Source organism: Burkholderia sp. GbtcB21 (assembly GCF_019091065.1).
In the GTDB taxonomy this organism is placed as follows: domain Bacteria; phylum Pseudomonadota; class Gammaproteobacteria; order Burkholderiales; family Burkholderiaceae; genus Burkholderia; species Burkholderia pyrrocinia_C.
Window position 1 is genome coordinate 57,672 of the sequence record NZ_JAGXKA010000010.1, and the last position, 42,466, is coordinate 100,137.

The window sequence follows — 42,466 nt, forward strand, 5'->3', positions numbered from 1 at the left end:
GCCGGCCGCTTGTTCCTCCTCCGTCAGATACGAATCGCGATGATCGGGCTCGCCTTGCAGCACGCGCGTCACGCAGGTCCCGCATACGCCTTGCTCGCACGACGTCAGCACGTCGACGCCGTTGGCCGCCAGCGCCGCGACGACCGTGCATTCGGCCGGCACGTCGATCACCTTGCCGCTGCTCGCGATCCGGACCTGGAACGCGCGATCCGCGCCGGACGTCGCAACCGCGCCGCCGAAGAACTCGTAGTGCAGCCGCTCGTCGGCCCAGTTGCGCTCGCGCGCTGCGTTCAGCACCGCATCCATGAAGCCGCGCGGGCCGCATACGTACAAGTGCGTGCCGTCAGGCGCGGCGGCGAGCACTGAGGCCAGGTCGAAGCGTTGCGCGGGGTCGCCGTCGTCGACATGGAAGCGGGCGCGGTCGTTGAACCCGGCTGCGTTGATCCGCTCGACGAAGGCCATGCGATCGGTCGAACGCGCGCAGTAGTGCATGTCGAATGGCATGCCGGACGAGAACAGCCGTTCCGCCATGCAGAGAATCGGCGTGACGCCGATCCCGCCCGCGAGCAACAGATGGTGCGGTGCGTCGGGGGCGAGCGGGAATTGATTGCGCGGCATGCCGATCCGCACGGTGTCGCCTTGCCGGACTTCGTCGTGAATGGCGCGCGACCCGCCTCGGCCATCGGCATCGCGCAGCACGGCGATCTGATAGCGATCGCCGTGCTCCGGGTGATTGCACAGCGAGTACTGGCGCACGAGCCCGCCCGGCAAATGCACGTCGATATGGGCGCCGGCGTCGAAGCGCGGCAATGGCGAACCGTCATCGCTGACGAATTCGAAGCCGCAGATGTCGCGCGCTTCCTGCCACTTGCGGGCCACCCGGACCGTCAGCGTCGCGGCGCTCATGACGCCTCCTTGATGTGCGCGAGCGGAATCACGGGCCGCTGCGGGTTCGACGCGTTTTCGTCGGCGAGCAGACGTTCGATCACCTTGCGCGACAGCACGCCGCCGGCGTCGATGTTGAGCTTCAGCAGCTTGCGGTCCGGCCACTTCTCGAGATTGAGCTGCTGGCGCTCGAGCATCTCGAGATCCTCGGCGAAGATCTTGCCCTGGCCCTCGCGGATCTCGGCGGTCAGCGCGTGATCGTCGGGCCGGAAGTTGCGCGCCATCCCCCAGAAGTACCAGATCGAGGTGTCCGTCTCGGGCGTGATGAAGTCGACCACGATCGACGACGCCTTCAGGTCGGCCGGCGCGTCGTAACCGCCGTGTCCCGCGTGCGCGACGCCCACTTCGATCATCACGTGGCTCGGCGGCGTGAAGCGGCAGATCTGCCAGCGGTCGACCGGCACGTCGTCGGCGAGGCCGTTGCCGCGCAGTGCCATCCGCCAGAACGGCGGCGGCATCACGTTCTCCATGAAGCGGCTCGTGACGACTTCGTCGCCGTGGCTGATCGTCTTCGGCGGCGCTTCGTCGATTTCCTTCTGGCCGATGCTCGTCGCATGCACGTAGGTCTCGTGCGTGAGGTCCATCAGGTTGTCGATCATCAGCCGGTAGTCGCAACGGATGTGATACAGGCCGCCGCCGTGCGCCCAGGCCGGATCTTCGGCCCACGACAGCGCGGGCAGCTTGCCGGGATCGGCTTCGGACGCATCGCCCGGCCAGACCCAGACGAATCCGTACCGCTCCACTACCGGGAAGCTGCGGATCGACGGGAATCCGCCGACGCGCTGGCCCGGCATGCCGGCCGTCTTGCCGTTGCAGCCCATTTCCAGCCCGTGATAGCCGCACACGAGCACGCCGTCGCGCACGAATCCCAGCGACAGCGGCGCGCCGCGGTGCGGGCAGAAGTCCTCGAGCGCGGCGACCTGACCGTTCGCCGCGCGGTAAAACACCATCGATTCGTTGCAAATCTTGCGGCCCAGCGGCTTGCCGTCGATTTCATCGGGCGTGCACGCCACATACCAAGCGTTCTTGAGAAACACGTTCATCGTCTCCTTCGGGGCGGTGCCGCTGGTACGCGGCAGTTCTTCATTCCGTGTACTGAATGAGATTCAGTGTACTCATTGAGATTGGCCGGGGCAAGGCGAGCGGTATACTGGTTTTCCCGGGAAATGGCGTGAGGCAGCGCCATGCCGTGGGCGCACGCAACAGCGTGCGCCGCCTATGTCATCGACTCATTCATGGAAAAAACGAATCCCGCCGACGCACCGGCTTTCCCGCTCGATCTGTACGACGAACCCGGGCACCTGATCCGGCGCGCCCATCAGATCGCGGTTGCGATGTTCTACGAGAAGCTGGGCCGGGACGTGACGCCGGTGCAGTACGCGGTCCTGCGGATGCTGTACGAGTGTCCGGGGCTCGATCAGGTGACGCTCGCGCAGCGGGTGGCGCTCGACACGTCGACGACCGCGGACCTCGCGGTCCGGCTCGAAGCGAAAGGATTGATCGTTCGCGAAGTGCTGCCGCGACGTCAGCGGCGCTTGCTGCTGACACCGGCGGGCGTCGACCTGCTTACGCACCTGATTCCGTCGGTGCAGGAGCTGCGTGCCGGCCTGTTCGACGGCATGGGCGAGGACGATTCGCAGGAACTGATGCGCCTGTTGCGCAAGTTCGTCCATTTGAACAACGAGCAGAGCCGCGCGCCGCTGCGGGTCGGCGAGGAGTCGTAGCGGCTGATTTCCGCGCGATGGAAGAGGGCATGCGGCAACGCGGCAGGCGCTTTGCGCCGCCTGCCTGCACTATGGGCGTGACGCTTCCCCTTCCAGCCGCCGCACCGCTTCCGCGACCTCGTTCCTGAAGCGCACGAGCGCCGCCTGTTCCGGCGCGGGCGGCTGCACGGCGGCCCACAGCATGTCGATCAGCTGCGTGGCCGTGGTTTCCGTATCGAGCTTGCGGTGCCCGAGGATCGCATCCCACAGCACGTGCTCGATCGGCCCGAACACCATCGAGCGCAGCAGGCTCAGCGGCAGGTCCGCGCGAACCTGCCCGGCCGCCTGGCCGCGCGCGAGCACGTCCATCAGCGGCGCCGTATAGCGGCGCTGCAGCGCGGTGAGTTCGTCGCTCAGCGCATGCTGCTTCGCACGGCCTTCCGACAGCACCAGCGCGCACAGCCCCGTGCCGTTCACGAGCATCAGCCGCAGGTGGGTGCGCACGATGAACGCGAACTGCTGCTGCACCGACGCATCCTGCGGCATCCCGTGCTCGAACGCGGCGATGATTTCGTCGTACCAATCCGCGATGACGCGCGCGCACAGCTCGCGCTTGCCGCGGAAGTAGCTGAACACCGTCGCCTCGGATACCCCCACGCGCTGCGCGATCTCGGCGGCCGTCGCATGCTCGTAGCCTTTTTCGGCAAACACTTCACGACCGGCGCGCAGGATGTCCTGCACGCGCTGCTGGGATTTGCGCCCGGCGGGCGCGCGCGGCGTGTCGGCGCGGTCGGCTTTGACGGTGGCGGTCATGGTGTCGGCGGTAGCGGCTGTCATGTCGGCATGATATCTGAGTGTCACTCAAAAAACTATTGACGACGAACCGGACGAGGCGCGAAACTGTGCAAAATTTCCGCTGTATTGGTCAATGAATCGGCGCATTCATTCGATTTGAGCGAAACTCAGAAATCGGTGCGTGCGACACACTTTCTGGAGACGGAGGAGACATGATCAACCTGCCCGGCGTGCAATTCATGCTCGGTGAAGACATTGAGATGCTGCGCGATGCCGTCGCGACGTTCGCGGCGAAGGAAATCACGCCGCGCGCGGCGGAGGTCGACCGCACCGACCAGTTTCCGATGGATCTGTGGAAGAAGTTCGGCGATCTCGGCGTGCTCGGTATGACGGTTGCCGAGGAATACGGCGGCGCGAACATGGGCTACACCGCGCACATGGTCGCGATGGAAGAGATCTCGCGCGCATCGGCGTCGATCGGCCTGTCGTACGGCGCGCATTCGAACCTGTGCGTGAACCAGATCCACCGCAACGGCACCGAAGCGCAAAAGCAGAAATACCTGCCGAAGCTCGTGTCGGGCGAACACATCGGCGCGCTCGCGATGAGCGAACCGAATGCCGGCTCCGACGTCGTCAGCATGAAACTGCGCGCCGACAAGCGCGGCGACCGCTACGTGCTGAACGGCACGAAGATGTGGATCACCAACGGCCCCGATTGCGACACGCTCGTCGTCTACGCGAAGACGGACGTCGAAGCGAATGCGCGCGGCATCACCGCGTTCATCGTCGAGAAGGGGATGAAGGGCTTCTCGGTTGCGCAGAAGCTCGACAAGCTCGGCATGCGCGGCTCGCACACGGGCGAGCTGGTGTTCCAGGACGTCGAGGTGCCGGAAGAGAACATCCTCGGCCAGCTCAACGGCGGCGTGAAGGTGCTGATGAGCGGCCTCGACTACGAGCGCGCGGTGCTGTCGGGCGGCCCGACAGGCATCATGGCCGCATGCCTCGATGCGGTCGTGCCGTATATCCACGACCGCAAGCAGTTCGGCCAGGCGATCGGCGAATTCCAGCTGATCCAGGGCAAGGTCGCCGACATGTACACCACGTTCCAGGCGTGCCGCGCGTATCTGTACGCGGTCGGCCGCCATCTCGACTCGGCGGGCAGCGACCACATTCGCCAGGTGCGCAAGGACTGCGCGGGCGTGATCCTCTATACGGCCGAGAAGGCGACGTGGATGGCCGGCGAGGCGATCCAGATCCTCGGCGGCAACGGCTACATCAACGAATACCCGGTCGGCCGCCTGTGGCGCGATGCGAAGCTCTATGAAATCGGCGCCGGCACGAGCGAGATCCGCCGGATGCTGATCGGCCGCGAGCTGTTCGCGGAAACGATGTAACGCCCCACGTCACGCGAACGGAGCCCCGTCGATGCCGATCATCGAATCCAGACTGAACCCGCGTTCGGAAGACTTCCGCGCGAACACCGAGGCGCTCGAGGCGGTCGTCGCCGACCTGCGCGCGAAGATCGAACAGCTCGCGCAGGGCGGCGGCCAGGCCGCGCGCGACAAGCACCTGTCGCGCGGCAAGCTGCTGCCGCGCGACCGCATCGCGCAATTGCTCGATCCGGGCGCGCCGTTCCTCGAGCTGTCGCAGCTCGCGGCGAACGGCATGTACAACGACGACGCGCCGGGCGCGGGCGTCATCACCGGGATCGGCCGGATCGCGGGCCGCGAGTGCGTGATCGTGTGCAACGACGCGACGGTCAAGGGCGGCACCTACTACCCGATCACCGTGAAGAAGCACGTGCGCGCGCAGGAAATCGCCGCGGAAAACCGGCTGCCGTGCGTGTACCTCGTCGATTCGGGCGGCGCGAACCTGCCGAACCAGGACGACGTGTTTCCCGATCGCGACCACTTCGGCCGCATCTTCTTCAACCAGGCGACGATGTCGGCGGCCGGGATCGCGCAGATCGCGGTCGTGATGGGCTCGTGCACGGCGGGCGGCGCATACGTGCCCGCGATGAGCGACGAGTCGATCATCGTGAAGGACCAGGGCACGATTTTCCTCGGCGGGCCGCCGCTCGTGAAGGCCGCGACCGGCGAGGAAGTGAGCGCCGAGGATCTCGGCGGCGGCGACGTGCACACGCGCCTGTCGGGCGTGGCCGACCATCTCGCGCAGAACGATGCACATGCGCTGTCGATCGCGCGCAACATCGTCGATCATCTCGCACCGAAGATCGCATCGCCGGTGGCGCTGCGCGAGCCGAAGCCGCCGCGCTACGACGCGAAGAGCCTGTACGGCGTGATTCCCGTCGATACGCGCAAGCCGTTCGACGTGCGCGAGGTGATCGCGCGCATCGTCGACGATTCCGAGTTCGACGAATTCAAGGCGCGCTTCGGCACGACGCTCGTCACGGGCTTCGCGCACATCTGGGGCCATCCGGTCGGGATCGTCGCGAACAACGGCATCCTGTTTTCCGAATCGGCGGTGAAGGGCGCGCATTTCATCGAGCTGTGCTGCCAGCGCAAGATCCCGCTCGTGTTCCTGCAGAACATCACGGGCTTCATGGTCGGTCGCAAGTACGAGAACGAAGGCATCGCGCGGCACGGCGCGAAGATGGTGACGGCCGTGTCGAACGCGAAGGTACCGAAGTTCACCGTGATCATCGGCGGCTCGTTCGGCGCCGGCAACTACGGGATGTGCGGCCGCGCATTCGGGCCGCGCTTCCTGTGGATGTGGCCGAACGCGCGGATCTCGGTGATGGGCGGCGAGCAGGCCGCGTCGGTGCTCGCGACCGTGCGTCGCGACGGTATCGAGGCGAAGGGCGGCGAGTGGTCGACCGACGAAGAGGAAGCGTTCAAGCAGCCGATTCGCGACCAGTACGAGCGCCAGGGCCATCCGTATTACGCGAGCGCGCGGCTGTGGGACGACGGCGTGATCGATCCCGCGCAGACGCGCGACGTGCTCGGTCTCGGCCTTGCCGCATCGATGAACGCGCCGATCGACGATACGCGCTTCGGCGTGTTCCGGATGTAACGAGGAGAGCGGACGATGCGATACGAAACCATCAAGGTCAACGAAGCAAACCGCGTCGCGACCGTCACGCTCGCGCGTCCCGACGTGCGCAACGCGTTCAACGAGACGACGATCGCCGAGCTGACCACCGCGTTCGAATGGCTCGACGCGCACGAAGGCGTGCGCGCGATCGTGCTCGCGGCGGAAGGCACCGCGTTCTGCGCGGGCGCGGACCTGAACTGGATGAAGAAGATGGCCGGTTACTCGGACGACGAGAACCGTGCCGATGCGCGCAAGCTCGCGCGGATGCTCGAGGCGATCCATCGCTGCGGCAAGCCGGTGATCGCGCGCGTGCATGGCGACGCGTATGCGGGCGGCGTGGGCCTCGTCGCGGCGGCCGATATCGCGATCGCCGCCGACGGCGTGAAGTTCTGCCTGTCGGAAGCGCGGCTCGGGCTGATTCCCGCGACGATCGCGCCGTACGTCGTGCGCGCGATGGGCGAGCGCACGGCGCGCCGCTACTTCACGACGGCCGAGGTGTTCGACAGCGCGCGCGCCGCTTCGATCGGTTTCATTCACGACGCGGTGCCGGCCGATGCGCTCGACGAAACGGTCGCGAAGCTGGCCGCGACGCTCGTCGCGAACGGCCCCGACGCGGTGCGTGCGTGCAAGCAACTCGTCGCCGACGTGGCCGGCCGCGCGCTCGACGCGACGCTGATCGAGCAGACCGCCGACTGGATCGCGCGCACCCGCGCAGGCGCGGAAGCGCGCGAAGGGATCGCGGCCTTCCTTGAGAAACGCACGCCGTCGTGGCGTGAATGACGTCGTCGTGACCCACTCTTTCCGGACGAAACCGAAGCCATGTTCGACAAGATTCTGATCGCCAACCGCGGCGAAATCGCGTGCCGCGTCGCCGCGACGTGCAAACGTCTCGGGATCGCGAGCGTCGCCGTCTATTCCGACGCCGATGCGAACGCGAAGCACGTGGCCGCATGCGACGAAGCCGTGCATATCGGCGGCTCGGCGGCCGCGGACAGCTATCTGCGCATCGAGCGCATCATCGAAGCCGCGCGCGCGACCGGCGCGCAGGCGATCCACCCCGGCTACGGCTTCCTGTCGGAGAACGAAGATTTCGCGCATGCGTGCGAAGCGGCCGGCATCGTATTCATCGGGCCTCCGGTCGACGCGATCGCGGCGATGGGCTCGAAGGCTGCCGCGAAGGCGCTGATGCATGCGGCCGCCGTGCCGCTCGTGCCCGGCTATCACGGCGACGACCAGGACACGGGCAACCTGCATCGCGAAGCCGACGAGATCGGCTATCCGGTGCTGCTGAAGGCCAGCGCTGGCGGCGGCGGCAAGGGGATGCGCGTGGTCGAGCGCTCCGACGATTTCCCGGCGGCGCTCGCGTCGTGCCAGCGCGAGGCCGCGAGCAGCTTCGGCAACGACCGCGTGCTGATCGAGAAATACCTGACGCGCCCGCGCCACGTCGAGGTGCAGGTGTTCGGCGACACGCACGGCAATACCGTCTACCTGTTCGACCGCGACTGCTCGGTGCAGCGCCGTCACCAGAAGGTGCTCGAGGAAGCGCCGGCGCCGGGCCTGCACGACGACGTGCGCCGCGCGATGGGCGAGGCGGCCGTCGCGGCCGCGCGCGCGGTCGGGTACGTCGGCGCGGGCACCGTCGAATTCATCATGACGGGCGACGCGTTCTACTTCATGGAAATGAACACGCGCCTGCAGGTCGAGCATCCGGTCACCGAGATGGTCACCGGGCTCGATCTCGTCGAATGGCAACTGCGCGTCGCGTCCGGCGAGCCGCTGCCGTTGCAGCAGGACGAACTGCGCGTGCAGGGTCACGCGCTCGAGGCGCGCCTTTACGCGGAGAACCCCGCGCGCGGCTTCCTGCCGTCCACGGGTACGCTGAAGCACCTGCGGCTGCCGGACGGCGTCGAGTTCGACATCGGCGCAGCGGTGCGTGTCGACAGCGGCGTGCGCGAAGGCGATGCGATCACGCCGTTCTACGATCCGATGATCGCGAAGCTGATCGTCCATGGCGCGGACCGCACGGAAGCGCTGAGCCTGATGCTGCGCGCGCTGCGTGCGTGCGAGGTGGTCGGCCTGCATACGAACGCCGCATTCCTGCAGCGGATCGTCGCGTGCGAGCCGTTCGCGACGGCCGATCTCGATACGGGCCTGATCGAGCGCAACCACGACGCGCTGTTCGCCCCGCAACAGCCGCCGCGCGCGACGCTCGCGCTCGCTTGCGCGGCGCTGCTCGCGCGCGAACGCGGCGCGGCCGCGCAGGGGGCATCGCCATGGGGCGCGCTGCCGGACTGGCGATTGAACGGCGGCTATCGCCGCACGCTCGAATGGCATGCGGTCGATCGCGAAGCGGACGTGACGGTTGCGTATGAAGACGACGGCGCCGTTGCGCGCATCGCGGCCGGCGACGCGGCCGCGCAGCCGTTCGCATGGACGCGCGGCGCAACGCCGCTCGATTTCGACGTGACGCTCGGCGGTGTGCGCAGCAGCGGCCGCGTGTATGCGGACGGCGACACGTTCCATGTGTTCACGCAGGGCGCGGCCGAGACGTTCGAATGGCGCAACCTGCTCGCGCATGCGGGCGACACCGAACAGGGCGGCGGGCGTTTGACCGCGCCGATGCCCGGCAAGGTGATCGCGGTGCTGGTCGAACCGGGCCAGAAGGTCGAAGCCGGCACGCCGCTGATCGTGATGGAAGCGATGAAGATGGAGCACACGATCGGCGCGCCGAGCGCGGGCGTAGTCGCGGAAGTGCTGTACGGCGTCGGCGACCAGGTCGCGGATGGCGCGCAGTTGCTGATGATGGCGGAAGGCTGATCGACGCTTTCGCTGTGCGCGGGTCGGCGGCTGCCGGCCCGTGAAAACCGCTTCGCGAATCGCCGCACGCAGGTGGTTGCGACAGGTGCTGCTTCGATTGCATCGACACGCCGGCGCCGCACGAATCTTTCGATCGAATTACGTTTTGCCGGCGAAATCCATACTTCCATCGAACGCGTGGCCCGTTGCGCCACACCCTCCCGCCGCACGTCCATCTCCACTCGACACCGTCGTGTAACAAGTCGAACATAGCATCTCGCCGTCGATATGACCGACGCGGGTTCGCGTCCGTGTCACTTCATCACGTCCACGGAGATACGTTATGCGTACGTCGGCCCTACGGCCTTTCGCGGTCGCCGGCCTGGTCGCGCTGATAGCACTCCTCAGCGCCTGTGGCGACGACCTGAATGCAGACCCCGCGCCCGTCGCGCAGCAGAAGGCCGCCTGCGGCGGCGCCGCCGTCGCCACCGCGCAGATGCGTTGCCCGCCGGGTTTCACCGCGCCCGCATCTTCGCCCGCTTCCTGATACCGGTCGTTCCAACCAGAAATCCAATCAAGAGCAACCAGCATGGCCACTCATTCACGACGCGATTTTCTGAAGTTCTCCGCCGGCCTCGCCGGTGCGACCGCCGCCACCGCACTGCTTCCCGAATCGATCCGCAAGGCGCTCGCGATCGAGCCGAATACCGTGACGGGCACGATCCAGGATGTCCAGCACATCGTCGTGTTCATGCAGGAAAACCGCTCGTTCGACCACTACCTCGGGCACCTGAGCGGCGTGCGCGGCTACAACGACCGCTTCCCGGTCACGCTGCCGAACGGCAAGCCGGTCTGGTTCCAGCCGCGGCAGGAGGACAAGGCGAGCGTGATCGCGCCGTTCCGCTACGACACGACCGACCCGGGCGTGAACGCGCAGTGCATCGGCGGCCTGCCGCATACGTGGGCGACGACGCACGGCGCGATCGACGGCGGCCGTGCGGATCAATGGGCGATGCAGAAGTCCAACATGACGATGGGCTATCACGTCCGCGACGACATCCCGTTCCACTACGCGCTCGCGGATGCGTTCACCGTGTGCGACAACTACTTCTGCTCGATCCCGGGCAACACGCACCCGAACCGCATGTACCTGATGACGGGCATGGTCGATCCGCTCGGCACGGGCGGCGGCCCGCTGCTCGACAACACCGACTACATCGACAACCAGTTCGACAAGATCAAGTTGCCGCCCTTCAGCTGGACGACCTACCCGGAGCGGCTCGAACAGGCCGGCATCTCGTGGCAGGTCTACCAGCAGGGCACCGGGTTCGACAACTTCACAGGCAACTACGGCACGAACATGCTCGCGTGCTTCAACAACTTCGTGAATGCGCCGGCCGGTTCGTCGCTGCAGACGCGCGGGATGAGCACGCGCCCGATCACGCAACTGAAAGCCGACGTGCAGGCGAACGCGCTGCCGCAGGTATCGTGGCTGCTGCCGCCGGCCGCGTATTCGGAACACCCGAAGTTCACGCCGCTGTACGGCGCCTACTACCTGTCGACGATCCTCGACGCGCTGACGTCCAATCCGGACGTGTGGAGCAAGACCGTCCTGCTCGTCATGTACGACGAGAACGACGGTTTCTTCGACCATGTCGTACCGCCGCAAGCGCCGACGTTGCCGGGCTCCGGCATGAGCACGGTGGACGTGTCGCTCGAGCGGCACAACGTCGTGACCTCGACGCAGACCGGCACGTATACCGCCGACAACCTGCCGTACGGCCTCGGCCCGCGCGTGCCGATGTTCGTCGTGTCGCCGTGGTCGAAGGGCGGCTTCGTCTGCTCGCAGGTCTTCGATCACACGTCGGTGCTGCAATTCATCGAGAAGCGCTTCGGCGTGATGGAAACGAACATCTCGCCGTGGCGCCGCGCGATCTGCGGCGACCTGACGTCGGCGCTCGACTTCTCGAAATCGGATGCGACGTTGCCGACCTTGCCGAGCACGCAGGCGTATGTCGCGCAGGCGGACCTGCAATGCTCGCGTGCGTCGTCGCAGACCGCGCCGACCAGCACCGCGCAGCAGGTCGTGACAGCGCAGGAATCCGGCACGCGGCCGGCGCGCGCGCTGCCGTACGAACTGCACGTCACCGGCCAGCTCGGCGCGCAAGGCTATGCGCTGACGTTCGCGAATACCGGCACGCAAGGTGCGCACTTCTGGGTCTATACGGGCGACGCCACCGCGATGCCGCGCCGCTACACGGTCGAAGCGGGCAAGCAGTTGACCGATACGTGGGCGCTCGACGCGAACGGCAACTACCTGGTGAGCGTCTGGGGGCCGAACGGCTATTTCCGGCGCTTTGCGGGGTCCGCCGCCGCGGACGCCGCCGCGAAGCCTGAAATCACCGCGTGCTATGACGCCGCGAACGGCGACGTCTATGTGACGTTCGCCAATGCGGGCAGCAGCGCGCTGACGATCACGGCGACCGATGTCGCGTACGGCGGGGCGGCGCGCACGCTGACGATTCCGGCAGGGCAGCGCGTCGAAGCGCACTGGGATCTGTCGTGCAGCAGCCACTGGTACGACCTGCAGTTCGCGGTTGCGGGGAATGCGGGCTGGATGCGTCGCATCGCGGGGCACGTCGAAACCGGCAAGGCCAGCATCACCGATCCGGCTGCCGTGGCGCCGACGATTACGGCGATCTGACGGCAAGAGGCGTGCGCTGCCGGCTGGTTGGAGCCGGCCGGCGCACGCGCATGCGATGTCGAGGTTGCGGTAGCGGCGTCAGGGCATCAGCCCGTCGTCGTGCGCCATGATCGGCGCGCAGCATCGCGGGCCACATGCCGTAGTAACGCACGATGTAGCTGTCCGCGCGGCGAAACAGCCAGAGCGTGTCGAAGCTGACGAGATCGACCACGCTTTCGCCGTGCAACTGCCCGTCGCGCTGCATCGCGCGAATGAAATGCAGCTGGTTGCCGTCGCTGGCATGGACGCTCGACCTGTCCTGCAGCGCGGCGATCGTGGCCATCATGACGCGCAGCATCGCGTCGTTGCGTTCGGTGCGCCGGGACGCCGTCACGCCCGAGTTGAATGCGCACTGGCCGATATCTTGCGCGAGCAGCCAGTCGCGCTCTTCGAGCAGCGGCTCCAGCGCGTTCTGCTGGGCCGCGACCAGTACGTCAGCGTCGAGCTACACGACCCATTCGTGGTGCTGCAGGTACGCATGTAGCAGCCAGGGCTTGAACCGGCTGCCGGTCGCGTTCAGTTCGATCTCGGCGGGAATGTCGCGATGCACGTAGAACGCATAGCCGTGCGCGTCGCGGTAGCGCCGGGAGTTCCGTTCGGCGATGCCGATCGCGAACGTCGATTCGCGGTTCCACATGGGATCGAGGTTGGGGCTGGTCGGCATGACCGGATACAGCCCGTCGCTCGGTGTCATGTCGTGATGCGTGTTGGGATCCGCGAACAGCGCGCATTAATTTTCCAATAACTCTATTGCACTAAAAATCATCGCGTGAGTTTCTCTCGGTAGATTTCGATATTGCCTTCATTTCGCGGAAATTATGGAATTTTAACGATTTGAAAACTTAATTTTCACGTCGCTGATTTAATTTGCCATTTTCGTAAATTTCGTATTTGTCTCATGGATTTTGCTAAGAATACTTGCTTAACTCGGGAAAATCTGACGGCATCGTATTCCTGAGGTTTTGGCGAATGGGCGTGCCGATGTATGTAACCCTTCATGCAACGGTGGCCATGCGAACCATTCAGGATGTGCTCAAACACCCGAGCGCGATCGCTACCCAGTCTCTTCATCTCGAGATCGCGACGCTTGCTTCTCCGCTCTCCGTGTTCGAATTCACGCTCACGGAGGCGATGAACACGCCGTTTCTGGCCGACATCACGGTCACGTCTGCAGACAAGCATATCGAGGGAGCGGCCTGCGTCGGGCGGCCGGCGATCTTCATGATCGACGAGCGTGCATCGGTGCCGTCCCTGCCGGGGTTGATCGACCCCGTGCTTCACACCGCGCGCACCGTGCACGGTATCGTCACGCAGTGGACGCGGATCAAGACCACGCGTGACGAGGCGACCTATCAACTGCATCTGAAACCGCGCTTCGCGCTGCTCGAGTCGGTGCATGACTCGGCCGTGTTTCTCGACCGATCCTTGCGCGAGTTGCTCACCGACGCGATCGTCGACCGCAATCTGTTCCAGTCCTTCGATGTCGAGTTCGAGCTGGAAGGGATGGACGGGAAGTTCGAACAAACCGTGATGTACGAAGAGACGGTCGCGAACTTTATCGACCGGCATTGCCGGCGCGCCGGGGTCTATTACTACTTCAAACAGGCGAAGAAAGAAGACGGCCCGCAACGCGACACGTTGGTGTTCGGCAATACAGCACGAGGCTATGTGCGTGCGCTCGAAGTGCCGTTGCTGCCGCACTCTGGTCTGACGAGTTGGCACGAGGCGATTCTGACGTTGGAAGCCACGCGCGAGCTGGTGCCGCAGACGGTGCGCGAATGGGATCACAACTATCGCACCCCCGACGATCCGTTGCATGTCGAATCGATCGTGGCCGACGACGATCGCTCGGTTTATGGGAGCGTGAACCGCAGCATCGAGCACTTCCATTCGGTCGAAGAGGGGCAGGCGCTGGCTGACGCGCGGCGTGACGAACTGCTCACGCGACAGATGCGGCTCGCGGGCACGAGTAACGTGATTGGCATGATGCCCGGCATGGTGGTGCGGATCACCAATGACGTGGTGCCCGAGGCGCCACACGGGATCGTGATCACGAAGCTCGTCACGACCGGCAGTCGCAGCCAGTCGGTGACCAACACGTTCGAAGCGATCCCCGCGCACCAGACCTACCGACCGGAATATGTGCCCGAAAAGCACTGGCGATGGATCACCGGCATGCTGATCGGTGTGGTCGAGTCCGGCGATGACGAACCGTACGCGTGGATGGATGAACACGGCCGCTATCGCGTCAAGTTCCTGTTCACTCGGCACAGCGGCAAGCGCGGCACGAACAGCATGCCGTTGCGCCTGCTGCGGACGTCTGCGTCGTATCAGGGTGGCTTGCACATCCCCTTGCTGCCGCGAACGGAGGTTCGCGTTGTGCCGACGCAAGGCAATTGCGATCGATTACTGATTGCCGGGGCGGTTCATGACTACGCCCGCCGGGATCTGGTGCATGGCAAGGAGGGCTGGTATAGCCGCGCCGTGTTCCGTTCACCGTTGCTTGGCAACAAGCTGCGCTTCGAAGACCTGAAAAATCACGAGGGCATTCGGCTGGCGACGGTGTTTGGGCAGTCATCGCTCAATATGGGTTATCTGGTCGACAGGGAGAAGAACAAGCGCGGCGAGGGCTTCGAACTGACCACGCAGCACTGGGGCACGGTGCGCGCGCCGAAGGGGCTGTTTTTCTCGGCGGACGCAGCCGCCGGATCCGAAACGCAGCACCTCGATATGCCTGTCGCGATCGCACAGCTCAAGGCTGCGTTGCAGCGCGTGACGGACCTTGCGGCAGCGACGACGCAAGCCAAGGCCGACCCTGCCGACCGTGCTGCGCAGGCGGCACTGCTCGATGGCCTGAATCAGCTTCGCGACGCGGGGCTGCTTGCGAGTGCTCCCGGTGGTATGGCATTCGTGACACCGAAATCGACGCAGCACTCCGCGGGCGAGAACGTGATCGTCACCGCGGGCCAGCACATGGACGTGAGCATCGTCAAGCGCCTGCGCATGGTTGCGGGTGATCTGATCTCGCTGTGCGCGCACAAGCTCGGCATCAAGATTTTCTCGAAAGGGAAAATCGAGTTGCAGGCACAAGGCGCCCCCATGGATCTCTTTTCCGACCAGCAATTGCACGTGTCGAGTGCCAACGCGAACGTGCTCGTGAACGCCAAGACAAGGGCGATGGTGGCCAGCGGCGGCGCGTCAATGACCATCGAGAACGGCAGCGTTGTCTTCAACTGTCCGGGTGAATTCCGAATCAAGGCGGCGTCATTCACGTTCGAAGGACCCGGCCATACATCTGTCGACCTGCCACAACTGCCGGTAAGCGACTATCAGCCGAGCACCCGATATAGCCACACGCATTAACGACCATGATCATCAGCCCCCCATTTTTGCCAGACGCAGGTCTCGTAGCCCCGACCGGGACGAACCCCGATCCGATGATGGACGCGGTGGACGAATTCGAATGTGCTCATGGTGTCTACCCGATCGCCTTCGATCGGCGCTGGCATTGTGGTGTGCATCTTCAGCCGAATAGAAAGTGCAAGGTGTACGCGATCGCCGATGGCGAGGTCGTTGCCTACCGGGTGTGTCAGCATGGGGTTGACAGCGGCAAGAGCCATACCGGCTTTGTGTTACTCAAACATACAACCGAGACTGGCGAAGGCCGCACGCTGACGTTCTATTCTCTCTACATGCATCTGTTGCCGTTGGTGGAATATGGGGAGCACGGTGCGGATGCTGAAGAGATGCCCGAGTTCCTGCGCATGCCGACTGGCCCGGTGAGCGAGGGGCAGGTGACGCCGGCGGTCTCGGGGGAGGGCAAGAAGGTCCGGCGCAAGGACGTGCTTGGGTGGCTTGGAAAATATGAAGATATGCCGCATTTGCACTTCGAAATCTTCATGCTGCCGGAGGATTTCGACGCCTATTTTGGGCGCACGCAACTGGGTAACAGCACGCCTACTCCTCCCGCTCCTACTGAAACAGACTGGTGGGGGCATGCGTACTTCGTCATTCCAGCAGGCAGCGCGTTTCGCCGTCTGCCTGAAAAGGCCGATGCCCGCAACAAATTACACGGGATCGCATTCAAGCCAGGTCACGAGGGATCTAACACCCTGCCGTTGCTTGTTGAGACCTACTTCAGCCTCGGTTCGAAATACACCAACGTCTGGAGTATTGCGCAAGACGGCACCCGTACGCTGCTCACGCCGCAGCCTGTCGAGGAGAAGGACTATGAATACGATCTGTATAAGCGTGCCACAGCGCTTTATTCGTCATGTCCGAGCGATGGTTACGAACTGCTGCGTTTTGGCCGCATCCTGTCCACAGACAAAAAATTGGCTGCCGATGCATGCGTGACATGGATGCAGGTCAACTGGGCGGCGGACAGGGTGGGCTACATCGATATCAACGATTCGAATATTCACAAGTTCTCCGACGCGGATTTCCTGTCCTTTATGGGCTGGCAGAAAATTAGTGACGGCAATACGCCGTTCGGCAGCGACGGTCTATGCGATGTAGATGCGTTGAAAAAAATCGTCAAGGTTGCTGCTGCTAGTGAACGGCCCACGGTAGTAGTAGCAACGACCGAAAACCAGAAAGCAGCCGCGCTTTCGAGCTATGTGAAATACAACGATCAGGTACGCCGGCAGTTGTGCGGGTTTGTCTGTAACGCGCCCGGCGAGTGGGACAGTGCAAATAACGAGGAGCGCTATGCGAAGTTGCTTGATGAGGGTGGCTATTACCACGGCAATGACAAGGGCTACAACGATTTCATGAAGTATCTGAAGGAGGTTCAGTTTTGGAAAAAAACAGGACTTCCGGCAGGGCAGAAGCTGTGGTTTTTCCATCCACTTGCGTTTATTCGACACTTTAGGAGGTGTGGATGGATCAGTAAAAATGAGTTTAAAAATATCTATGCGGATAATCGTTATAGTCGGAATCAAAATCCAATTCCGAGTCAATTGCGTGACGTCTACTTAGGCCCACTAAATAGTGCAACACGAAAGTATGGACTAACATCTCTAACGCGGCTGGCTCATTTTCTTGGTCAAGGTGCTGTTGAGAGCAATTGCCTGGCGTCTATGCAGGAAACGAGTATGCTTGGTGAACTCAAGGGCAGTAGCTTCTATGGCAAGGTTATCAATCCGGCATCGAAAGTACTGGAGTCAACATTGGGGCATTGGTATGGCCAGAGTTCCGGTGAGGACGATGCGTGGTACCGGTCGGAGAAATTTAACAGCCACGGTACGCGTATCACAAGCTCGTACGACTGGCGGAACGGCAACTGTGATCGAGATGATTCACAGAAGTTCCGCGGGAGAGGTTTCAAGCAATTGACTGGGCGAAGCAATTACGCAGATTACTGGACATTCAGAGGCTGGATCTCGAGTTCATCGTTTACTGAATCGTGGTGGACTGACCCAGAATTTCGTGCACGCAATCGCAGTGGTATGAAGAAAAATCCAGCGGTGATTGATGATCCTCATAAGGTTGCTCTCCCTGAAAATAGTATGGATAGTGGGGGATTCTATTTGAGATTTGAGCGGCCGGATGTGGCTAAAAATATCGACCGTGATTCCCCTGGTATAGCTATTTCCGAAGCTGGTCGACAGAGAGAGCGGATAATATCACGCGATGTTACATATGCTATTAATGGCGGTCACACCGACTGGGAGCGGCGCCTCGCGTTCACGCGTTTTGCTAAAGATGTAATTTCGTAATGGTGTGAGAATGGGAAAATTTAGACGAGGTTCGTTTGTACTGACGTCAGTTTTTATTGCCGGGAGCGTATATGCGGGTGACGCCTATGAGGTAGTCGGGTCCTCGCTAAAAGTGGGTAGTTCAAAAATTTGCTCACTTGATAGAGAGCCGCGTTACGCGGTCGAAAGCTTCGACAAATCGGCAGTCATGCTCTCCGAGACGAGTTATGTTGATAAGCACCAGCTAGATCATTGTCGAGCTGGGGAAGGAATTCACGTCCTTTCGATTCCATCGGGTGTTGGTGTGCTATCGGATATAAATGTCTCGAAGGGAATTTATGTTGCACTTGATTTTGTTAGCACGCAACCATTTACATATCTAGCTACCGTAGCTCGTGTCGGTACTTCGCGAAACCTTGTGTCTGTGAAAGGTGCATATGTTGTTGGTCGAAAAATCAGTGAGCTGAAGAAAACAGCCTTTGGTAGTAGTGGTGATGCGGGAGCGGCGATCATTTCTCCCGACGGACGCTATGTCGCGCCAACTGGACAAATGGATTGTTCTCGAGAATCCTATCCGGGGGTATGGGATGTCAAAAATAACCGACGCGTCGTAAAAAAGGATGGTACCTGTACGGCACTTTTTAAACAAAAATGAAGCCATTGAAACGACCTGAGCTTAATGATGCGGTTGATGTCGCTGGATAAGTATTAACTAATCCATATCGCCAAAAAAGCGGTTTTGGCAAACATGCTTAGGCCAGAGTGATCTATGAGGGTTATCAGAACTTTGCTGGTTGTGGCGATGATCGCGATATCATTTTTGACGTATGCTGCTGATTTTTAAAAACATTTTACTCCGATCCCGGGAGTCGCGGCTGTGGTGGGGATTAAGGGTTCAAATTTGGTCTGGAGACTATCCGGAAAGAACGGGGCTAAGCATGGGGAGGTAAGTCTCGATACAGAAAACCCCCTGAATATCGAAATCGATAGTTATGATTTTAGTGGGCGGCTTGGTTTTTCGGTGTCGCACATAGACGATGGGATGGGGGCGTATGAGGTCGATAGAGTTTTCACATTTTCTCCATCGTCTAATGGGTTTGTGGAGAGATTCCCGTCATGTGGGGATGAATTTTTTAATCTTAGGGTGGATAAAAAGAGGCGTTACTTGGTTAGTGCTTATTGGGTTCAAGGCGTCCCTAAAAGATGTATCACTAGATTGTCAATTGCGAGGTGATAAGTGGATTAATTTTGGCGGCAACGTGAATGCAAAATCGTCGATTCGCAAAGGCGACAAACTCGAACACGGCGGCGAAATTACCAGTGGCTCGCTCTGGACGACATTCATGGGCAGGCCACTTGCCTGCAAGGGCGACGAGGCGACCTGCGAACTGCACGGCCGGACCGTCATTGACGAACGAGGGCACCGACAAGTTTCCCGATCGCAACCACAAGCTGTTCGCACTGGACGGCCATCGCTGCGTATGTGGTTGTCGGCTGATCTCGTCGTTGCCGAACGTCCACTTCGCGTAATGCCCGTCGACCTTTCTCGGGCAGGGCTCCCGAGCGCCTATCCGCGCCGCTCACGTTTCTGGCCGTGGTGGTTCTGCATCTTGCTGGCCTGCGTGGTGTTCGGGGCGGCCATTGTCCTGCCGATTGGGCTGGAGGGTTGTATTAACCACACTCAACGAATTTAAAAAATACTAACGGATTCAACATGAAAAATATAACCACCATCACGCTTTTAATTTTGACTGGGTTGAGTTGGCTCGCATCGCCTTTATATGCGAAAAGTCTTACATTTAACAATGGGACAAAGATTCATCTGCCAACTTACGAAAACAAACGCACCAACCCAGATGGTTCCGGTTCCGTGTGCGTAGATGTGAATCAACTGGAAACGATGGTCACCATATGTCTATACAAGAAAACTTCTGACAAAGTTGCTCAAGATAATGGGTTCATTAAATATGGAGAACTTTCTTCGGAAGGTAGAGGTCGAATTTCTCTATTGCCTGATGATGCCCTTGTGTACGTAGAAGGGAGCTATAACGCGATCTATGAAACAAGGAAGAAAAAAATTGGCGATTTTATCGTATATGAGGCTGACAACACGCTATGTGGCGTTTCTGAAACTACAGAAAAACGTCCCGCAGTCTGTTACGTGGCAGCATTAATTCCTTCAAAAAAATCCAATGTGCATCCGGCAATTTTCGTCTCCGCCGTCATTGAACAGCCGCCCGCTCCCGGCGGGAGGCTTAGCAAAAAAGCATGGGATAAAGTAAATTCAATTAACAAAATTATTAAATCAATAAAAATCATGAGATAGTGCACAAAGCACAAGTCAACATGAAATCTCCTTTCCGCAAAGTCGACAAACATCGACATGTCGGCGAAGTGACCGAAATGTGCTCGCTGTGAAGCACATTCATGCGCAGGCCACTTGCCCGGAAGGGCGACGAAGCAGTCTGTGATCTGCGCGGCCCGACCGTCATTGGCGATGGCACCGGCAAATTTGCCGATCGTGACCATAAGCAGTACGCGCTTAATGGCCATCGCTGCGCATATGGACGTCGGTTGATTTTAGAAATTACATAGGTATGCTGGATTGTTTTTAATTCAACTTGGATTGATTGTTATGGGTGGTCGACGATTCTTTGCGTTGAATATTTCGCTGGCGTTGTTCATTCTTCTCCTTGTGCCTTGGGTCTATGCAGCCGACGTTCCTGTTGCTATTCAGGCAGAAATAAAGGCTCGCATCGATGAGGCTCATAAACTGCGACCGCCTATTATTGATGCTGGGTCTGCAATGCAGGGTGTTTATATTTATTTTGTTGCGAATACGTCGGATATTCCGGGTTATGCCAAAGATGGTATGGCCTCCATGCTTGATGCGCACCTCTTGTTTGCTGATGGAGATCATGTCTGGCACGATGTTGTTTTTGATCGTTATGTGAAGGATGACGGAGTTCCGGAGATTTCCGCTGTATTTTTTGTGAATGCAGATCATGATCAAAAAAGCAAGGAGGTTGTTGTTTTGGTGCGAACGCCACTGAATCATTATGATTACGGTGGTGAGTATTTTGATGGCTATGTCTACAAATTGACTGGTGATCCGAGAGCGGGAGTTGTTTTTGCTGGCCTGCAAAGTGACGTCAGTGCGCCTTTCTTAGATCAATGTGAGTGTGGTTTTCGCGATGGACGGACCACGCATGCGAGGTACAAAGATGCCGATTCAATTCGAAAGGCACTTGAAAATAAATATCCTGCCGCTCATCGGGTGAATTGAGTGATTTATTATTGATGTATGGAAGGCTAAATGAAATCTCCCATCCGCAAAGGCGACAAACTCGAACACGGCGGCGAAGTCACCAGTGGCTCGCCCTGGACCGAATTCATGGGTAGGCCGCTTGCCCGCAAGGGCGACGAGGCGACCTGCGACCAGCACGGCCAGACCGTCATTGACGAGGGCGCCGACAAGTTTCCCGATCGCGACCACAAGCTGTTCGCGCTGGACGGCCATCGCTGCGCGTGTGGCTGCCGGTTGATCTCGTCGTTGCCAAACGTCCACTTCGCGTAATGCCCATCGACCTTTCTCGGGCGGGGCGCCCGAGCGCCTATCCGCGCCGGCCACGCTTCTGGCCGTGGTGGTTCTGCATCTGGCTGGCCTGTGCAGTGTCCGGGGCGGCCATTGCTCTGCTGATATGGCCGAAGAGTGAACGCGCGGGCGGCCCATGGTTCTGGTTCTGTGTCGTCGGTATCCCGAACGGCTTTTTCGGCTTGCTCTTCACAATCGAGCGCGCACGTTATGAGGCCATGTGGTATCGCGCATATCACCGCAACCTCCATCGCGACCGATGGCTGCATGAGCGCATCCGTGTCGCGCAGCAGCCGCTTCGGGTGCTGGGCGTCGGCTACTGCTTGCCCTTGAACGACCAGACGCTTGCACAGGCCATCCATGCCGGCGCGCGTGTGCCGCGGCAGCAGCAGCCCCGCTCGGGCGCGGGTGTCATCGAGCATTGCCGCTTTGATGACCCGCCGGAAACGTTCGACGAACCCGACTTGGCCGATCCGGATGAGGAGCGTGGGGCCGGTGCCGTAGAGGATGCGACTCCAAAGCGACCCGTTACTCAGCTTGCACTCAGGATTGCCGAAGCGCTTGAACCGCTTACTTCGAGCCTGCACGCGCTCACGCACTACGACGCTACCCACTGGCCAAAGGTGCGCGTGCTGGCCGAACCCGGCGAGGAAGTTTTGCGCGAGCAGGAGGTGTGCGACGCGCTGCAATTGGCCGGTTTGCCACCGCTTGCCGTTTTGGCGGTACCGGCTTCGCACGGATTGCTGGTGGCGGACGCGTGGCTCGACGCCCGCGAGGCATGCCCGCTGCTCGTGATTGCAACGGCATGGCACGAAAAACAGCCGCCGGCCGGCAGCACGGAGGGATGTGTCGCGATGCTGCTCGATGCCGGCTTCTACCGTCTACCTGAAGGTGTGCCCGTGATGGCAACCCTTCATCGGCCCGTCGAGGGCAAGACCGACGAGATTGAGTACGGATTCGCGAATGCCGTGATTTGGGGCAGGGCGGATTTCTCTGCCGTGACGCGTGCCTGGGTCACGCGTGCCGTCAAGCGTTGCAATCAGGGGCTGCGCATCGCGAACCTGGATGCGCTTGCGAATAGCGACGCCCAATGCGACCTCGCCTACATCGTGGGCGATTTTGGCAGCGCCAGCGGCTGGCTGTCCGTCGCAGCCGCTACTGAATGTGGTGCGGCGGACGCGCCACAACTGATCATCGATGGCGAGCAGTCCGCCATTGTTCATGTTCTTCCCGGTACGCCCGGGAAGGAACCTTTGTTGTCTGAACACGCTCAGCATGACCGATCCGAAACTGACCTTGCGACCGCTTGACTCAGCCCCCGCTGAGGAATCTGCGCCCTCTGGACGACTCACGCTCTGGGGAGTGATCGTTGCAGCCCTGATCGTTTCCGCATTCGCGATTGGCCTCGTTTGGGGCCGGGGCGACCTGTTCGGTCTCGCGCCCGGTGTGGCGCGTATGCAGGTGGTGATCATCATCGTCATCGCCCTGCTTGGCTTTATCGCCATACATTTCTGTTTGTTTTTCATCGGCGCATACGCCGTCGCTGGACGGATGTTTCGCAAGGAGACCGGTGACACGACGGAGGCGCAGAATCCGCTGAAACGCGACGCACGTCTGCAACGGATGGTCGATGAACTACGTGTCTCGCGAGGCCGGCGCTGGCGATACCTATCACCGTGGCTACTGGTGAGCGGAACGGACGCATTGATCGACAAAGTCGCGCCGGGCCTCAAGCGCGCGGGTGCGATGTCAGTCGGCAACGCGATCCTCGTGCACGTGGCACCGGAAGGCATCGAGGCGAGCGAGTGGCGCCGCCAGATCCGGAGGCTGCGGCGTCGGCGGCCGGTCGATAGTGTCGTGCAGGTCACGGACGTGGATGAGCGCGATACCGAGCTGCCGCGTGTGCTTGCGGCACTCGAGAACGATCTCGGCTGGGCCGCGCCCGTTACCGTCCTGCATGCGGTGCCTGCGCAGGGCGGGAGCCCCGAGACGTTCGAGACGATTGGCGCGTTTCCGGGGCCGGCGTACAAGGGAGCGCCAGCAGCGGTCGCCTTACGCGATCAGCTTGCCACTATAGAGCGTGGTACAGCGGACGCAGGCGTGCGGCTTTGTACGGCACCCGCACGCATCAACTATCTCGCCGAGATCTCGCAATACATCGATAAACAGCACGAACAAATCGTCACGAACTGGCAAGCGCTACTTGCTTCGCACTCTTTGCGAGCGCCGCTGGCGGGGGTGATGTTCGCGCCTGTATTTGCAACGACGGTGACCATGCCGGCGCCCGTGCCGGTCGCCGAGGGCGGGGACGCGGCGCCAAACGCTGCAACAGTTAAGAACGGACCGGTTGAGTTCCCGCGACAACCCGCCGCGTTATTGCCGACGTGGCTTGAAATTGCCCGCCGACGAGGCAATGGCCGGCGCGTGGGGTTCTACTGGCCGAACGCGCTGGCGATGTGCGTGACCGTTGCCGCGATTACATGGTGCGTATGGATGACCGCATCGTTCATCGGCAACCAGCAACTCGTGCGCGAGGCGCAGGCGACGGCGAACGCTGCCGTCGGCGCCCGACCACAGACGGCAGTCGCCTGGCGCACGCAGCTCGCGCTGCAGCAGTTGATGGAAAAGCTTGAATACCGGCAGCAGCACGGCGCACCGTGGTACCTGCGCGCGGGCCTGTCGCGCAATGACGATATCCTGAATGGTCTCTGGCAGCCGTACCGAATCGCGGCGACCCGTAACTTGCAGATACCCGTCGTGCAAACGATCGGCGGACTGCTGAAAGCCGCAGACCAGGCGCGCGCCGACAGCCTTCAGTCGCAGGACATACGCAGCAGTACCTACAACGCGCTCAAGACGTACCTGATGCTCGGCGACCCGTCGCGCGCCGATCCGGCGTTTCTAAAGCGCCTGCTGGTCGCGTTGTGGTCGCGACCCGTCGAGATGCCGCTAGGCGAGCGCGACGATACTGGCCGGCGGCTCGCGGCGTTTTACGCCGATCACCTCAAAGCGCATCCCGAATGGCGGATTGCGATGGACGACAGTGTCGTGACCTCGACCCGTAACATGCTGGTCACCCAAATGGGACTCGCATCGGCCGACGACACGGTGTACCAAGGCATTCTCGACGACGTTAAGAACAAATACGCCGACGCGTCGCTCGAAACCCTGTTGGACGGTGCCGATGCCTACGGGATGTTCACTGCGTCGCAGACTGTACCGGGGATTTATACGCGCGCAGCATGGGACGGGATGATCGCTGCGGCGATCGACAAGGCATCCCGCGAGCGCCGGGTGAGCAGTGACTGGGTGTTGACCGGTTCGCAGGCGTCGCAGACGAAAACCAAGGCGATCGTTGACGAGAAGCGTGCGGCCGAGGAACTGAAGCAGCGGCTGACGGCGCGCTATTTTGGCGAATACACGGCTGCGTGGCAGCGCATGCTAAACAGTATGCAGTGGCAGCCGGCATCCAATCTCAGCGGCGCGGTCGAACAGCTTTCTCGACTCGCGGATGCACAGACCTCGCCGTTGATCGCGCTGATGAAATCCGTGCAATATCAGGCGCAGGCGGGGCGCCCGTCGCAGGCGCTGGCCGACACGCTGGTGCGCAAGGCGCAAGACCTGATCGGCAAGGACGAGCAGGCGGGGGCGGCCATCGTCAATCCGCTCGACAAACCGTTTGGTCCGCTGCTCGTGCTGATGGGCGACACGGGCGTGTCGCCGGCCGCTGCAAATGAGAAGAGCGCTGCGCCGGCCAGTATCGCGCTGAACGGCGTGAGCCTGTCGCGCTACCTGACGGCAGTCACGACGATGCGGCTGAAGTTGCAGCAGATTTCCGGCAGTCCCGATGCGCAGGCGATGGCGCGCTCGCTTGCGCAAGCGGTGTTCCAGGGGAAGTTGTCGGAGTTGTCGCAGGCGCGCGATGACGCGGCGCTGACGGCCGCAAGCTTGGGTACGGCGTGGGCGGGTTTTGGCGATGCGGCATTTACGCAGCCGCTCGAATCCGCGTGGCAGACGATCCTGCAACCGGCCGCAGCGAGCCTGAACGACGCATGGCGAGCCAGTGTTGCTGCGCCCTTCAACGCAGCGATGAGCGGCCGCTATCCGTTCTTCGATACGCAAGCCGATGCGTCCTTCGCTGAGCTTGGCCGCTATGTGCGGCCCGATACCGGATTGATTTCGCGTTTCGTCACCACGCAACTGGCCGGCGTGATGAAGCTGGAGGGCGATCACTGGATGCCGAACGAGTTTGCGCCGCAGGCGCTGCAGTTCGACCCGAAATTCCTGAGCGCCGTCCGGCAGTTGTCGACGGTCGGCGCGCAGCTCTACTTGCAGGGCGACGCAGGGGAGAAATTCGAAATGATGGCGCTGCCGACACCGAAGGTAACGCGCTCGGAACTGTCGGTCGACGGCAAGCAGATCGTCTATTTCAATCAGCAGGAGCGCTGGACGCCGCTGGCGTGGCCGGGCAATGGCTTGAACGGACACGCGGGGCTCACGTGGCAGACGCTCGACGCGGGCCTGCGGCAGGCGTTCGATTCGACCGGCGATTGGGCTTTCCTGCGTCTGTTGAGCAAGGCGGACGTCAAGCAGCTTGACAGCACGCGCTATCGGCTTACGTGGAACACCGGGAACGACGAGCCGCTTTCGTACGTGCTGCGCGCACAGGTCGGTGCCGGGCCGATCGACCTGCTGAAACTGCGCGGGTTCCGAATGCCTGATCGCATTTTCGTCGTCGGCAAGGCGGGTGTCGTGTCCACCATGCCGCTCCTGCCGCCGCTGCCCCCGGATCTCCAGCCATGAGTGAAGACAAAAACAAACCGTTGATGCCCGAAGGGGGCGGCTTCGGCGCGGAGGACGATCCGTACCTGCGCTACTTCGATGCCGAGATGCGCTACCTGCGCGAAGCGGGGCGGGAATTTGCGAAAGACCAGCCGCAAGGCGCCCGCCGTGTGGGAATGACGATGATGCCCGGTGCGCTACACGACAGTGTCGAGCAGACTTACGAGGGCTTCGCTTTCCTCGCGAGCCGGCTGCGCATGAAGCTCGACGACGCGTTGCCGGAAATCGCTGATCCGCTGATCGACCACCTGTGGCCGCATGCAGGTCGCACGATTCCGTCGCTGGCGATCCTCGAGTGCATGCCCCGCACCGGCGAGGCGCGGATTCTCGATACGTTGCCGCCGGGATTACAGGTTCGTTCGACACCGGTCGGCCGGGACGGGACGATATGCACTTATCGAACCACTCGGGCGGTAAGCCTGTTGCCCCTCAACGTGCGCGATGCGGGCGCGCGTATGCGCGAGGACGGTCGCACGGTGATCCGGCTCGCGTTCGACCTGCTGCACCGCGAGCAGCGGTTGCTGGATGACCTGTCGCGTATCCGGCTTTACCTGCATGGCGACCGGCCGACTGCATCCGCGCTGTACGCGGTGTTCACGCGCCAGGTCGAGTCGATCGGCGTGCGCATGCCGCGCATACTCGACGGCCAGCTGCAGCCGCGTCCGGCGATGTGGTTCGAGGCAGCCGGCTTTGGCGCACAGGCGCGACTGTGGCCGGTCGATCACGACACACGCGACGCCGATCTCGATCGCGAGCAGACGATGCTCGAATATTTCGCGTTCCCCGAGAAGTTCCACTTCGTCGACTTGTGCGGTTTCGACGCGTCGAGTGTGTCACCGGGCGAAACGCGTCTTGAATTCGAAATCGTGATCCGGGATCGGCTACCCGGTGATGTCACGTTCGGCGCGGACAATATCCGGTTGTTCTGCACGCCGGTTATCAACCTGTTCGAACTGGACGCGCAGGCAATCCGACCCAACGTACACGATCGCGACTATCCGGTGCTCCCTCCCGCGTCGGCGGGCGAGCACGTTGAGCCCTACGATGCGCTGTCAGTCGTGGCGACCGATCCGCGCACCGCCAATCAATACGCGTATCGGTCGATCAAGGCATTCCGTCACCGCGGCGGGATGATGCGGCACGAGTCGCCGGATCGCTACTACCACGCGTCGATTCGGCAGGGCGTGACCGGCCAGCGCGAGATGGTCGTGACGTTAGGGGGGCATCTGTGGGATGAGCCGGGCAGCGTGCCGGACGGGCACGTGACGGTCCGGGTGTTGGCAAACAATGGCAGGTTGCCGCGCATGGCCCTGCGTGAATCGATGATTGCCACGCCTGCCTCGACCTTTAACGGTGTCGAGCGCGTACGCAACCTGACGGCCCCGACGATGCCGCTGTATCCCCCGCGCGGTGGCGACTATGACTGGCAGGTGATCTCTCACTTCAATGCGGCCGGTGCGAGCGAACTGAACATGATGGACGCGAAGGTGTTGCGCGGCGCGCTGTTGTTGTACGACTGGACGCGACAGGACGATAACCGGCGACGCATCGAGGCGATCCACTACGTGTGGCTCGACGAGGAAACGGAACTGGTGGGGGCGCGCGTCGATCGCATCGTGAATGTAAACGTGGGTATCGAGCCGTCGGGTTTCGCCGGACCGGGCGACGTCGCGCTGTTCGGCGACGTACTCAGCCGCTTCGTAGGCCGCTACGCGTGTTGCCACTTTGCGGTGCGGCTCGTTCTGTACGAAGGCGTGGGCGGCCCGATCCGGCGCTATCCGTGCATGAGCAAGACGGGAGACTGGTTGTGATATCGAGAACACATCGGATGATGCGAAACATTCGACTGATAGCGGTCGGTGCGCTGACGGTCGCGTCGATGTCCGGCTGCGGCATGTGGCAGTCGATGAAGGATACGGCAGTCGATGCGACGCGAGCGGTATTCATCGCGAAGGTCAAGCAGACGAATCTGGTGATCGAAAGCCGTTCCGCCCTCAACGAAAACGAGCAAGGCCAATCGTTACCGGTTGTGGTGCGCGTCTACCAGTTGAAGGACGCGAAGGTCTTCGAAAAAGCGAGTTACGCCCAACTGCTCGATGACGATAGAGCGTTACTGAAGGCCGATCTGCTCGGCAGTATGGAAGCCACGCTCGGGCCTGACGCCACGGTGAAGCTGTCTGCACCAATGGCGGATGACGCGCAAGTTGTCGGTGTTGCGGGATTCTTTCGTGATCAAGCGGGTGCCGAATGGCAACTGGTGATTCCGAAATCGCAATGGAAGAGGACTGATCCCGTCAAGCTGATCGTGACGGGCAATCGGCTGGAGTTGGCGCCATGACCGATGTGCAGTTTCGGGAGCTTGATCGTCGGCGACGGAATTCCTGATGGCGGTCGACTCGACAGCGGAAACCAGCTGCGCGTTGTCGCCGGCGCTGGCGGCACTGGCCGGACTGGTCCCGGCTTGGCTGGCTTGGGTGGATGCGTGTGCGAGTGTCTGTTCAAGCTCCAGCGTGGCACCATCCGGGTGACGCGAGCCCGGCTGAACAGACTCATCCGCCAGTGGACAGTGCTATTTGCGCTCGCCAGCCAGGTGCTAACCATCCATGACAGTGTGCCCGCCAGTGGTTCGCTAGAATGCCGGATCGCCGCCGCCGCTTGACGCGGGCGGCGCTTCGCGCGCTACACTGCGTTCATTCCATTCCCATCCAACCTCCCATCCCGCCGACGATGACGTCTCCTGTCCTGAACGGCCTGCGCATCGGTATCACGATCGGATTGCGTGCCCCCGACGAAAGCCTGTGGATCAACGGCATCAAGCAGAACGCGCTGTTTCTCGCGAAGCTGCTGATGGCTTCGCCGTACGGCTATCGCGTGACGCTGGTCAACACGACCGACGTGCCGCTCACCGACGCGCTGCCGTGGGATCGCGCCGTGTACGACACGCGCGCGTTCGCCGACATGAAGGATTCGCTCGACGTGGTGATCGAGCTCGGCGGGCAGATCGACGCCGAGCAGACGGCCTACCTGAAAGCGCGCGGCGCGAAGCTCGTCAGCTATTGCTGTGGCGTCGAGTACATCAACGCGATGGAGTCGATGCTGTTCGGCCGCCGGCTGTGGGACACGCTGTTCATCAACCGCGGCTACGACGAGGTGTGGGCGATTCCGCAGATCGCGCCGTCGTCGCTGCCGTTCCTGCAGTCGCTGCGCCGCTGCCCGGGGCGCGTCGTGCCGTTCGTGTGGGATCCGATGTTCCTGAGTGCGCGCGCGCAATCGCTGCCGGAGCACGGCGAATACCGGCCGCGCAGCGAGCCCGGCAAGCGACTGACGGTAATGGAGCCGAACCACAACGTCGTGAAGTTCTGCGTGTATCCGATGCTGATCATCGACGAAACGTATCGCCGCGACCCCGATGCGATCTGCTTCACGCACGTGACGAACGCCGATCGCCTCGCGCACGACAGCCCCGAGTTCGTGATGCTGATGAACTACCTGGACATCGTGCGCGCGGGCAAGGCGAGCTTCGTCGGGCGCTTCGATACGCCGCTGTTCCTGGCCGACCTGACCGATATCGTCGTGTCGCATCAATGGTCGAACCCGCTCAACTATTTCTATTTCGACGTGTGCTGGCAGGGCTATCCGCTCGTGCACAACGCGAGCCTCGCGCCCGATCTCGGCTATTACTATCCGGACAACGACGTGCAGCAGGGTGCCGATGCGCTGCTGCGCGCGCTGCATACGCATGACGACGACTGGGAAGCGTACACGCGACGCCAGCGCGACATCCTCAGCCGCTATACGTCGGCGAATCCCGCGCTAGTCGCCGAATACGATGCGCTGCTCGCGAACCTGATCGGTGCGACGGCCGCATAACGCCCGATTTTTCGAGGCGCTTGCCCGTTGCGCCGCGGGCCGCCATCGGGGTTGTCCCACCCTAATGTCTGATGAATTGATGCCGTTAAAAAAGAAACCGTCGAACCCGTTCGGGTCGACGGTTTTTTGAAGGCACGAATTTGACGGCTCCGAGGGAAGTCCGTCGAAAACAAGTTTATAGGTTAACAAGTCGGAAAGATTGTTAAATTTGTTTCGATCGGCAATCATCATATAATTAAACTTGATATTATCGATTCAAGGCGGTTCGATTCCGTTTTGAAATTCAATAATTTCGTTTGAGGCGGGAAATTGAATGCTGCGATGATCGAATGACTCGCGGCGGCAGGTTTTCAGCGAGTGATGGTCCGGGCAGCCGGTCACGGCGGCGTGGCTTGGCATCGAATGCGGGCGGTGCATCACGGGTCGGTATTTATCTGATCAATTGAAGGATTTTCGATTTTAGAAGCTGACATATCGCGGAAAATCGATTCGGATAAAGTTGTTTGAGCAAAAAAGATGAGCGATTTCCGGATTGTGTTTCCGTCATTCGCGTTGTGTAACCTGTCGCACTGTCGGTGTCGTGCGTACATGGTGTATTCCCAGTAATTGAATATCGTTGAAAATATCGAATTTGACGGCGCGCCGAAGCGATAAGTACGCTCCCGGAAAAGATCGACATAACAGGATGGGCCGGGTAGGCGGCGGAGCGCGTCATGGTCGGTTCGCTCCGCATGTTTGTTGAGGTCGAGCCGTCTTCGGCGGCTCGCCATTTGCCGGAGCGCCGGATGAATGCGGTCGAAGCTCGCCTGGAGGCGAATCGGGAAGCGAATCGTGACGAAATCGATCTCGTGTTCGGCGCCCCTGACGATCATCCCGACCTCGCGTCGGTACGCAGTTTCGTGGAAAGCCGGCTCGGGTTCGCGCACGAGCCGGTGTGCCGATCCGACCTGTCGGGCGGCGTGCTGTATCAGGAATGCCTGGCGCGGTTGCGTTGGGGCGAGCGCGACGTGCTGCCGCCGGTCGCGTTCCTGCCGCGCCTCGAGGCGCTCGGGCTGATGCGCTGGTTCGACCGGCTCGTGGTGAGCCGGACGATCGACGGGCTGCGCGCCGATCCGGGCGCCGTCTACGGGTGCAACGTCGCGGCGGCGAGCGCGGTCGTCGACGATGCGTGGCTGGCGATTTTCAGGCGGCTCGAGCGCGAACCGTCGGTCGCGGCGCGTCTGGTGGTCGAGATCACGGAGACGGGGCCGCTGAATCCCGTCGCGGGCCGGTCGTTCGTGAACCGCTTCCGGCAAGCCGGATGCCGGATCGCGATCGACGATTTCGGCGTCGGCTTCAGCGCGTTGAACAATCTGGTGGTCGGCAATCCCGACATCGTGAAGCTCGACCGGTCGGTCCTGTCGATGATCAAGCGCAATGCGATCGGACGCTACCAGTTCCGCAGGCTGATCGCGTTCGCGCATGAAGGCGCGCGGCACGTCGTCGTCGAAGGCGTGGAGAACGAGATCGACCGGCAGATCATCGTGGATGCCGGCGTCGCATGGGCGCAGGGCATCCGTTTTACATGGCGGCCGCCGGCCGCCGCGTGACGGCGCGGGAACAGGCGGGCGGCGTGCGTGATGCGCGCCGGAGTCGGGCGGGGCCGGCGCGTGGCCGGGATGAATCGCAAAGGGGCGTGGGCATGGCGGAGACGAAGACTGGAGGCGGAACGAGCACGCAGGCGACCGATGCGCGCGACCTGGTCGCGCTCGCCGAGCTGGCCGACATGCTGTGGCAACTGGGCGCCGAATCGACCGATGTGCCGATCGACGTCACGCCGTATCTCGACGGCCTGAAGGCCGTCGCGCGCCGTATTCAGCGGATGACGCCGCTCAACGCCAACAGCCGCGAGCTGGCGGCGCAGCACTATTACGCGGGCGTCATCGCGGGCGCGTGCGGCGACGATTCGGCGATCGCGCGCGGCGTGTCCGACAGCCTCGTGAAGCAATCCGGCGGCGCAAGCCGGCTGGCGGCCCGTTGCTTCGCCATGCTCGCACGCACGGGGCGGCGGCATGGCCGCGCATTCGCCGCGCAAAGCGGCGCTCGGGTGCTGGTGTAGGGCGCGATCCCCTGTTTCGACAAAATCATTCGTGAGGCTGGCCACCAGAAGGTGCCGTCATTGGCGTGAGCAGGCCCGGGCGCATCCGGTGCGCGTGCGGGCCGGCACGCGGTTTCGACATCGCGCGGGCGTAGCGGCCCGGCCTCCCGGACGCACCGCAAATCGATCAATCCCTCCCGAAACCGCCGAGCACCAGCGCCATCGCGCGGTCGATCGCGTCGTCCCATTGCCCGACGTGCGTCGCGCGCACGATCCGGATGCCCGGGTAGAGCGCGGTGCGCGAGCCGGTCTCCCAGCGCGCATCGGCTTTCGGGCTGAGCAGCAGCACGGCCGGCACACCGAGCGCGCCGGCGAGGTGGATGTGCGCGGTGCAGGTGGTCACGACGGCATCCATCGCGAGCATCAGCGCCGCGAGATCGCTGAAATCGCCGATCGCGTGATGCGGGAACGTGACCGGCAGGTCCGATTGCTCGGACTGCGCGGACAGGTCGCGGTTGATGCAGTACGTGGCGTAGCCCTGCATCCGTGCAAGCGGTGCGAAATCACGCAGGCTCGCCGCGCGATGGAAGCGCGCGTCGCTTTCGTCGCGGCCGCGCCAGTTGAGCCCGATGCGGCGCGTGCCGGGCGCGTGGCCATCGCGCGACACGCGCTCGCGCCATGCGGCCGCGTGCGCGGGCGGGCACGACAGGTAGGCGGCCGGTGCGCCTTCCGGCGCCGGCGCGTAGCCGAACAGGGCGGCGAGCATCAGGAACGAACACCAGTAGTCGTGCGCGATCTGCGACGTATCGGCCCATGCGCCGTGCACGCCGATGAATTCGATGCGCGGGAACGTATGGCGCAGCAGGCCCGTCAGCGCATCGGGGACGACGACGGTCACGCCCGCGCAGCCGAGCGCGTCCAGCGCGTGCAGGTAGCGTGCGTACTGGAGCTGGTCGCCGGCGCCGCCGTAGCTGACCACGAGCAGCCGCTTGCCGTGCAGCGGCTGGCCCTGGTAGAGCCGCTCGGTCGGCAGTCCGAACTGCGCGGCCGTCAGCACGTTTTCGCTGGCGACGGTGGCGCGGGCGGCCTCGTCGCGCCGGCCGGCGCGCAGCAGCAGCGCCGAGCGCGCCAGTTCGATGCGTCCGCGCGTTGCGTCGGGCAGCGCGGCCGGATCGCCGAAGCGGTCGAGCGCCGCGAGCCCGGCGTCGGGCGCGCCGGCGAAGCCGTAGCACGACGCGAGCTGCAGCGCGATCGCATCGTCGTCGAGCCCGCGGCCGCGCGCGCGTTGCCAGCGGTCGATCGCATGACCCCACTCGCAGCGCGATTCGTGGTCGAGCGCGCGATTCCAGTTCGTTTCGGGCGCGTCGGCGTCCACTGTGCCGGCGGTCGCATGATTCGCGTTGCTTTCGGCCGTCGATGCGGTGGCGAGCGGCTCGCCCGAGATGAACAGCCGCTGCCGGTCCCAGCGCGGGTTCGGCACGCAGAGCATGTTCAGCCCGTCGATCCGGTAGAACGTGTAGTCGAGGCCGGCGAATGTATCGATGATCGGCGCTTCGCCGACTTTCCAGTATTCGATCCAGCACCACGGCAGATGCGTCTCGATCAATCGGCGCGCGCCGCGCAGCGCGTCGATCTCCATCCCTTCGATGTCGAGCTTCAGGAAATCCAGCCGCGGCAGGCCGAGCGAATCGAGCCTGGCGACCGGCGTCGGCGTGCCGCCCGCCGCTTGGCCGTCGACGAGCGATACCGAACCGAAATCGGCATCCTGCCCATAGTCGATGTCGGGCACCTTCATCGTGCCGTTGGCGCTGGCGAGCCCCATGTTCAGCAGATGGAGGTTGTCGAGCTCGTTGAGCGCGATGGTGCCGCCGAGCGCATGGAACAGCGTGCGCTGCGGCTCGAACGCGTACACACGGCCGCTGCGCGCGCGCAGCCGGTGCGCGATCGGCACGCACACGAGCCCTGCGTTCGCGCCGCCGTCCACCGCGATCGCGCCGTCCGGCAACTGGTCGATCACCTGCAGGATCGTGTCGAGCTCGGCCTGGATATGCGGCCGGCCGGTCTTGATCAGCGCCTCGGCCTGCAGTGCGCAGTGCCGGTTGATGACGAACGGGCCGTGGATCGAATCGATCACGACGAAATTGCGGACGGTCTGATTCATGGGCGGGACGCGTGCGAAGGAGGTCAGCCGAGTGCGCGGCCGGCGAACAGCTGCTGGATCTGCGCGGAATACGCGCGGACGTTGTGTTCGGCGAGCGTGTCGACCTGGTGCAGGCAGCGGCGGGCGGCCGCCGCATAGTCGTCGAGCCGCGCGTCGTGCGTTTGCGCGGCGGTCGCGATCGCGCGCGCCGCGTCGAAGATCTCGAAGTCCGGATAGTAGTAGCCGACGTCGCGCAGGAACGGCGAGTTGTGCACGAGCGGGTAGTTGCCGTACAGCGCGTCGTACAGCAGGTAGTTGAGGCCGTTTTCCCAGTGATGCGACACGACGATGTCGGTGTGATGCGCGGCCCACGCGACGAACGGCGCGCGCACGTCGGCCGTCGCCTTGCCGTCGCGCACCATCTCGAGCCCGAGCGCGAGATGCTTGAAGGCGACGTTTTCCTTCTTGTCGAACGTGTTGGTCATGTACACGTGCTCGACGAGTTCCGGATGCTCGACGTAGCACGCGTTCGCGGCGAGCATCGGCACGATCGAACTCTTCACGACATTCAGGTTCGGTTCGAAGAACGCGATGCGCTTTGCCGGGCCGTGGTTCCGGTAGCCGAAGCGGGCCTTCAGCTCGGGGTCGGCGTCGAGGCTGCGCTCGATGAAATACGGCGACCAGATGTGCGGCAGTTCGATCACCGGCGCGCGATACACGGCCTGGAAATACGCCGCGCACGTATGCATGTGCTGCGGGTTGGTCCAGATCTCGTCGAACTGCACGCGGTGCGGGTTCGGCCGCCAGTCGTTCTTCTCGAAGTTGATCGTCTCGACCGCGATCACGTAGTCGTTGCCGAAGCGGTACGACACGCACTTGCCGCCGCGCCGGCGCACGACGTCCGTGTGCGACGGGTCGATGAACGCGTTCATCTCGATCAGCAGGTCGGTCTGGTGGACGATCGACGACAGCGGCCGCAGCGCGGCGCCGAACGCGTCCATCATCAGCGCCTGCGGATAGTCGGTGATGCCGTCGTCGTGCGCGAGCCAGACCTCGTCGATCAGCGGCGACTGCTTCAGCAGCATGTACAGGTACACGCAATGCTGGTTCGCGCCGTTGTACCAGATCGACTGCGTCGCGTCGCGCTGCACGTTCATCGTTATCGCGACATTGAGTTTCATGGCAGCTCCGTGAGGCGGGCGGGGCGCGGCTTACTGCACGGCGCCTTGCGACTGGCGCGGCACGTAGCCCGTCAGATGCCAGCGGCCGTCGTCGTCGAGGCGAAAGCTCAGCTTCTCGAACACGGTCGCGCCGTTCGTCAGCGTGGTTGCATAGTCGACGTTCGCGTAGAGCCCGTCGGGCGTCGTCGATGCATTCGTATAGCGGATGCGCGTGATCTGCGCCCAGCCGCGATGGCTGACCGCACCGACCGACTGGCGGGCTTGCTGCATGTCGGCCGCGAACTGGTCCTGCTTGATGCGCGCCTTCACGAATGCGGCGGCATCGCTCCACACCGCGCCGTACTGGCCGGCGTCGAGCTGCTTGAACACTGCGTCCGAATCGCGGAGCAGCGAGTCGGCCGATTCGCCGGCCGATTGCGCGTGCGCGCCGATCGCGATCGAAGCGACCGCGCAGCCGATCATCCATTTGGCGCGGGTGAGGGGCGTGCGTGCATTCATGTCGGGATCCGGAAAGGGCGGCGCGTCACGCGTCGCGATAGAGGGTGGCGATCGCGTCCGTATAGGCGGCGACGTTCTCGGGGTTATAGATGCTGACCGAGTCGAGCACGTGCTTCGACTGCTCGCGGTACGCTTCCAGGTTCGCGTCGTGTTCGGCGAATGCCTGCAGCAGCGCGCGGCCGCCGGCCTGGCAGTCGAAGTCCGGATAGAAATACCCGGCCTTGCCGAGGAACGGCGAGTTGTGGATCAGCGGATAGTCGCCGTACAGCAGCTCGTAATACAGGTAGTTCTGCGCGTTTTCCCACGTGTGCGACACCACCGCATCGCCGTACGCGGCCATGAACTCGTACACCGCATAGCGGCTTTCGAACGTCGTGATGCCGTGGTTCACGATGTCGAGGCTCTTCGCGAAGTGGACGAAGGTTGCGTGCTCCTTGATGTGGATCGTGTTGCATACGCGCACGAATTCAAGGAATTTCGGATCGGCGCGGTATGCCTCTTCCGTGACCAGCATCGGGATGATGCTCGTCTTCACCATGCAGATGTTCGGCTCGAACATCGTCACGCGCCAGCGCGGCTTGCCGGGCTGATAGCCGTACGACAAACCGGCGCCGAGCGTCGCGCGCGCCTTGTCGAACAGCATCGGGTGCCAGATGTGCGGGACGATCGTGACCGGCGCGCGCAGGCCCGTCTGGTAATAGTGCAGGCACGAGCGCTCGAATTCGGGAATCGTCCATACCGCGTCGTACGGCGCGCCCGAGAACAGGAAGCCCGACGGCTTGTTGAACATCGCGCGTTCGATGTCGATCACGTAGTCGTTGCCGACCCGCATCGTGACGACCTTGCCGCCGCGCTCGCGGAACGCACGCAGGTAGTCCGCACCGAACTGCGCGCTCATTTCGATCAGCACGTCGCAGCGTTGCAGCGCTTCGTCCATCGACAGCAGCGGCACGTCCCATTCGCCGAGCATCATCTGCGGATCGGCGACCTGTTCGCCGCCGTTCACCATCACGGCTTCCGCGACGAGCGGCGACTGGCGCAGCAAGAGGATCAGCAGCAGGCAGTTCTGGAAGATGCCGTTTTCCCACAGCGACTGGCCGGCGCCGCGCACGAACAGCGATACGCCGACGACGAGACGCTTGCCCTCGCCGGGCGCTTGACGGGCATTGGAGTCCGACATGCGTATGCTCCGGTTCAGGCGACCAGACGCGAGACGAACGCGTCCAGGTTCGCGGGGTTGTCGATCGAGACCGACTGCAGCAGCCGGTTGGCTTTCGCGCGGTAGTCGTCGAGGCGTTCGTCGTGATGCAGCCACGCGTCGAGCAGCGCGCGGCCGCCCGCGGCCGAGTCGAAGTCCGGGTAGTAATAGCCGGCGTCGCCGAGCAGCGTCGAGTTGTGGAGCAGCGGATAGCCGCCGTGCAGCACGTCGTAATACAGGTAGTTCTGCCCGTTTTCCCAGTGGTGCGACACGACCGCATCCGCATGGTGCGCCATGAAGCCCGGCAGGTCGATGCGCGGTTCGAAGGTCGCCTTGTGCTGGCGCACGAGATCGAGGCTGTTCGCGAAGTGCACGAAGGTCGGATGCTCCTTCATGTGCATCGCGTTGACGACGAACATGTGTTGCACCGCGTCCGGCCGCGCGCGATAGAACTCGTCGCACGCGAGCATCGGGTAGTGGCAGGACTTGACGACCGAGATGTTCGGCTCGAGCATCGCCAGGCGCCACGGGCGGTGGCCGGGCCGATAGCCGAACGTTACGCCTTCGCTCGCCAGCGCGGCGACGCGGCGATCGAGGAAGTACGGCGACCAGATATGCGGCATCAGGTGCACCGGCGCGCGCAGGATGGTCTGCAGCATCGGCGCCGCGGTCTTGTCGTATTGCGGCAGCAGCCACACTTCGTCGAACGGTGCACCGTTGAAGATGTGCCCCGACGGTTTTTCGAAGATCGGGGTTTCGCACAGGCCGGCATACACGTGCCCGCAGAAGAACGCGGCGATTTTCTTGCCGAGCGCCTTCATGTGCCTGAGCCATTCGACCGGCAGCTGCGCGCCCATTTCGATTACGACGTCGAGTTCGTGCGTGACGTCGGCGGGATTCACGAGCGGGATGTCGAGGCCATCGAGTTCGAGGCCGGCCGGCAGTGCGTTGGCGTCGCCGCCGTTCAGGAAATAGACGGGGCCGACGCGATCCGAGCGCTTGAGCATCATCGCGAGGAACGCGATGTTCTGGTGAATGCCGTTTTCCCAGATCGCCTGGCCGTCCCGCGCAAACAGCGAGATGCCGACTGCCGGCCGTTGCTTGCGGGTGCCGCCCGCGGCGGCTTCATTGATGTCCGTCACCGGTTGGTTTCCTCTGCGGCGTCGTGCGTCCGGGCATGGCGTCGAGCGTCTGGCCCGGAAGCGGCGCGCCGTGGATTGTCATGGTTGCATTCGCGCCGGTGCGCCGCGGCACGCGAATCGGGCGACGTGGTTCGCGGGGGCGGCAGCCGGGTTCCGGCGTGTCGCCGGGCACGCCTGGCACGGCGTGCGATTCGGGCAGGCTGCCCCGGCGACTGTCTGCGGCGATTGTGGCACGGAAATCGCCGGTTTGTGGAGGCACGTGACGAACTTTGACATAGCCGGCGGCCAGCGGAAACGGGGCGCCGGCGCAGCGACGCGCGCGTTGATCGGCGGATGTCCGGCGCGGCGCTGGCGGCCTGCCGGATCGGCCGCCGCGCGCGGCGGTCGTCCGCTCAGTGCTGCAGCGTGATTTCGACGCGGCGGTTGCTGGCGCGGCCTTCGGGCGTTGCGTTGGACGCGACCGGATCGGCCTTGCCGCGGCCCGTGACCGTCAGCGTGTCGGCCTTCAGCCCGTGCGCCTTCAGATAGGCGGCGACGGATTCGGCACGGCGCTTCGACAGTGCGAGGTTGTAGTCGTCGCTGCCCACCGTATCCGTAAAGCCGGTGATCGTCACCTGCGAGTACGTGCGGTCCGCGCGCTCGCTCAACAGCCGGTCGAGCGATTCGCGTGCGGTCGGTGCGAGCGTCGCGTGGTCGGTCGCGAACAGCGCGTCGCCCGACAGGTTCACGTGTTCGACGGTGGCAGGCGCCGGCGCCGGCTCGGCGGCCGAGGCCGCTTCGGCCGGCGCGGCGCCGCACTGGAAGACCAGCGTCGCGGGATCGGATTTGTCGCGCAGCGCGCGGGCCGAGTCGACGGTGCGCACCGGCTGGTCGCCGCAGATCTTGCGGGCAGCCTTCATGCAGGTCTGCGGGCCGGACAGCAGGCCGTGGCAGTCCACCTGGAACGTGCGCACGCCGTCGCGCGGCTGCAGTTCGGAGGCGCTGAAGGTCGGGCCGGATGCGGTCGAGCACGCGGCGAGGGCCATTGCGGAAAGCGCGAGCGCAAGAGCGAGTTTGTTCACGGTTACGTCCTCAAAGCTTGGGTTGACAGAAGCCGGCCGCGGGCTGCGCGGCCGGCTCGTCCTGCCGTCGGGGCCGCCGCGGGCCGGCCGGCTGGCGAGCCGGCCGGCCTGGCGGCGCGACGCATTACTTCCACTGGTACAGCATGCCGGCGCCGATCACCTTCTGACCGCCGCTGAAGCCGCCGTTGATCGACGCCTTCAGGTTCTCCGTGATGCGGGCCTGCATGTTGACCGCCATCGCCTTCTGGCCGAGGAAGGTCGACGTGCCGACACCCATCCCGAAGTTGGCGTCGCGATCGAGCTGCGGGATCGACGCCATCGCGCCGACGGCCGCGATACCCTGCTTCGCCATCTGGTCGGTCTGCTGCAGTTGCGAACCCAGCGAGTTGATCTGCGCCTGCTGGCCCGACAGTGCCGTCGACAGCGTCGTCTGCACCTGCGTCAGCTGGTTCACGTTCACCGCGTCGGTGCCTTGCGTACCCGGTGCGACGTTCACGATCTGGCGCTGCTGCGTGTCGCTGCCGACCGAGACGACGTTCTGGCGGCCGCCGTCCGTCGAATTCGCGCCGATCGCCACCGAGTTCGAGCCGGCGGTGACGGTCGGGTGATCGCTGCCGGTACCGTTCATGTCGGCGGCGACGCCGTTGGTATTGATCGCGCGCGTCGTGTTGTTGTTGAGCGTCGTCGACAGCTGGTTCAGCGTGTTGTTGATGTTCGTCACGCCGGTCGACAGCGAGGCGACCGTGCTGTTCGTCGAGCTCAGTCCGGTGGACAGCGAACCGATGCCGGTCGACGTCGACGTGGACAGCGACGACACGTTGCTGTTCGTCGAGCTGAGGCCCGTCGACAGCGAGCTGATCGCGGTCGAGGTCGACGTGGACAGCGACGTCACCGAGCTGTTCGTGGTGCTCAGTCCGGTGGACAGCGAGTTGATGCCGGTCGACAGCGACGAGATGTTCGACGCGGTCGACGTGGACAGGTTCGTGATCGCCTGGTTCGTCGCGTTGAGCTGGCTGCCGTTGATCGCGTCCGTGCTGCTGGCCGAGATCCGGCCGGCGGCGACGTTCGTGATCTGGCGTTCCTGGCCCTGCGCGCCGACGCTCACCACGCCGACCGGCGAGCTGCCCGCGAAGAAGTACGTGGCGCCGCCGATCGTGGCGCTCGACGTCGGGTTCGCGGCACTCGTGACCGAGTTCGCACCGAGCGCGATCGAGTTGGCGACGTTGGCTTGCGCGTTCGTGCCGAAGGCGAGTGCGTCGGCGGCCGTGGCCTTGGCAGCCGAGCCGTAGGCCTGTGCGCCGGTGGCGCTGGCCGTGGACTGGCTGCCCAGCGCGATCGTGTTGTCCGCGGTGGCCTGGTTCGAGCTGCCGAGTGCGAGTGCGCTGGCGCCGTTTGCGGTGTTCGCGTTGCCGATCGCGACCGCGCCGTCGCCGCTCGCGGTGTTGCCGGAGCCGATCGACACGGCCTTGCCGCCCGTTGCCGATGCGTTCTGGCCGATCGCGACCGCGCCTGCCGACTGCGCGTTCGAGCCGTCGCCGACTGCGACGCTGCTTGCGCCCGCCGCGCTGGCGTTGACGCCGGCGGCGAGGGCGTTGGTGCCGGTTGCGCCGTCGTTGGCGTAGTTGCTTTGCTGCGTGCCGTTGTCGTTGACGCTGTAGTAGTGCGTCTTCGCAGCGTTGATCGCGGTTGAGGTCGACGTGGACAGCGACGCCACCGAGCTGTTGGTGGTGCTCAGGCCGGTGGACAGCGAGCCGATGCCGGTCGACGTCGACGTGGACAGCGACAGGATCGTGCTGTCGGTCGAGCTCAGGCTGGTCGACAGCGAGTTGATGCCGGTCGAGGTCGAGGTCGACAGCGATGTGATCGAGCTGTTGGCCGACGACAGGCCGGTCGACGTGGAAGTCGACAGCGATGTGATGGAGCTGTTCGCCGACGACAGGCCCGTCGACGTGGAAGTCGACAGCGACGACACCGAGCTGTTGGTCGAGCTCAGGCCCGTGGACAGCGAGTTGATGCCGGTCGAGGTCGAGGTGGACAGTGACGTGATCGAGCTGTTGGCCGAGGACAGGCCCGTCGAGGTCGAGGTCGACAGCGACGTGATCGAACTGTTAGCCGAGGACAGACCGGTCGAGGTCGAAGTCGACAGCGACGTGATCGAGCTGTTGGCCGACGAGAGGCCGGTCGAGGTCGAGGTGGACAACGAGGTGATCGAGCTGTTGGCCGACGAGAGGCCGGTCGAGGTCGAAGTCGACAGCGACGTGATCGAGCTATTCGCTGACGAGAGGCCGGTCGAGGTCGACGTGGACAACGAGGTGATCGAGCTATTCGCCGACGAGAGGCCGGTCGAGGTCGAGGTCGACAGCGACGTGATCGAGCTGTTGGCCGACGAGAGGCCGGTCGAGGTCGAAGTCGACAGCGACGTGATCGAGCTATTCGCCGACGAGAGGCCGGTCGAGGTCGAAGTCGACAGCGACGTGATCGAGCTGTTGGCCGACGAGAGGCCGGTCGACGTCGAAGTCGACAGCGACGTGATCGAGCTGTTGGCCGACGAGAGGCCGGTCGACGTCGAAGTCGACAGTGACGTGATCGAGCTGTTTGCCGACGACAAGCCCGTCGACGTCGACGTGGACAACGACGTGATCGAGCTATTCGCCGACGACAGACCGGTCGAGGTCGAAGTCGACAGCGACGTGATCGAGCTATTCGCGGACGACAGACCCGTCGAAGTCGACGTGGACAGTGACGTGATCGAGCTGTTGGCCGACGAGAGGCCTGTCGAGGTCGAGGTGGACAACGACGTGATCGAGCTATTCGCGGACGACAGACCCGTCGACGTCGAGGTGGACAGCGACGTGATCGAGCTGTTGGCCGATGACAGACCGGTCGAGGTCGACGTGGAGAGCGACGTGATCGAGCTATTCGCCGACGACAGACCGGTCGAGGTCGAGGTGGACAACGACGTGATCGAGCTATTCGCCGACGAGAGGCCCGTCGAAGTCGACGTGGACAACGAGGTGATCGAGCTGTTTGCCGACGACAAGCCCGTCGAAGTCGAGGTGGACAACGACGTGATCGAGCTATTCGCCGACGAGAGGCCCGTCGAAGTCGACGTGGACAACGAGGTGAT

32 protein-coding genes and 1 pseudogene (1 of these 33 running past the window's edge) are annotated in these 42,466 nt (G+C 63.1%); 21 read left to right on the forward strand and 12 right to left on the reverse strand.

Features of this window, described 5'->3' with window-relative positions:
* Both KVT39_RS22035 and KVT39_RS22040 read right to left on the reverse strand, forming a co-directional pair.
* Positions 1 to 906 carry the 5' portion of a PDR/VanB family oxidoreductase gene (locus tag KVT39_RS22035; protein ID WP_105390259.1) on the reverse strand. It extends 60 nt beyond the left edge of the window, so only the first 906 of its 966 coding nucleotides appear in the window; it begins with the start codon at positions 904 to 906; the stop codon falls past the left edge of the window.
* On the reverse strand, positions 903 to 1,982 hold the full coding sequence (locus KVT39_RS22040) for an aromatic ring-hydroxylating dioxygenase subunit alpha (RefSeq protein ID WP_034181035.1): 1,080 nt from the start codon (positions 1,980 to 1,982) through the stop codon (positions 903 to 905). The genes KVT39_RS22035 and KVT39_RS22040 overlap by 4 nt, the downstream gene beginning before the upstream one ends.
* A 198-nt stretch (positions 1,983 to 2,180) precedes the next feature.
* Here KVT39_RS22040 and KVT39_RS22045 point away from each other — a divergent pair, with 198 nt between their 5' ends.
* Positions 2,181 to 2,669: a MarR family winged helix-turn-helix transcriptional regulator gene (locus tag KVT39_RS22045; protein WP_034180869.1), complete on the forward strand. Its 489-nt coding sequence runs from the start codon at positions 2,181 to 2,183 to the stop codon at positions 2,667 to 2,669.
* A 69-nt stretch (positions 2,670 to 2,738) separates the two neighbouring features.
* Here KVT39_RS22045 and KVT39_RS22050 read toward each other — a convergent pair whose 3' ends face one another.
* Entirely contained in the window at positions 2,739 to 3,485 is a 747-nt protein-coding gene (locus tag KVT39_RS22050) for a TetR/AcrR family transcriptional regulator (RefSeq protein WP_034180868.1), read from the reverse strand.
* 170 nt (positions 3,486 to 3,655) lie between these two features.
* Between KVT39_RS22050 and KVT39_RS22055 the strand changes: the two genes are divergently transcribed.
* The 5 genes from KVT39_RS22055 (at position 3,656) to KVT39_RS22075 (ending at position 11,997) form a co-directional block, all read left to right on the forward strand.
* Positions 3,656 to 4,837 (forward strand): isovaleryl-CoA dehydrogenase, encoded by a 1,182-nt coding sequence (locus KVT39_RS22055; protein ID WP_034180867.1) that lies wholly within the window; start codon positions 3,656 to 3,658, stop codon positions 4,835 to 4,837.
* A gap of 31 nt (positions 4,838 to 4,868) precedes the next feature.
* On the forward strand, positions 4,869 to 6,476 hold the full coding sequence (locus KVT39_RS22060) for a carboxyl transferase domain-containing protein (RefSeq protein ID WP_217590197.1): 1,608 nt from the start codon (positions 4,869 to 4,871) through the stop codon (positions 6,474 to 6,476).
* A gap of 15 nt (positions 6,477 to 6,491) precedes the next feature.
* Complete coding sequence (locus KVT39_RS22065; protein WP_175750126.1) at positions 6,492 to 7,277, forward strand: enoyl-CoA hydratase/isomerase family protein; 786 nt, start codon at positions 6,492 to 6,494, stop codon at positions 7,275 to 7,277.
* A gap of 39 nt (positions 7,278 to 7,316) precedes the next feature.
* Positions 7,317 to 9,314 (forward strand): acetyl/propionyl/methylcrotonyl-CoA carboxylase subunit alpha, encoded by a 1,998-nt coding sequence (locus tag KVT39_RS22070; protein ID WP_034180864.1) that lies wholly within the window; start codon positions 7,317 to 7,319, stop codon positions 9,312 to 9,314.
* Positions 9,315 to 9,882: 568 nt separating this feature from the next.
* Entirely contained in the window at positions 9,883 to 11,997 is a 2,115-nt protein-coding gene (locus tag KVT39_RS22075) for a phosphocholine-specific phospholipase C (protein WP_217590198.1), read from the forward strand.
* A 78-nt stretch (positions 11,998 to 12,075) separates the two neighbouring features.
* On the opposite strand, the pseudogene KVT39_RS38535 reads toward KVT39_RS22075, so the two are convergent.
* Positions 12,076 to 12,763 (reverse strand): annotated as a pseudogene (locus KVT39_RS38535) (hypothetical protein); the annotation flags it as partial.
* Positions 12,764 to 13,047: 284 nt separating this feature from the next.
* Between KVT39_RS38535 and KVT39_RS22085 the strand changes: the two are divergent.
* The 13 genes from KVT39_RS22085 (at position 13,048) to KVT39_RS22140 (ending at position 30,042) form a co-directional block, all read left to right on the forward strand.
* Positions 13,048 to 15,399, forward strand: coding sequence for a type VI secretion system Vgr family protein (locus tag KVT39_RS22085; protein ID WP_217590272.1), 2,352 nt, complete (start codon positions 13,048 to 13,050; stop codon positions 15,397 to 15,399).
* 5 nt (positions 15,400 to 15,404) lie between these two features.
* Positions 15,405 to 17,756 (forward strand): M23 family metallopeptidase, encoded by a 2,352-nt coding sequence (locus tag KVT39_RS22090; RefSeq protein ID WP_217590199.1) that lies wholly within the window; start codon positions 15,405 to 15,407, stop codon positions 17,754 to 17,756.
* Between the two features lie 10 nt (positions 17,757 to 17,766).
* A complete protein-coding gene (locus KVT39_RS22095) occupies positions 17,767 to 18,390 on the forward strand; it encodes a hypothetical protein (RefSeq protein WP_175750130.1) in 624 nt (207 codons plus the stop codon).
* Between the two features lie 469 nt (positions 18,391 to 18,859).
* A complete protein-coding gene (locus tag KVT39_RS22100; protein WP_254640602.1) occupies positions 18,860 to 19,429 on the forward strand; it encodes a PAAR domain-containing protein in 570 nt (189 codons plus the stop codon).
* Between the two features lie 20 nt (positions 19,430 to 19,449).
* Positions 19,450 to 20,061, forward strand: a complete 612-nt coding sequence (locus tag KVT39_RS22105) for a hypothetical protein (protein ID WP_217590200.1) — start codon at positions 19,450 to 19,452, stop codon at positions 20,059 to 20,061.
* A gap of 101 nt (positions 20,062 to 20,162) precedes the next feature.
* On the forward strand, positions 20,163 to 20,330 hold the full coding sequence (locus KVT39_RS38685; protein WP_368858934.1) for a PAAR domain-containing protein: 168 nt from the start codon (positions 20,163 to 20,165) through the stop codon (positions 20,328 to 20,330).
* A 64-nt stretch (positions 20,331 to 20,394) separates the two neighbouring features.
* On the forward strand, positions 20,395 to 21,021 hold the full coding sequence (locus tag KVT39_RS22110; RefSeq protein WP_235212480.1) for a hypothetical protein: 627 nt from the start codon (positions 20,395 to 20,397) through the stop codon (positions 21,019 to 21,021).
* 30 nt (positions 21,022 to 21,051) lie between these two features.
* Complete coding sequence (locus KVT39_RS22115) at positions 21,052 to 21,312, forward strand: PAAR domain-containing protein (protein WP_034180858.1); 261 nt, start codon at positions 21,052 to 21,054, stop codon at positions 21,310 to 21,312.
* Entirely contained in the window at positions 21,312 to 22,640 is a 1,329-nt protein-coding gene (locus KVT39_RS22120) for a hypothetical protein (RefSeq protein WP_217590201.1), read from the forward strand. The genes KVT39_RS22115 and KVT39_RS22120 overlap by 1 nt, the downstream gene beginning before the upstream one ends.
* A complete protein-coding gene (locus KVT39_RS22125) occupies positions 22,606 to 26,133 on the forward strand; it encodes an ImcF-related family protein (protein WP_217590202.1) in 3,528 nt (1,175 codons plus the stop codon). Before KVT39_RS22120 ends, KVT39_RS22125 begins: the two co-directional genes overlap by 35 nt.
* A complete protein-coding gene (tssF, locus tag KVT39_RS22130) occupies positions 26,130 to 27,983 on the forward strand; it encodes a type VI secretion system baseplate subunit TssF (protein ID WP_081938428.1) in 1,854 nt (617 codons plus the stop codon). Before KVT39_RS22125 ends, tssF begins: the two co-directional genes overlap by 4 nt.
* Positions 27,984 to 28,000: 17 nt before the next feature.
* Positions 28,001 to 28,510 (forward strand): type VI secretion system lipoprotein TssJ, encoded by a 510-nt coding sequence (gene tssJ / locus KVT39_RS22135; RefSeq protein WP_254640603.1) that lies wholly within the window; start codon positions 28,001 to 28,003, stop codon positions 28,508 to 28,510.
* 389 nt (positions 28,511 to 28,899) lie between these two features.
* Positions 28,900 to 30,042, forward strand: a complete 1,143-nt coding sequence (locus tag KVT39_RS22140; protein WP_217590203.1) for a DUF2827 domain-containing protein — start codon at positions 28,900 to 28,902, stop codon at positions 30,040 to 30,042.
* A 416-nt stretch (positions 30,043 to 30,458) separates the two neighbouring features.
* Here KVT39_RS22140 and KVT39_RS22145 read toward each other — a convergent pair whose 3' ends face one another.
* The gene (locus KVT39_RS22145; RefSeq protein ID WP_200882401.1) at positions 30,459 to 30,914 is read right to left on the reverse strand and encodes a hypothetical protein; all 456 of its coding nucleotides are present in this window, start codon (positions 30,912 to 30,914) and stop codon (positions 30,459 to 30,461) included.
* Between KVT39_RS22145 and KVT39_RS22150 the strand changes: the two genes are divergently transcribed.
* Together KVT39_RS22150 and KVT39_RS22155 are read left to right on the forward strand one after the other, a co-directional pair.
* The gene (locus tag KVT39_RS22150; RefSeq protein WP_034180853.1) at positions 30,828 to 31,631 is read left to right on the forward strand and encodes an EAL domain-containing protein; all 804 of its coding nucleotides are present in this window, start codon (positions 30,828 to 30,830) and stop codon (positions 31,629 to 31,631) included. The two genes, KVT39_RS22145 and KVT39_RS22150, sit on opposite strands and share 87 nt — an antisense overlap.
* Before the next feature lie 92 nt (positions 31,632 to 31,723).
* On the forward strand, positions 31,724 to 32,140 hold the full coding sequence (locus KVT39_RS22155) for a hypothetical protein (protein WP_034180852.1): 417 nt from the start codon (positions 31,724 to 31,726) through the stop codon (positions 32,138 to 32,140).
* Positions 32,141 to 32,306: 166 nt separating this feature from the next.
* On the opposite strand, the gene KVT39_RS22160 is transcribed toward KVT39_RS22155, so the two are convergent.
* The 7 genes from KVT39_RS22160 to KVT39_RS22190 all read right to left on the reverse strand — a co-directional run.
* Complete coding sequence (locus KVT39_RS22160) at positions 32,307 to 34,280, reverse strand: FkbM family methyltransferase (protein WP_217590204.1); 1,974 nt, start codon at positions 34,278 to 34,280, stop codon at positions 32,307 to 32,309.
* Between the two features lie 23 nt (positions 34,281 to 34,303).
* Complete coding sequence (locus KVT39_RS22165; RefSeq protein WP_105390266.1) at positions 34,304 to 35,440, reverse strand: DUF2827 family protein; 1,137 nt, start codon at positions 35,438 to 35,440, stop codon at positions 34,304 to 34,306.
* A 30-nt stretch (positions 35,441 to 35,470) separates the two neighbouring features.
* Positions 35,471 to 35,938, reverse strand: coding sequence for a DUF4019 domain-containing protein (locus tag KVT39_RS22170; RefSeq protein ID WP_217590205.1), 468 nt, complete (start codon positions 35,936 to 35,938; stop codon positions 35,471 to 35,473).
* 25 nt (positions 35,939 to 35,963) lie between these two features.
* Entirely contained in the window at positions 35,964 to 37,118 is a 1,155-nt protein-coding gene (locus KVT39_RS22175) for a DUF2827 domain-containing protein (protein WP_217590206.1), read from the reverse strand.
* Between the two features lie 14 nt (positions 37,119 to 37,132).
* Positions 37,133 to 38,278 (reverse strand): DUF2827 domain-containing protein, encoded by a 1,146-nt coding sequence (locus KVT39_RS22180; protein ID WP_217590207.1) that lies wholly within the window; start codon positions 38,276 to 38,278, stop codon positions 37,133 to 37,135.
* A 392-nt stretch (positions 38,279 to 38,670) separates the two neighbouring features.
* On the reverse strand, positions 38,671 to 39,339 hold the full coding sequence (locus KVT39_RS22185) for an OmpA family protein (protein ID WP_034180846.1): 669 nt from the start codon (positions 39,337 to 39,339) through the stop codon (positions 38,671 to 38,673).
* 124 nt (positions 39,340 to 39,463) lie between these two features.
* A partial coding sequence (locus KVT39_RS22190) for a YadA family autotransporter adhesin (protein ID WP_254640604.1) occupies positions 39,464 to 42,466 on the reverse strand: 3,003 nt, incomplete at its 5' end.

Excerpts from the sequence above, each read along its gene's own strand:
- tssF (WP_081938428.1), top strand. The coding sequence starts at position 26,130 with ATGAGTGAAGACAAAAACAAACCGTTGATGCCCGAAGGGGGCGGCTTC.
- KVT39_RS22075 (WP_217590198.1), top strand. The coding sequence starts at position 9,883 with ATGGCCACTCATTCACGACGCGATTTTCTGAAGTTCTCCGCCGGCCTC.
- KVT39_RS22095 (WP_175750130.1), top strand. The coding sequence starts at position 17,767 with ATGGGAAAATTTAGACGAGGTTCGTTTGTACTGACGTCAGTTTTTATT.
- KVT39_RS22045 (WP_034180869.1), top strand. The coding sequence starts at position 2,181 with ATGGAAAAAACGAATCCCGCCGACGCACCGGCTTTCCCGCTCGATCTG.
- KVT39_RS22060 (WP_217590197.1), top strand. The coding sequence starts at position 4,869 with ATGCCGATCATCGAATCCAGACTGAACCCGCGTTCGGAAGACTTCCGC.
- KVT39_RS22125 (WP_217590202.1), top strand. The coding sequence starts at position 22,606 with ATGACCGATCCGAAACTGACCTTGCGACCGCTTGACTCAGCCCCCGCT.
- KVT39_RS22090 (WP_217590199.1), top strand. The coding sequence starts at position 15,405 with ATGATCATCAGCCCCCCATTTTTGCCAGACGCAGGTCTCGTAGCCCCG.
- KVT39_RS22065 (WP_175750126.1), top strand. The coding sequence starts at position 6,492 with ATGCGATACGAAACCATCAAGGTCAACGAAGCAAACCGCGTCGCGACC.
- KVT39_RS22100 (WP_254640602.1), top strand. The coding sequence starts at position 18,860 with ATGAATTTTTTAATCTTAGGGTGGATAAAAAGAGGCGTTACTTGGTTA.
- KVT39_RS22165 (WP_105390266.1), bottom strand. The coding sequence starts at position 35,440 with ATGAAACTCAATGTCGCGATAACGATGAACGTGCAGCGCGACGCGACG.
- KVT39_RS22160 (WP_217590204.1), bottom strand. The coding sequence starts at position 34,280 with ATGAATCAGACCGTCCGCAATTTCGTCGTGATCGATTCGATCCACGGC.
- KVT39_RS22155 (WP_034180852.1), top strand. The coding sequence starts at position 31,724 with ATGGCGGAGACGAAGACTGGAGGCGGAACGAGCACGCAGGCGACCGAT.
- KVT39_RS22170 (WP_217590205.1), bottom strand. The coding sequence starts at position 35,938 with ATGAATGCACGCACGCCCCTCACCCGCGCCAAATGGATGATCGGCTGC.
- KVT39_RS22150 (WP_034180853.1), top strand. The coding sequence starts at position 30,828 with ATGAATGCGGTCGAAGCTCGCCTGGAGGCGAATCGGGAAGCGAATCGT.
- KVT39_RS22050 (WP_034180868.1), bottom strand. The coding sequence starts at position 3,485 with ATGACAGCCGCTACCGCCGACACCATGACCGCCACCGTCAAAGCCGAC.
- KVT39_RS22120 (WP_217590201.1), top strand. The coding sequence starts at position 21,312 with ATGCCCATCGACCTTTCTCGGGCGGGGCGCCCGAGCGCCTATCCGCGC.
- KVT39_RS22055 (WP_034180867.1), top strand. The coding sequence starts at position 3,656 with ATGATCAACCTGCCCGGCGTGCAATTCATGCTCGGTGAAGACATTGAG.
- KVT39_RS22175 (WP_217590206.1), bottom strand. The coding sequence starts at position 37,118 with ATGTCGGACTCCAATGCCCGTCAAGCGCCCGGCGAGGGCAAGCGTCTC.
- KVT39_RS38685 (WP_368858934.1), top strand. The coding sequence starts at position 20,163 with ATGCGCAGGCCACTTGCCCGGAAGGGCGACGAAGCAGTCTGTGATCTG.
- KVT39_RS22070 (WP_034180864.1), top strand. The coding sequence starts at position 7,317 with ATGTTCGACAAGATTCTGATCGCCAACCGCGGCGAAATCGCGTGCCGC.
- KVT39_RS22105 (WP_217590200.1), top strand. The coding sequence starts at position 19,450 with ATGAAAAATATAACCACCATCACGCTTTTAATTTTGACTGGGTTGAGT.
- KVT39_RS22115 (WP_034180858.1), top strand. The coding sequence starts at position 21,052 with ATGAAATCTCCCATCCGCAAAGGCGACAAACTCGAACACGGCGGCGAA.
- KVT39_RS22140 (WP_217590203.1), top strand. The coding sequence starts at position 28,900 with ATGACGTCTCCTGTCCTGAACGGCCTGCGCATCGGTATCACGATCGGA.
- KVT39_RS22085 (WP_217590272.1), top strand. The coding sequence starts at position 13,048 with ATGCGAACCATTCAGGATGTGCTCAAACACCCGAGCGCGATCGCTACC.
- tssJ (WP_254640603.1), top strand. The coding sequence starts at position 28,001 with ATGATGCGAAACATTCGACTGATAGCGGTCGGTGCGCTGACGGTCGCG.
- KVT39_RS22145 (WP_200882401.1), bottom strand. The coding sequence starts at position 30,914 with ATGATCGTCAGGGGCGCCGAACACGAGATCGATTTCGTCACGATTCGC.